This window comes from Halobacteriovorax sp., assembly GCF_048381875.1.
Lineage (GTDB): Bacteria > Bdellovibrionota > Bacteriovoracia > Bacteriovoracales > Bacteriovoracaceae > Halobacteriovorax_A > Halobacteriovorax_A vibrionivorans.
Genome location: NZ_JBLXBP010000003.1, coordinates 344061 through 401731, shown reverse-complemented (window position 1 = coordinate 401731; position 57671 = coordinate 344061). Strand labels below are relative to the sequence as shown.

The 57671-nt window shown below is 36.1% G+C and carries 51 protein-coding genes and 2 tRNA genes (2 of these 53 cut by a window edge); 27 read left to right on the top strand and 26 right to left on the bottom strand.

The window, feature by feature from the left end; translation table 11 throughout:
- From ACN5L8_RS10375 to ACN5L8_RS10350, 6 genes are all read left to right on the top strand, one after another.
- Nucleotides 1-497 carry the 3' portion of an exonuclease domain-containing protein gene (locus tag ACN5L8_RS10375; RefSeq protein ID WP_419172985.1) on the top strand. Its footprint begins 394 nt before the window's first position, so only the last 497 of its 891 coding nucleotides appear in the window; the start codon falls outside the window, past its left edge; its stop codon occupies nt 495-497.
- Nucleotides 498-512: 15 nt separating this feature from the next.
- On the top strand, nt 513-773 hold the full coding sequence (locus ACN5L8_RS10370; protein ID WP_419172984.1) for a hypothetical protein: 261 nt from the start codon (nt 513-515) through the stop codon (nt 771-773).
- Complete coding sequence (locus tag ACN5L8_RS10365) at nt 770-1699, top strand: KamA family radical SAM protein (protein ID WP_419172983.1); 930 nt, start codon at nt 770-772, stop codon at nt 1697-1699. Before ACN5L8_RS10370 ends, ACN5L8_RS10365 begins: the two co-directional genes overlap by 4 nt.
- A gap of 62 nt (nt 1700-1761) precedes the next feature.
- Nucleotides 1762-1837, top strand: a tRNA-Gly gene (locus ACN5L8_RS10360).
- Between the two features lie 179 nt (nt 1838-2016).
- The gene (locus ACN5L8_RS10355; RefSeq protein ID WP_120405337.1) at nt 2017-2517 is read left to right on the top strand and encodes a CBS domain-containing protein; all 501 of its coding nucleotides are present in this window, start codon (nt 2017-2019) and stop codon (nt 2515-2517) included.
- Nucleotides 2518-2526: 9 nt separating this feature from the next.
- Nucleotides 2527-3279, top strand: coding sequence for a phosphoribosyltransferase (locus ACN5L8_RS10350; RefSeq protein ID WP_419172982.1), 753 nt, complete (start codon nt 2527-2529; stop codon nt 3277-3279).
- 7 nt (nt 3280-3286) lie between these two features.
- On the opposite strand, the gene ACN5L8_RS10345 is transcribed toward ACN5L8_RS10350, so the two are convergent.
- Nucleotides 3287-5140 carry a CheR family methyltransferase gene (locus ACN5L8_RS10345; RefSeq protein ID WP_419172981.1) on the bottom strand — a complete coding sequence of 618 codons (1854 nt, stop codon included), beginning with the start codon at nt 5138-5140 and terminating at the stop codon, nt 3287-3289.
- Between the two features lie 187 nt (nt 5141-5327).
- Nucleotides 5328-5960: an NAD-dependent epimerase/dehydratase family protein gene (locus ACN5L8_RS10340; protein WP_419172980.1), complete on the bottom strand. Its 633-nt coding sequence runs from the start codon at nt 5958-5960 to the stop codon at nt 5328-5330.
- A 71-nt stretch (nt 5961-6031) separates the two neighbouring features.
- On the opposite strand from ACN5L8_RS10340, the gene ACN5L8_RS10335 reads away from it, so the two are divergent.
- Nucleotides 6032-7222, top strand: a complete 1191-nt coding sequence (locus tag ACN5L8_RS10335) for an APC family permease (protein WP_419172979.1) — start codon at nt 6032-6034, stop codon at nt 7220-7222.
- Nucleotides 7223-7288: 66 nt separating this feature from the next.
- A complete protein-coding gene (locus ACN5L8_RS10330) occupies nt 7289-10117 on the top strand; it encodes a hypothetical protein (RefSeq protein ID WP_419172978.1) in 2829 nt (942 codons plus the stop codon).
- Nucleotides 10118-10149: 32 nt separating this feature from the next.
- On the opposite strand, the gene ACN5L8_RS10325 is transcribed toward ACN5L8_RS10330, so the two are convergent.
- On the bottom strand, nt 10150-11526 hold the full coding sequence (locus ACN5L8_RS10325; RefSeq protein WP_114705534.1) for a M48 family metallopeptidase: 1377 nt from the start codon (nt 11524-11526) through the stop codon (nt 10150-10152).
- A gap of 167 nt (nt 11527-11693) precedes the next feature.
- Between ACN5L8_RS10325 and ACN5L8_RS10320 the strand changes: the two genes are divergently transcribed.
- The 4 genes from ACN5L8_RS10320 to ACN5L8_RS10305 all read left to right on the top strand — a co-directional run bounded on the left by ACN5L8_RS10320 (nt 11694) and on the right by ACN5L8_RS10305 (nt 20567).
- Complete coding sequence (locus tag ACN5L8_RS10320; protein WP_114705535.1) at nt 11694-12173, top strand: hypothetical protein; 480 nt, start codon at nt 11694-11696, stop codon at nt 12171-12173.
- Nucleotides 12173-12964: a transglycosylase SLT domain-containing protein gene (locus tag ACN5L8_RS10315; RefSeq protein ID WP_120405345.1), complete on the top strand. Its 792-nt coding sequence runs from the start codon at nt 12173-12175 to the stop codon at nt 12962-12964. Before ACN5L8_RS10320 ends, ACN5L8_RS10315 begins: the two co-directional genes overlap by 1 nt.
- 266 nt (nt 12965-13230) lie before the next feature.
- Nucleotides 13231-17004 (top strand): tail fiber domain-containing protein, encoded by a 3774-nt coding sequence (locus tag ACN5L8_RS10310; protein ID WP_419172977.1) that lies wholly within the window; start codon nt 13231-13233, stop codon nt 17002-17004.
- Nucleotides 17001-20567, top strand: coding sequence for a fibrinogen-like YCDxxxxGGGW domain-containing protein (locus ACN5L8_RS10305; RefSeq protein WP_419172976.1), 3567 nt, complete (start codon nt 17001-17003; stop codon nt 20565-20567). Before ACN5L8_RS10310 ends, ACN5L8_RS10305 begins: the two co-directional genes overlap by 4 nt.
- A gap of 1 nt (nt 20568) precedes the next feature.
- On the opposite strand, the gene ACN5L8_RS10300 is transcribed toward ACN5L8_RS10305, so the two are convergent.
- Entirely contained in the window at nt 20569-21312 is a 744-nt protein-coding gene (locus tag ACN5L8_RS10300; protein ID WP_419168132.1) for an acyl-[acyl-carrier-protein] thioesterase, read from the bottom strand.
- A 148-nt stretch (nt 21313-21460) separates the two neighbouring features.
- Here ACN5L8_RS10300 and ACN5L8_RS10295 point away from each other — a divergent pair, with 148 nt between their 5' ends.
- From ACN5L8_RS10295 to recJ, 3 genes are all read left to right on the top strand, one after another.
- Nucleotides 21461-22840, top strand: coding sequence for a hypothetical protein (locus ACN5L8_RS10295; RefSeq protein ID WP_120405349.1), 1380 nt, complete (start codon nt 21461-21463; stop codon nt 22838-22840).
- Nucleotides 22841-22988: 148 nt separating this feature from the next.
- Complete coding sequence (locus ACN5L8_RS10290) at nt 22989-23231, top strand: hypothetical protein (RefSeq protein WP_114705541.1); 243 nt, start codon at nt 22989-22991, stop codon at nt 23229-23231.
- 46 nt (nt 23232-23277) lie between these two features.
- Nucleotides 23278-25008 carry a single-stranded-DNA-specific exonuclease RecJ gene (recJ, locus tag ACN5L8_RS10285; protein WP_114705542.1) on the top strand — a complete coding sequence of 577 codons (1731 nt, stop codon included), beginning with the start codon at nt 23278-23280 and terminating at the stop codon, nt 25006-25008.
- Nucleotides 25009-25015: 7 nt separating this feature from the next.
- On the opposite strand, the gene ACN5L8_RS10280 is transcribed toward recJ, so the two are convergent.
- The 5 genes from ACN5L8_RS10280 to rsgA form a co-directional block, all read right to left on the bottom strand.
- Entirely contained in the window at nt 25016-25555 is a 540-nt protein-coding gene (locus ACN5L8_RS10280) for a peptidylprolyl isomerase (protein WP_114705543.1), read from the bottom strand.
- Between the two features lie 10 nt (nt 25556-25565).
- On the bottom strand, nt 25566-26309 hold the full coding sequence (locus ACN5L8_RS10275; protein WP_114705544.1) for a hypothetical protein: 744 nt from the start codon (nt 26307-26309) through the stop codon (nt 25566-25568).
- Nucleotides 26310-26323: 14 nt separating this feature from the next.
- Nucleotides 26324-27397 carry a hypothetical protein gene (locus ACN5L8_RS10270; protein WP_334678043.1) on the bottom strand — a complete coding sequence of 358 codons (1074 nt, stop codon included), beginning with the start codon at nt 27395-27397 and terminating at the stop codon, nt 26324-26326.
- A 47-nt stretch (nt 27398-27444) separates the two neighbouring features.
- Nucleotides 27445-27906 (bottom strand): PilZ domain-containing protein, encoded by a 462-nt coding sequence (locus ACN5L8_RS10265; protein WP_114705546.1) that lies wholly within the window; start codon nt 27904-27906, stop codon nt 27445-27447.
- 126 nt (nt 27907-28032) lie between these two features.
- On the bottom strand, nt 28033-29022 hold the full coding sequence (gene rsgA, locus ACN5L8_RS10260) for a ribosome small subunit-dependent GTPase A (protein WP_120405351.1): 990 nt from the start codon (nt 29020-29022) through the stop codon (nt 28033-28035).
- Between the two features lie 116 nt (nt 29023-29138).
- Here rsgA and ACN5L8_RS10255 point away from each other — a divergent pair.
- The 3 genes from ACN5L8_RS10255 to ACN5L8_RS10245 all read left to right on the top strand — a co-directional run bounded on the left by ACN5L8_RS10255 (nt 29139) and on the right by ACN5L8_RS10245 (nt 30338).
- A tRNA-Arg gene (locus tag ACN5L8_RS10255) sits at nt 29139-29215 on the top strand.
- A gap of 28 nt (nt 29216-29243) precedes the next feature.
- Nucleotides 29244-29885: a hypothetical protein gene (locus ACN5L8_RS10250; protein ID WP_114705548.1), complete on the top strand. Its 642-nt coding sequence runs from the start codon at nt 29244-29246 to the stop codon at nt 29883-29885.
- 81 nt (nt 29886-29966) lie between these two features.
- Complete coding sequence (locus ACN5L8_RS10245) at nt 29967-30338, top strand: hypothetical protein (RefSeq protein ID WP_114705549.1); 372 nt, start codon at nt 29967-29969, stop codon at nt 30336-30338.
- Between the two features lie 36 nt (nt 30339-30374).
- Here ACN5L8_RS10245 and ACN5L8_RS10240 read toward each other — a convergent pair whose 3' ends face one another.
- The 5 genes from ACN5L8_RS10240 to ACN5L8_RS10220 all read right to left on the bottom strand — a co-directional run bounded on the left by ACN5L8_RS10240 (nt 30375) and on the right by ACN5L8_RS10220 (nt 35142).
- A complete protein-coding gene (locus tag ACN5L8_RS10240) occupies nt 30375-32660 on the bottom strand; it encodes a hypothetical protein (protein ID WP_419172975.1) in 2286 nt (761 codons plus the stop codon).
- Between the two features lie 136 nt (nt 32661-32796).
- On the bottom strand, nt 32797-33528 hold the full coding sequence (locus tag ACN5L8_RS10235; protein WP_114705551.1) for a tRNA-uridine aminocarboxypropyltransferase: 732 nt from the start codon (nt 33526-33528) through the stop codon (nt 32797-32799).
- Nucleotides 33529-33534: 6 nt separating this feature from the next.
- Nucleotides 33535-33873 (bottom strand): arsenate reductase family protein, encoded by a 339-nt coding sequence (locus tag ACN5L8_RS10230; RefSeq protein WP_114705552.1) that lies wholly within the window; start codon nt 33871-33873, stop codon nt 33535-33537.
- Nucleotides 33870-34511 carry a class I SAM-dependent methyltransferase gene (locus tag ACN5L8_RS10225; protein ID WP_419172974.1) on the bottom strand — a complete coding sequence of 214 codons (642 nt, stop codon included), beginning with the start codon at nt 34509-34511 and terminating at the stop codon, nt 33870-33872. The genes ACN5L8_RS10230 and ACN5L8_RS10225 overlap by 4 nt, the downstream gene beginning before the upstream one ends.
- A 13-nt stretch (nt 34512-34524) precedes the next feature.
- Nucleotides 34525-35142, bottom strand: coding sequence for a YkgJ family cysteine cluster protein (locus tag ACN5L8_RS10220; RefSeq protein ID WP_419172973.1), 618 nt, complete (start codon nt 35140-35142; stop codon nt 34525-34527).
- Between the two features lie 325 nt (nt 35143-35467).
- Here ACN5L8_RS10220 and ACN5L8_RS10215 point away from each other — a divergent pair, with 325 nt between their 5' ends.
- The 4 genes from ACN5L8_RS10215 to ACN5L8_RS10200 are packed head-to-tail and all read left to right on the top strand — an operon-like array spanning nt 35468 to nt 41629.
- Entirely contained in the window at nt 35468-36949 is a 1482-nt protein-coding gene (locus tag ACN5L8_RS10215; RefSeq protein ID WP_334678038.1) for a TolC family protein, read from the top strand.
- Nucleotides 36946-40137, top strand: coding sequence for an efflux RND transporter permease subunit (locus tag ACN5L8_RS10210; RefSeq protein WP_114705556.1), 3192 nt, complete (start codon nt 36946-36948; stop codon nt 40135-40137). The genes ACN5L8_RS10215 and ACN5L8_RS10210 overlap by 4 nt, the downstream gene beginning before the upstream one ends.
- Nucleotide 40138: 1 nt before the next feature.
- Nucleotides 40139-40747 (top strand): TetR/AcrR family transcriptional regulator, encoded by a 609-nt coding sequence (locus ACN5L8_RS10205; protein ID WP_419172972.1) that lies wholly within the window; start codon nt 40139-40141, stop codon nt 40745-40747.
- 33 nt (nt 40748-40780) lie between these two features.
- Nucleotides 40781-41629, top strand: coding sequence for a class II glutamine amidotransferase (locus tag ACN5L8_RS10200; RefSeq protein ID WP_419172971.1), 849 nt, complete (start codon nt 40781-40783; stop codon nt 41627-41629).
- Here the strand turns inward: ACN5L8_RS10200 and ACN5L8_RS10195 are convergent.
- On the bottom strand, nt 41626-43029 hold the full coding sequence (locus tag ACN5L8_RS10195; RefSeq protein ID WP_419172970.1) for a hypothetical protein: 1404 nt from the start codon (nt 43027-43029) through the stop codon (nt 41626-41628). The genes ACN5L8_RS10200 and ACN5L8_RS10195 overlap by 4 nt on opposite strands.
- Nucleotides 43026-43943: a YihY/virulence factor BrkB family protein gene (locus tag ACN5L8_RS10190; protein WP_114705560.1), complete on the bottom strand. Its 918-nt coding sequence runs from the start codon at nt 43941-43943 to the stop codon at nt 43026-43028. Before ACN5L8_RS10190 ends, ACN5L8_RS10195 begins: the two co-directional genes overlap by 4 nt.
- Before the next feature lie 272 nt (nt 43944-44215).
- On the opposite strand from ACN5L8_RS10190, the gene ACN5L8_RS10185 reads away from it, so the two are divergent.
- Nucleotides 44216-44647: a hypothetical protein gene (locus ACN5L8_RS10185; RefSeq protein ID WP_114705561.1), complete on the top strand. Its 432-nt coding sequence runs from the start codon at nt 44216-44218 to the stop codon at nt 44645-44647.
- Here the strand turns inward: ACN5L8_RS10185 and ACN5L8_RS10180 are convergent.
- On the bottom strand, nt 44642-45274 hold the full coding sequence (locus ACN5L8_RS10180; RefSeq protein WP_419172969.1) for a hypothetical protein: 633 nt from the start codon (nt 45272-45274) through the stop codon (nt 44642-44644). The two genes, ACN5L8_RS10185 and ACN5L8_RS10180, sit on opposite strands and share 6 nt — an antisense overlap.
- Before the next feature lie 163 nt (nt 45275-45437).
- Here ACN5L8_RS10180 and ACN5L8_RS10175 point away from each other — a divergent pair, with 163 nt between their 5' ends.
- Entirely contained in the window at nt 45438-46184 is a 747-nt protein-coding gene (locus tag ACN5L8_RS10175; protein WP_419172968.1) for a hypothetical protein, read from the top strand.
- Nucleotides 46185-46273: 89 nt separating this feature from the next.
- On the opposite strand, the gene ACN5L8_RS10170 is transcribed toward ACN5L8_RS10175, so the two are convergent.
- The 4 genes from ACN5L8_RS10170 to ACN5L8_RS10155 form a co-directional block, all read right to left on the bottom strand.
- Nucleotides 46274-48181 carry a serine/threonine protein kinase gene (locus ACN5L8_RS10170; protein ID WP_120405365.1) on the bottom strand — a complete coding sequence of 636 codons (1908 nt, stop codon included), beginning with the start codon at nt 48179-48181 and terminating at the stop codon, nt 46274-46276.
- A gap of 61 nt (nt 48182-48242) precedes the next feature.
- Nucleotides 48243-48707, bottom strand: a complete 465-nt coding sequence (locus ACN5L8_RS10165) for a hypothetical protein (protein ID WP_419172967.1) — start codon at nt 48705-48707, stop codon at nt 48243-48245.
- A gap of 46 nt (nt 48708-48753) precedes the next feature.
- A complete protein-coding gene (locus ACN5L8_RS10160; protein ID WP_419172966.1) occupies nt 48754-49488 on the bottom strand; it encodes an alpha/beta hydrolase in 735 nt (244 codons plus the stop codon).
- 6 nt (nt 49489-49494) lie between these two features.
- Nucleotides 49495-50295: a GYF domain-containing protein gene (locus tag ACN5L8_RS10155; protein WP_419172965.1), complete on the bottom strand. Its 801-nt coding sequence runs from the start codon at nt 50293-50295 to the stop codon at nt 49495-49497.
- Between the two features lie 168 nt (nt 50296-50463).
- Here ACN5L8_RS10155 and ACN5L8_RS10150 point away from each other — a divergent pair, with 168 nt between their 5' ends.
- Nucleotides 50464-52011: a hypothetical protein gene (locus ACN5L8_RS10150; RefSeq protein ID WP_419172964.1), complete on the top strand. Its 1548-nt coding sequence runs from the start codon at nt 50464-50466 to the stop codon at nt 52009-52011.
- A gap of 2 nt (nt 52012-52013) precedes the next feature.
- Here ACN5L8_RS10150 and ACN5L8_RS10145 read toward each other — a convergent pair whose 3' ends face one another.
- A complete protein-coding gene (locus ACN5L8_RS10145; RefSeq protein WP_419172963.1) occupies nt 52014-53072 on the bottom strand; it encodes a Crp/Fnr family transcriptional regulator in 1059 nt (352 codons plus the stop codon).
- 44 nt (nt 53073-53116) lie between these two features.
- On the bottom strand, nt 53117-54283 hold the full coding sequence (locus tag ACN5L8_RS10140) for a thiolase family protein (RefSeq protein WP_114705570.1): 1167 nt from the start codon (nt 54281-54283) through the stop codon (nt 53117-53119).
- Between the two features lie 120 nt (nt 54284-54403).
- On the opposite strand from ACN5L8_RS10140, the gene ACN5L8_RS10135 reads away from it, so the two are divergent.
- Nucleotides 54404-54838, top strand: coding sequence for a hypothetical protein (locus tag ACN5L8_RS10135; protein WP_114705571.1), 435 nt, complete (start codon nt 54404-54406; stop codon nt 54836-54838).
- Between the two features lie 96 nt (nt 54839-54934).
- Nucleotides 54935-55276, top strand: coding sequence for a hypothetical protein (locus tag ACN5L8_RS10130; RefSeq protein ID WP_334678027.1), 342 nt, complete (start codon nt 54935-54937; stop codon nt 55274-55276).
- A 74-nt stretch (nt 55277-55350) separates the two neighbouring features.
- Here the strand turns inward: ACN5L8_RS10130 and ACN5L8_RS10125 are convergent, their stop codons facing one another.
- The 3 genes from ACN5L8_RS10125 to ACN5L8_RS10115 all read right to left on the bottom strand — a co-directional run.
- Entirely contained in the window at nt 55351-56631 is a 1281-nt protein-coding gene (locus ACN5L8_RS10125; RefSeq protein WP_419172962.1) for a flagellar hook protein FlgE, read from the bottom strand.
- Between the two features lie 131 nt (nt 56632-56762).
- Nucleotides 56763-57227, bottom strand: a complete 465-nt coding sequence (locus ACN5L8_RS10120; protein WP_114705574.1) for a TIGR02530 family flagellar biosynthesis protein — start codon at nt 57225-57227, stop codon at nt 56763-56765.
- A 10-nt stretch (nt 57228-57237) separates the two neighbouring features.
- A protein-coding gene (locus tag ACN5L8_RS10115; RefSeq protein WP_419172961.1) for a flagellar hook assembly protein FlgD crosses the window boundary here: on the bottom strand, nt 57238-57671 show its final stretch. 436 nt of this gene lie beyond the right edge of the window; the window shows 434 of its 870 coding nt (coding positions 437-870); the start codon falls outside the window, past its right edge; the stop codon is at nt 57238-57240.

Below are 57671 nucleotides of genomic sequence, written 5' to 3'. Positions count from 1 at the left end.
AGATTGAGCTTCACAAGGCCAAGGTATTCTGTTCATGTAAATTATCTCGTAAGTATGTGAAAGGAAGTGAGAATCATAAGCTTTCATCACTTTGTAAGCACTTTGAAATTCCACTAGAAAATCATCACCGAGCACTAGATGATACAATTGCCTGCCTTCGTGTCTTTGCAAAGACCCTTGATGAAGTGAAATCAAACCGTCAGCTAAAAGAAGGCGAAATCTTAAATATCCGTGACTTCACAAGGGCGAATATGGCCGAAGCACCTGAGATTATTCAACAATTACAAAAGAAGATAGCAAATCAAGAAGTAATCGATATCAAATACAAAGGTGGAAGCTACAAGGGTAAGTTTAGACCAATAAAACCTGTTGCTCTTCTACCGATGCCAGCTGGAGATGTTCTCTATGCCCATTGTTTACTCACTGATATCTATAAATCTTTTGCTATTAAAAAGATTCAAGATCTTCGTGATCATGTTGATAAAGACTCAAAGTAATTATATAAAGACGTCATGCTAGCAGGAAAACCACTTTCATATAAACTCCAATTTGTTGTGATCTTCATTATTCACATCGCACTTCTTTATTGGATCTATTGGCTTCTTCAAAATACGGGAGCACTCTCAACGATGAAAGTCATGCTTCACTTTACTGGGATTGCTATTTACGGTGCACTCTTAATTCGTGGATGTGCCGCTTGGGCAAAATGGCATCACCTCAATGACATAAAAAAACTTCACGACAAACAAGATAAAGAAAATAATCAAAAATGAGAAAAGGACTTCGCTCTACAAATGAAGTCAATTCGCACTTTGGTCTTAATCTAGAACCATCTTCATATGAAGTATTCATTCCAAGTCATATGAATGAACTAATTCAAAAAGAAGGACTTGAGGGCATACACGCAAAACAATTTCTCCCATCTAATTTAGAAAACTCAGACGATGGACTAGAAGATCCAATTGGAGATCAACAAAAATACGTCGCCCCCCAGCTTATCCATCGTTACGATAACCGAGCGCTATTTACACCAACGACAATTTGCCCGGTCATTTGCCGCTATTGTTTTCGCAAAAATGAATTAAGTAGTAAGCACGAAATTTTTAAGGCCGACTTTGAAAAAGTTATTTCCTATCTATCAGTTCATACAGAAATAAATGAAATAATCTTCTCAGGTGGAGACCCCTTTATGCTTTCAGCATCTAAGATAAAGTTCTACCTTGAAGAATTTAGCAAATTATCACATATACAGTTCATTCGTTTTCACACTAGAACACCTATTTCTTTACCAAAATATATTAGTGACGAATTTATTGAAGTTATTCACAAATTCAATAACAGATTTAACGATATAAATGTAGTTATCCACATTAATCATATTCAAGAAATCACAACAGATGCTATGGACTGTATCAAAAAACTGGGGGCACACTTTGGCCTTCTCTCACAGTCTGTCCTTTTAAAGGATGTTAATAATAATGTTAGAGACTTAAAGGATTTATTCCTTAAGCTTCATGCATTAAATATTCGTCCCTACTATCTTCACCATCCAGATCAGGCCAAGGGTGCCATGCACTTTTACCTATCAATTGAAGAAGGACGTGAAATATATCGTAAACTGCGTCGTGAAATTCCAGGTTGGCTTCTTCCGCAATATATTTTGGACTCACCTGACGGGTCGGGGAAGAAGAACTTATAATTTTTTAATTTTGAGTATTGACAAATTTTTTCCTCAGCAATATATTTCTTCCACTCAAATAAGCGCGTGTAACTCAGTTGGTAGAGTGTCACCTTGCCATGGTGGATGTCGCAAGTTCGAATCTTGTCACGCGCTCCATTCTCTAATCTAATTTAAGATACTACATACTAATCGAAGATACGCGGCGCTAACGCTTGCTTCACTTTTTGAACAAGTTTACAAGTTAATCGAAACTTTTCTTTGGAAAGAATTAAATTATATGCAAAAGAGAATGCAATTATAATTGGGACGTAATCTAGTTTTCAAAGGAGATAAACGTGTCAATTGAGCATATTATCCAAAAAAATATTGTAACAATTAACTCTGATGCTACCATCCACGATGCTGCAAAACAGATGTATGAAAAACATGTCGGAGCCATCATAGTAGTCGGTCACAAAGAAGGAAAGAAGAAAACTCCAATGGGAATTTTAACTGATCGTGATATCGCCTTATCTTTTGGAAAGAAAGGAAAGATAGAACCCTACTCGAAAGTAAGTGAGATCATGACCCCAAATGTAGTGATGTGCTCTCCTAAAGACAGTATCGTCGATACAATTAAGAAGATGCGAGCCAATGGCGTTAGACGAATCCCAGTTGTTAATGAAAGAGATCAACTTGTAGGAATTATTTCTGCTGATGATGTCATACAGAGATTGGGAAATGAACTTCACGATCTATCTGAGATTATCAATCTAGAAATAGAGAAAGAAGCCTATATTTCTAGTCCCGTAGAAAAGGATCGCCAACTCAATCCACAGATAAAAATTGTCATCTAGGAAAGAACTATGTTCAAAAATCGCAAAGAAGCAGGCCAACTTTTAAGTGAAGAATTTAAAGAGAAGCTACTTGAATTTAAGAATGTAGCAATCATTGCACTTCCAAGAGGAGGTGTTCCCATCGCATTTGAAATTGCGAAAATGCATAAGCTCCCCTTAGATATTTTCTGTGTTAAGAAGGTGGGAGCTCCAAATAATGAAGAATTAGCACTTGGAGCAGTTACGGAAGAAAGTATTGGCTACCTTAATCAGAGGATAATTAACCATTTAAATATTGATGACTTACAACTTCATCGTCTAACAAAGCAGAAAAAAGAAGAAGTAAAAAAGCAAGCTCAAGAATTTCGAAATAGCAGGCCACCGATTGACCTATCAGGGAGAAGTATCTTTATCGTTGATGATGGAATAGCAACAGGTGCAACAATGAAGGCGGCCATAAAGTTTTTAAAGAAAGACCATAATATAAAAAATATTTTTGCAGTTGCACCAGTTAGTTCACGTCAGTCATATAATGAAATTATAGACTTAGTTGATGATATTTTAGTCCTAGAGACACCACATAATTTTCTTTCAGTTGGTGAGTTCTATCTTGAATTTCCACAAGTTTCCAACAAAGAAGTTTGTGAGTATCTAGAGACATCAAATGAGCTAAGAAGACAGAAAGAAAAAAAAGATAGTATACGTAGATTTGAAAATGAAGGTGGTGCTATTTATGAATCACAAGACTTTACGATTAATAAAAAGCACTACCATTCAAAATAAGAATTAATTATTCATCATCTGCTAAATATTCAGTTCCAAGGTGAGCAAAACTCGTCCAAGGGAAAATATCTGAGACAACTTCTTTTATACTGTCGTTGATATCACCTGTATCTTCGATAAGAATTTGTGTCTCATTTAAATCAAAGAACGCATTCTCTACTGACTTTGAGACGATTCCAAATACAGAGAGACTTTTCTTAAAACTCTTTGTCTTAGAATTGATATCTTCAAAGTGTTCTTTAAAGTCACATATATAAACACTATTATTTTCAAGTTCTGTGCTTCCATCATAGACTTGAATATTAGGAACTGATTTAAATTCTTCGCTAATCATTTCTAAGAAATTACCGTTTCCTTCAAAGAAAAGAAATACTGGAGGCTGATTACCACGTAGTTCATCAAGAGAAGCTATGATCTTTTTCTTATCACTGAAAGATCCGACAAAGAAGCGGGCCTTAGTTTCAGGATTCTTAATATCAAAGCTCTTTTGGAATGAGCGATCGACCTTTGTTACAACTGGAGCGGCATTCAAGAAAGACATCTTAATCTTATTTTTAATTTCTTCTGCTCTTTCTTTTAAATTATTAAGTGCAGGCTTCTCAACAAAGTCACATGCACCGTTATTAAGAGTTTCTTGAGCATAACGAGTATCCTCACGTGAAGCACTTGAAACCACAACAACATTTGGGTGGCCAGAGCGGAAGTTCTTCTTTAAATATTCAACACCATCCATCTCAGGCATATGAATATCAAGAGTCATAGCATCGACCTTATTATTCTTTAAGAACTCTTGTGCTTCTAGACCATTCATTGCTGTTCCAACAAGTTCAAAGTCATCATCTTTTTCAAATATTTTTGAAAGTAGCTTAACAACTGAAGAACTGTCATCAACAACAAGCATTCTAATAGGCTTAGGAATGATTGGTGTTTTTGCAATTGGTGAAGTTCTAGGTACCGTCTTATCTTTAACGATAGATAGTGGTCTAGGTTTTTCAACAACTTTCTCTTCAGGATCAAGACAATAAACACTTGGCGCCATTGTTTGAAACTCTAATTTTGTATGTTTTAAAGATTCACTAATACCAGTTATAAATAGAGCATTCTTGTGTAAAAACTTTGAGAAATTATTTACAATCTTTTCAATGGAAGTTTGGTCAAAGTAGATAAATACATTTCGACAAAATACGATATCGAATTTCTTTCCACCAATAAACTTTTCTGGTGCAAGAAGATTCATCACACCAAAGCTACAATTTTCTTTAATATGAGAATTAACTTTTGCAAACTTAGAGATCTCTCCAGACCCTCTCATCCAATTCCCTGTTAAGTAGACAGTAGGAATCGATTTAATTTCACGGTAACGATAAACACCATTTTGAGCAATCTTAACACTCTCTGGATCAATATCTGTTCCAACGATTTCATATTTCATACCTGGGTAATTCTTTAAGTGATGATTAAAGAACATGGCCAGTGAATAAACCTCTTGTCCACGACTACATGCTGCTGATAGAACACGTATCGTGCTATCTCCCCTCTTTTTCGCATTGGCTACAATGGAATCAAGATTTGTAAGGAGATATTCAAAATGAGTAAATTCTCTAAAAAAGTATGTATGGTGAGTCGTAAGCATTGAGATAAGTTGCGAAGACTCTTTATTATAGTTCTTAGTTAAATATTCATAATAAGATTCTGGAGTATGAGTACCCAAGGTCATCATGCGCTTTTTTAAACGACTCATAACCATAGATTGTTGCGCTGGACCCAGTATATTCCCACTTTCTTTTGAAACAATTTCAGATACATAATTTGCTAAACTGATGATATCCCAATCATTTCCCTTCTTAAACGCTTCACTCACAGATGCACTCCAAATAAAAAACTAACTCGACATTAAGTTCCTTAACTTTTCGACATCTTAAAAAAAAACTTTACTGTAATTACGACGACTTATGCATATTCTTTTGACTCTAAATAAATAGAAATGAATTCTTCAAGTAAGGTTTTGAAATCTTGTATACAGCCAATAAAAAATATCTCGAGTTTTTTTACACTAACTTATCTGATGAAATAATTTTTACGCCTAATTGGTCACTTAAAGCGGATTCTAACATTGTCTGAGCAATCCTCTTGGCCGGATTTAAACGCAACCTCTTAGGCAGTAGTGGACCTAAAATTTTTAAAAAGCTCTTGGCAATCTCTTCTGCAAAACGAAATTCATCCCTTTGGCCACCAATAAGCCCCGGTCTGACAATTGTTAAGGCATCAAAATTTAAAGACTGAAGTCCTTCTTCCACTAGTCCTTTAATTTTATTATAAAAAACAAACGAATCGCTATTGGCCCCCATTGCTGAATTTAATACGTAAGATTTAGCGGCGCATTCTTTTGCAAGCTTTCCAAAAGTCAGGGGATACTCGAGATCAACTCTTCTAAATGCAGCTTTCGATCCAGCTTTTTTAATTGTTGTCCCCAAGGCGCAGATAACAACATCACATTTCCAAGAGCATACTTCTTCTTTTGTAATTTCATCAAAGTTAATTATCGGTGCAAAAAGCTTTGGATGTGCATCTATATTTTTACGTACAGGTGCAATAACTCTTTCTACACGATCATCACTTAAGGCCATCGACAAGATATGACTTCCAACAAGTCCTGTAGCACCTAGAATTAAAATTTTCATATGACCTCGTATCAAATATTAACTAAATATATAATTTCAATTTATCCTATATTTTTCTACAATCAAGCCAAATGGTAAAACTTAAGCGATCTTTAAATACCTTTCAGGTAACAATGTATGGAATTGGTACAATTCTTGGTGCTGGTATTTATGCCTTAATTGGAAAGATTTCAGCAACAGCAGGAATGATGGCACCACTGTCGTTTATAGTTTCGGCAATTTTAGCAAGTATGACTGCTTACTCTTATACTCAATTAGTTAAATTATTTCCCAAAAGTGCAGGAGAAGCCGAGTATATCTTTCAAGGATTTCATAGCCTGTTGCTTTCAAATATTGTTGGCTGGCTTATTGCCTTTACTGGTGTCGTCAGTGCATCAACACTAATAAAAGGGTTTGTCGGCTATTTTCAAACATTTATTCATTGGTCAGATTTTTCAGTTATTTTTCTAATTATTATCTTAGTTACTGCACTGGCCATAAAAGGAATAAAAGAATCCATTAACATCGTTATCTTCTTCACTATAATTGAGATTGTTGGCCTTATTTTAATATGTGGGAGTGCATGGCAAGACCTCTCGGCCAATAAATTTATGCTTCCTGCATTATTACAAAATTTTTCGTGGTCCCAATTTCCAATGATTATATCAGGCGCATTCTTGGCCTTTTATGCATATATCGGATTTGAAGATATGGTAAACCTTGCAGAAGAAACAAATCTTCCTGGCCCAACTATAAGTCGCTCTATTTATATAGCAGTTCTTGTATCGACGATCTTATATGTTTTTGTGGCCTTAGTTGCAATTGCAAGCATTCCCTTAGATGAGCTCAATCAAAGTAAAGCGCCACTTAAAGATATGTACGTCCATCACGGAGGCAATGCCCTTGTCATCAGTGCCATTGGTATCTTTGCAATCTTTAACGGAATCATTGCTCAAGTGATAATGGCCTCTCGAATTCTTTATGGCCTTAGACACCCATTAAAATGGATGAATTTTTTATCAGTAATTAATAAAAAAACACAGACACCAATTAATGCAACTATTGTCGTTGCAATAATTATTTCACTCTTAGTAAGTCTCTTTCCTATAAAGACACTTGCTGCATCAACTAGCTTCATCATTCTAATCGTTTTTACCTTAATCAATCTTTCACTTGTTTCCTATCGTATTAAAAACCGTGAAATCCAATTTAGGTACTTAACCATTCCTATTATTGCCAGTATATCAAATATCGTCTTTCTAGCTTTTACTGCTCTCTACTAATTTACATTCAACAACCATTATTATTTAATAAATAGATATTTCATATACCAATACGGGGCATCAGCAATGAAACTTAAAGTTTTACTAATTCTTCTTTTCTTATCGTTAAATACAAATGCGCAATATTCATTCACAGAGTCACAAAGTACTCCAATGAATTGGAAATCTATTGAAAATGATTTTGCCCAAGTTATTTATCCAGAAAACTATAAGGATCGAGCAATCTACATGGCCAACCTAATAGAGCATTATTCAAAATATGTTGGACTTTCTTATGGTGTAAAAAAGCCTGAACAAGTGGCCTTGATCTATCGACCAGAGATGGCCAATCCAAATGGTTTTGTTACTCTTGCTCCACGACGTACTGAATGGTTTGACTCAGCACAATTTTCAAGTCGTCTTAGTTCTTTAGAATGGCACGAAATGCTTTCAATTCATGAATATCGTCACGTTATTCAACAAGATATTTTCAATAAGAAAACAGTGAAGTTTTTTGATATTCTTATGGGAGATACAGGACAACAGGTTCTTTCATTTCTTGCAAGAAAGCCTTGGTATATGGAAGGCGATGCCGTCTATACAGAGACTAAGTATACTCCAGCAGGTCGAGGACGCTCCCCTCGCTTTATGGCAAGACTTAAAGCGCTTCTTCTTAAAGGCGAGACTCCAACTTATGATCAATTTGTTGGTGGCACCTACAATGATCAACTTGTAAACTGGTATATCTATGGATATGTACTGGTTTCTTATGGGTATAAGAAATATGGTGATCAATTCTGGAATGTTGTAATGAATAATGTTACAGCAAGGCCTTATCCAAATGGAATTGTGGGAGCTATAGAAAATTCCTCAGGAGTGGATTTTTATGACTTCTACTATGCTGCCTTTGATGATCTAAGAAAAGAATGGATTGGAGATAAATTTAATAATCTTCCTGTTTCTGAATACAATGTAAAAACAAATCAATATAAGAATGGAGCTAACCTTTTCTACGTTGAGTACGACTTAGATAATCATTACCGTCTTATAAAAGAATCAAAAGATGAAAAGGAAGTTCTAACAGATATTGCTTATAGTGAAGACTTCACAAGACTTAGCTACAGTAAAGATTATGCAATTCAATCACAATTCTTACCTCATTGGAGATATGGTTTTAAAAGTTACTCTGACTTATCACTTATAAGCCTTAGGGATGGAGATAGAAAGTATATTACATCAGGTGAAAGATTATATAATCCACATTTCAACAAAGATGGCTCGAAAATTACAGCAATAAACTTTGATAAAAATGGAAAATGGATTATTCAAGAATTAAATTTAGAAGGTAAAAAAATTAGGTCTATCACAAATTCAAAATATGATTTCTTAGAAGCAATAAATCTCAATAATAATGAAGTTATCGCCATTGCGACAAGAGATGGGAAAGGTAAGACAATTGTTAAAGCAAACTATTCAAACAATCGAGTTCTAGAATTAATTCCACCTACATATAACAATCTCTATGCGTTAAATTATGATGGTAAAAACTCTGTTCTTTTTGAAGCTCAATATAAAGGGAAAATTGAAGTTTTCAAATTAAACACAACGACAAAATCGCTTGAGAAATGTACTGACTCAAATATTGCTTCATACTCGCCAACCTTTTCAAATGGTAATTTTTATTTTACTGAACAAACAATTAACGGAAAGAGAATAAGAAGCAGCTCACTTAATTCATGTCGAAGCCTTGGGATCAATTCTCTAGTTGATCGCAGTCAGTATTTTGCAAAGAATGACCCAAGTGACAGCTATAACAACTTTGAATTAATTGACATTAAAGATAGAAAAGAGATTCAAACAAAGAACTCAAATAATTATACAGAAGAAGATTATAGCGGGTTTGATTGGAGGTCTGCGACACCTCATTCTTGGAGTTTCTTTGTAGGTAATGGTTACGGCCTTAGCCTCTATGCAGATAATTATCTTAGAGACTTTAGCTGGAATGTAAATTTAGGTTATGAAGCTTCAGAAAACTCTCCCTATTCATCAGCAATAGTCGATTATAAAAGGTACTGGCCAATTCTAAGTGCAACCGTTGATCTTAGAGAGAGAATGGTAAGTCAACTTGCAAGTGATACTGATGACTATGGATGGGATGAGGTTGCTTATGGTATAAAAGTCGAATTACCATTCGTACAAAAGCATAATCTTTATAATTTAAATTTGAGTTTAAGCTACCAAGCTGAACAAGTCATGACTGATGAATATATCCAATACGACACTAAAGTTTCTGGTGAAGCGGATTTTATCAGACAATCAACAACACTATCATTAAGTCTATATAAGGACTTTACCACTCGTTCAATTATTTCACCTTGGAGCTTTTCACTTCTTGGGATGTACCAAGATGCTTCAACAGATGATGAAACAGGACTAGAAGATGACTATCGCTGGTTTGGATCGTTTTCAATAACAACACCAGGGCTTTTTACAAATAATGGAATTAAGATCTCAGTAATCGGTGAAGAATATGGTGATGGTGACAACTACCGCTTTCAACCATCTTCAAATGAATTTATGGGTTATGCATACTCTCGCGGATATGATTATTTTGCGTCTAAGAAGTATTTAAAATCGAGTGCAAATTATCTCTTTCCACTCTTCTATCCTGATTATAATATTGCGGCTCTAATTTATTTTAAGAGAATTTATTTGAATCTCTATTATGATATCACTAAGGCCAAATTATCAGATACAAGAAAGAGTATACAATTAAGTAGTTATGGAGCTGAGCTCGTCTTTAATACAAATATCTTAAGGGCATTACCTGTGGACTTTGGGGTGAGATATATTCATAAGTATGAAACACAAGAAAATGAATACGAAGGTTACTTAGGAACAAGTTTAGCTTTCTAATAAAAAAGGCCCTCTATCGAGGGCCCTTTAATCTAATCTTCTTTTTCTAATTTAAATTTCTTTCTAACTGAGCTCTTGATACTTTCTTCAACTAAACCACCCATCTGGGCCATTACTCTCATAGCGATATAGTAAGGCATTGGCTCAATTTCATTCATTGTTTCCTTAGCTGCAAGGTAATCTTCTGAAGTTACAACAGCATCTCTTGAATAAGGAATATAATTAAAAACAAGCTCTTCAATTTTTTCAACACGAGTTGAAGGTCTTGGATGCGTTGAAACAAGTAACTCTAACCAAGACTCTTGACGATCACCCATTGCTGCAAAAAACTTTGATAGGCCATATGGTGAATAACCAGCCTCGTGAGCGTATTGAACACCAATTTTATCCGCTTCAAGCTCTTGAAGACGACTGAATCCCATAAGTGGAATTTCTTCTAATTTATCATAGATATAATAAGCTGCTGCTGCACCAAAGATATTAAACTGTGCCCATACAAGTCCAGCTCCAACATACTTTGTAGCAATATTTTTTAAGTTTCTTGAAACAGATTCTGTTCCGTGACGTTCAGTAACGTGGGCCCACTCATGTCCAAGAACACCGGCTAGCTCAGCTTCTGTTTCGAGTGCTTCAATTAGACCTCTAAATACAAATACATATCCACCAGGTAAAGCAAATGCATTCTCAATTGGTGCATTGATGAAGTAAACCTTCGGTTCAAGATCAGGCATATCTGAAGCTTTTGCAATTTTAGTAAGCATCTTCTGTAAATACTCGGCCATTTCACCGTCTTTATAAACATAACCTGAAAATTGGCTACGGATTGCATAACTGGCCTCTAGACCCATATCTTTATCTGAATCGAATTTAAAGAAGTTACGGCCAAAACCATTATGTAGTCTCCCCTTCTCTCCAATACGATTGTGGTTCTTATATTTTCCTACGAACTTACATGAAGCTAAACTTTTAAACTTAGACATATCAATTGTTAATTCACTACCATCAACTTTAAAATCAACAGTATTAGAGCAATTAGTAAGTTTGAATTTTTCACCTTGAAGCTTAACACTTCCTTCTCTTCTTAAATCAACAGTTCCTTTTTCAGAGTTATAACCTCTTACCTCGAACTTCATATTGATTTCTGTAGCAGGTAGCTTGTTTACACTATTTGCATAGAAAGCTTCTGCATGAGTGTAATCTAGATCCATTGAAAGATTACGTGGATAAGTTCCTTTGATTTCAAATGTTTCTCCAGATGATCCATTGAAATTTAATTTTTGACTATTAACCTTGATCTCACCACTAAGTGCATCAGAGTCAAGAGAGTGTACAACCTTAACCGTTGTTATCTTCTCTGCATTACACGATACGAGTAACGCAAGAACCGCTAGCATACCTATATTCTTCATACCTATCTCCTAATGTTTGGAGTATCAGTATCAATCTTTAAGAAGTTATGCCATTGAAGTGTAAATAAGATAGGAATAAAAGAGGCAATCATGACTCTATGGACTCATAAAGCCTCTTAAGATGGTATAATTTACAAGGTTTTCCGTACATAAAATAGGAAATAAGAATGAGAAATCGACAAGAGAGCACTAAGTTTAACATATTGAAATTACTACTAGTTATTTGTATAACTCTCCCAAGCTTTGGAGATGAGATTAAGAGCTTTTTGGATGTGGCCAAGAAGCATGTTGGAGAATATGAAGTCATCAAATCAAATAGTCGATTCTGTGACTCAGGTACTCTCGCTTTTCTAAATTCTAGTAAACCTAAAGATGGCCTTAGAATTGGACAGACAATTTTCTTTGGCCCATTTTCAAAAGAAAAACAAATTGAGAAGACTTCTGACGGTTGCAAGTCGACATCTCGTTATAAGTTTGAAAATAACAAGGTAACTCAATTTTCTGAAATCATAGAATGTCCTAAAAATTTTAAAAAGCTTGAAGCCAAAAGTACTCAGGTATTAAGTTTTAGTGATGAGCAAGTCTCTTATCATTCAGTCGAGAGTAAGATCAAGTGTATATTTAAACGCAAAAAGGGAGGTAACTAATGAAGACTTTAGTTATACTCTTTTTAAGCTTTAATTTATACGCAAATGAAACGACTCCGTATTCGACAGCTCAATTTTTAGAAGAAATAAATGTTGTTATTGATCAAGTTGTGGCGCCTCCTGAAGAGCCATGTATAGACTGTAAAGTAGAAGATAATCTTATTTCAGAGGCAGATCCGTTACCGACAACATTTCGACGAGGCTCTCTTTATTTTAATAAGATGTGTGAGAACTTTGTAAAAGAAGATGGTAGCCTTGGTGTATGGGGAGATATGATTGTTAATTATATCGACAATACAGAGGGAGCATCGGATATCTACCTCTATGATGAAGTGAGAGGAATGACAGCAAGTCCATACACTTGCCCTAATTGGTACAATCTAAATAACCAGCAAAGAAAAAGGTTTTGGGTTTGGATGTTTGCTTCAATTGCACAAGTTGAATCATCATGTGATCCGACAAAAGTAAATACAGGGCCTGTTCCTGATGCCACAGATCGTCCAACGGGACTATTTCAGCTCAATCAAGTTAAAAGAAATAGAATGTGGCGCGGAGAAAATTGTAAGTTTGAAACTGGTTATACCGCAACAATCAAACCAGAGAATCAGATAAAATGTAGCATGGACATTATGATGGAAATCCTCAAAGGAAGACGCGGAATATATCGCGGCTCAGGTAGAATTTTTCCAACTAACTCTTATTGGGAAAAGTTAAGACCTAATCATAGTCAAACTGGTGGGCCTATTGGTGAGCTGGTTAGAAACTACCCTCCTTGTAAAGCAACCCCTTAAGTTATTAAATCTCTGTCAAGAAATTGAGTTTAAGCCTCAATTTCTTGGCAAAATAAAGCGATACCGGAAAGAATCTCTCCTATAAGTAACTAATATTAAATTAGTTAACAAAGTTAAGTTAAAATGTCGATAAACCACTGTACTAACAGGGGATTTAGTTGAACGTTGGCGAAAAATTAATATATTCTTTAGTCATCTCATTAAGCTTAATACTTAGCTCTAATATAGGTGCCTCTACAGACCTCATCGGATATTCGGGAAGGCTTGTGCAAACTGATGGAACCCCTATTACGGGAACTGTCGACTTACGCTTTGAAGTCTTTAACTCTACAGGTCCGACTCTTCTTGAGACAATTAATATTAATTCTGTAACACTTTCAAACGGAATCTATAGCACAGAACTTGTAATACCAAATTATCAAACTCATGTTGAAGACCTTACTGGTAGTGAAACTCTTTTAATAAGAGTAACTGATGTTACTAATGGACTCACTTTTGACTATCAAAAAATACTTTCTGTTCCGATGGCATTCTATGCAAATAAGGCCGTAACGGCGGATTCAATTGCTAACGCAGCAATCACTCCAGATAGCCTCGACTTCGTTGGCGGCTGTCTAGATAATCAGGTTTTAATTAAATCAGGTAATCAGTTTGATTGTATCAATCAAACCGCGGCATTAACTGTTGATAGTACATTAGTAAATAATGCTGGAGTTTTAGGTCAGGCCACAGTTGGTACAGCGGGAACTTATACATCAGTTACAGTTGATCAATATGGACGTGTTACAAGTGGATCAAACCCAGAAGTGGGTTCAGCAGATATTACTGATGGGTCTATTGTTGATGCAGATATTAGTTCAACAGCAGCAATTTCATGGTCAAAGATAAACGCCCCAACTATTGATAAAACTTATGTAGGCCTAGGTAATGTCTTAAACGTTGCTCAAATTCCTGCTAGTGATCTCGACAACTCGGGAACTCTTGATTCTTCAACACAAGTACCAAGTGAATTAGCGGTAAAAGGATACGTCGATACATATGCTGATGCTAAAGTTATTGATGACATGAGTGGGACTCAAACGACAATCGCTCCTTCTGTTAATTCAGTTAAAAACTATGTAACGACAGAAATTGGTAACGTTAATCAAACACAATGGACAACAACAGGTAGTGATATTTACTACAATGCTGGACTTGTTGGTATTGGAACATCTACCCCAAGTGCAGAACTTACAATAGAAGATGGATCATTATTAATCGATCACACAACTAATGATAAGAGGTTTCGAATTTCTCAAAATGGAGCTGCTACATATCTTCAATTTGGTGACAGGTTAAACAATGGTGGCCAGCTAAGGTTTTCAACTCCATACACTGGTGGAACAACTTTCATGACACTCGACTCTACAACTCAAAATGTAGGTATTGGTACAACTTCACCAACAGAGAAACTTGAAGTAAATGGAAATATCAAAGTGTCTTCGACAAGTGATGTTTGTATTGATGGCGGAGCATGTTTAAGCGGTGCTGCTGGTGGTGATATTACAGATGTTGTCGCAGGGACTGGTTTAACGGGTGGTGCGACGACGGGATCTGCAACTTTGAATGTTGATGTCGGTACTGGCGCGAATCAAATTGTACAACTAGATGGAACTTCAAAGCTTCCAGCAGTTGATGGTAGCCAATTAACAAATCTTCCAAATCCAACTTCATCAACAACTTTATCAGACTTTGCTACAGGAGCAGACTCACCAATTACAAATACTGATACTGTTGAAACGGCCTTTGAAAAAACACAAGGTCAAATTAATGGTAATAATACCGATATTGCCACGAATACCACAAATATTTCTTCCAATACTTCTGCACTAACAAATAAGGTAGACAAAACAACGACTGTTAACGGACAGGCCTTAAGTGGAAATATTACTTTAGATAGTGATGATGTTTCAGAAGGCACAACAAATTTATACTTTAATGACTCACGAGCACAAAGCGCTGCAGTTATTAATTCGACAGCAGGATCAGAAACAGTACAGGCTCCTTCTGTCGATGCCATGAAAAACTATGTTCTCGCTCAGACCGGTGCTATTAATGAGTCCCAATGGATAACTTCTGGAAGTGATATTTATTTCAGTTCAGGGAATGTAGGTATTGGAACGAGTACACCTAGTACAACGTTAACTGTTAATGGAAATTCAACAGTTTGGGGAAAGCATGAAGTAGATTATAATGGAATTAATGATGCTTTACATGTTCATCAAGAAGGCACAGGGAATCTTTTATCTTTAAGTACAGGTGTCGGATGGGATCAAAAGTTAATCGTAGATAGTTCAGGCTTTATGGGGATAGGCACATCTTCACCGAGTAATGAATTAGAAGTAAATGGTATTATAACGTCTAATAACTTTGGTCTAAGCTTACCATCAGGAAATGATTTTAATACTAAAAGCTTACCAGCTGGTCTTTATCGATCAAATACTACAAGTAATGGGTCACCTACTCCTGGAGAAAGTGGAGCGCTACTAAACATGCAAAGTGGTGTAGAAAGTGGCGCAGTCGCTCAATTACATATAAAAGCAAACAATACAGAGAACCCACGTGCATTTATACGACATAGCGATAACACAGGTAATTTTAAAGACTGGCAAGAAATTATAACGGCTAATGCTTTAGGAAATGTAGGGATAGGAACGGACTTACCAACAACAAAACTAACTGTTGATGGAAATATCAATGTTACAACAGGTAACGATATTTGTGTTGATGGTAGTGGTTGTTTATCAACAGTTGTAGCAGCAAATGGAGAACCAAACACGGCATCAAGTGCAGGTGGGGCATCCCTAGTATTAACAAAAACAGGAACAGACCTACCGTTTAAAGGTTTAACTGCAACAACAGACATTGCATTAACAGAAAATGCTAATGATATTCAAATTGGTGTAAATACATCAAATGGTGCAGGTGAACTTCTAAGACTTGATGGAAGTGGAAGAGTTCCGGCCTCGAATGTAATGAGTACACCGCTTACCGGCTATACTGTTGGAACAAACTCAGTATTGGCCGCAACTGATACAATTCTTGATGCCTATGGAAAATTACAGGCACAAATTAATGCAAACTATACGGCCATTACGGGCCTTGATACTGATGACGTGGCCGAGGGGACTAATTTATACTTCACAACGGCACGTGCTCAAACAGCAGCAGTTGTAAATTCAACAGCTGGAACAGAGACGACTCAAGCACCATCTGTTAGTGCAGTTAAGAATTATGTAACAACTCAGATGGGGACTATTAACCAATCTCAATGGACCACTAATGGAAGTAATATATATTTCAATACTGGAAACGTTGGTATTGGAACGACAACACCACAAAACCTTCTCCATGTAAGCGGAGCACTTAATTCTCATATTTACCTTGAAGATCGTTCTGGTGGAGTTGATAACAAGATCTGGTCATTTAACAACAATGACGGAGTATTATACTTAGGTCAAAGAAATGATGACGCCTCTTACAAAAATACACATATGACAATTGATACTTTAGGAAATATTGGTGTTGGAACAATTACACCATCTGAAAAGTTACATGTTGCAGGAAATGTGATTGCAGCTTCATATCTTTATACATCAGATGAACGCTTCAAGGAGAATGTCGAAACCATTATTGATCCACTTCATAAAGTTAGATCATTAAGAGGTGTAACTTTTGACTGGAAGACAGATGATTTTCCTGACAGAAACTTCCCGCAAGAGAAGACTGTTGGTTTTATTGCTCAAGAAGTTGAAAAAGTTCAACCAGAATTAGTTAAAACAAGTAAGGATGGATATAAATCAGTTCAGTACGGAAATATCACTGCACTTCTTGTTGAAGCAGTGAAGTCAATCTCAGAGCAATTAGACAAGCTCTTTTCAAATGATGAGGAAGTTAAAAGAGAAATCGCTTCTTTAAAAGAAGAGAATGAGCAATTAAAAGCTGAAATGCAAGAGATGCGTGCTGCTATTAAAGAGTTACAAAAAGCAAATAAAGAATGAACTTCAAAATAGGTCTTCTATTTACTTTTATCTTCTCTCAAGCTGCCTTTGGGATTAATACTGTTGATACAGGTTTTAAACTTACTTCAAATGAATTGCGAACGATAGTTGCTCATGGAACTTGTAAGAAAGTTTGGAATACTTCATCAACTAAAGAACATTTTGTTGCAACTAAAACAAATGTTGAGTGGATGAATTTCTATGCTAACAATCCCTCTGACCTCATTATTAGAGATTGTAATGTTTCATGTTCGACCATGAATAAAACAGGTAGTTATGCAAGTGGTGTCTATTCAGTTGATATCGATGGGGCAGGCCCATTAAGTGCGATGAATGTCTATTGTGATATGGATAATGACGGTGGTGGTTGGACCCGCGTTTTCAAACACAATATTACTGGTGGATACTTTCCAACTGTAAATGATGCTCTTATTTATAATCAAACAACTCCAACAGCAAACCTGTACTCGATTCTTCAGTATATTGATGAATTTGAGAATCTCAATCGATTCACTTTTAAAATTAACTATCCAAATGAATCATGGCGAAATATTTGGTCACAATATACAAACCCAATCTATGACACTCCTGTTTCCGGCTATCGCGGTATCTCTATCGATAGAAATGAACAGCGTTGGGGTGGACTTGAGTTAGGTAATAATACCTTCGCCTACTCTAATGGTAATTCTTCATTGCTTGATGGTTCAGTAAATCACTCAAATTGGTATTATGCAATTGGTTCAGATGCTGTCTATAAAACCGGAATTCCTTCAACTTATAATAATGATACAGGTACTGCTCTTGTTGAACTCTACCTACATGATGAAGGGATGAGACCAATGTCATGTCAGCATATTCTAGAGCTTGGGGAATCTAAAGGTTCTGGTGTCTACACAATTTATCCAGACCAAGTAACTGCTACTCAAATATATTGTGAAATGGATATCGATAATGGTGGCTGGACTCTCTTCTATGCCAATGCTGCTGATGCCGCAATGACGACTAAGAAGTCATATAACGAAATGAAAGATGAGTTTACTGGGGTAAATATCACAGCATCTAACTTTGCAGATATTAATACCGTTGGTATGCATAATTTCTTTGATTTTTCGGCTACTCAAATGATGGCAAGAGATATTACTAACTGGGGAGCAACTGACTTCTCCACAGTAGAATTCTTTAATCCAAATGACTTTAATATTGTTGTTGATATGAAATCTGGTCAAGAACGCTCAACTCCAGGTGAATGCGACATGCTGACAGGCGGTTCACAATTTCGCTTTAGAAATAGTAATGGAACTGATTATTACCTTGATCGCCACGCTCGCTGGGCAGGTTTTGGATGGGGAGATTGTCTTCCAGGATATACGCAAACATCAACCTCTGATGTTCATGACCAACCGAGACACTATATTTATCATATTGATAATAGTGATGATATTAGACGAACAAGAGGGGTTGGTTCATTTAATGCAGGACAAGCAAATGTAAAAGCACGCTATTTCTTAAGAGAAAAATATGACCGTCCTAAAAACTGTATGGATATTCTCTTAAGTGGTAAATCTCGTGGTAATGGAAGCTATACAATTTATCCAGAAGGCAGTGCTGTTACTGTTGATTGTGACATGACGACAGATGGTGGCGGCTGGACAAAAGTATGGCACGGTTACCCTACTCACGCAGTCAGAGGTGAAACCTCAGCAGAAATTTATTCGAAATCAAATTCTATAGCCTTTAATCAAATGCGTATTGAAGGTGTAAATACAGGCTTTGATATTACCGATAATACCTGGGAGACTGCATATTTAGATAAGACAATTCCACAATACTTTCAACAAGTAGCGGCCCTAGGGGATGCAACTAATCCTAATGTCATGTTTGCGGATATGGATGGAAATGAGAACGTAGGTTTAGTTGGTCAGTACTTCTTCTATGGCTATGGTAATGGCTGGCGAGTCTTTTATAGTTGTATTAATGTTGACCCAGTTACAACAGACCGAGTATACCTTGGTGGTGGTTACGGTAAGCGATGTGTACCTAGAGACACTTTTGTGACCACCGATATATCGACATGTGCTAGTTCTGGAAATAACTATTGTACAAGTGCCTTTACATCAACAGAAACTGACACCGGTCTTGGACTAAACCTTAAACAATACCAAGAAACAAGAGTATGGGTCCGCTCACTTCCTTCGATGAGATCGTGCCGTGAAATTCTTGATCGTGGCTATTCTGCTGGAACAGGCATTTATCTTATTGACCCAGATGGCCCTCTTGGAGCAAATAGTGCATTTCCTACAGTTTGTGATATGGAAACTCAAGGCGGTGGTTGGACGCTTGTATGGGGAAATACTAGAGAGGGAACAAATAAACCAACTACGGGAATTAGTTATAGCCAATCTATCTCAACACTTCCTCGTTGTTCATATGATCAATCTGCTTCAAATGACTTTACTGGAAAGTGTTCTCCGATCTCAAGGCCAAGTATTGGAGCCGAGTCACTAAATGAATATTTAGAAAACTTAAATTACTTTGTTGGCCTAGATCACTGGGATAAAATTTCAGGAAACGAGGACTTTCAACTACTCTATTCATGGGCCTATGACTATGACCAACCAATATCTCAACAGGCGATTATGACAGTAAAGAATTTTGATCCTGCTGATAAATACCGTTTAAATATTGAGTCCTATCAACAAGTCCTTGGAAGTGTGAAAGCATCCATGGCCACAACACATAATGGTAACCAGTGGACAACTTTCGATCAAGATAATGACTCTCATACAGGAAACTGTCCTTCCTTCTATTCTAATACTCCATTCTGGTATCAAGCCTGCTGGGCCGGAAAAATACATGGAGGGGGTGAAACCAGTGGAACAGGATACTTTAACGGTGCATACTGGTATAGTACTTCAAAAGCATGGGCGACAGACCCTGTTGCTGCAACAGGTGCAGGAAATGGTTGGTTTATGATTCGAGAAGTAAATTCTTATGGAGGCTATAAATCCTCTTGTAAACAAATACTCGAAGAAAATCCAAATGCACCTTCAGGAAATTACACGATTAACTTCACACCTGGTGGCAACACTTTAAGAACTGTTTATTGTGATATGACAACTGACGGTGGCGGCTGGACTTTAGTTGTGCGCTCAAGTGGTGTAACAGATCTCGATAACTCAATTATGGTTAGCACTGTCGCTGACCATCTCTTAGTGCATCGAAGTGTTCCTAATACAAGAGCATCTATTAATCCAGAGCAATTCTCACGTGCAGTTGGAACAACTGATGCCATGTTCATTTCACCTTCTTACAATGCAGGAGCACCAATAATTGAAAATGGTACAGGGGTATGGGATTACGACTATACTGATTGTACCGGAAACCTTCGTCATACCAGTCGTACGGCCGGCTGTACAGGCCAAAATGCCAATGATAACTACACAACGGCCGATGCCTTTAATATCGCGATCAACTCAGGTAACGAAGGTATTGTTCCAGCATACGGAACAGAAGTCTGCTACTCAGGAAAGGGTGCTTGTACATTTGAATTCTATCTACGCTAATTTAATCCGCTAAGATCTTAGCAAGAAAGCAAGTCTTTCCATCCGAGTGCCTAACTCCTTTATAAACAATATCGTGATTAAGTTCACCTTCTTCATTTCGAGCGCGGTAAATATCAATATCATCACCTAGATGAGTCTCGGCCATAAAGTTAATTTCAAACTCATTTAGCTTTGCTGTTTTATGTAATTCAATTGGAATTGAATCTAAGATCCACTGAGAATACTTTGTATTATTCACATGCATATTAAGGTCGAGATCACTATTTCTAACGACAATCGTATTAACTTTTTCAAAGTTTTCGCGAGGCTCTACCTTGTGTGCAATATAATCTAATTGATAATCTGTGCGGGGATTAATTCTCTCTAAAGGGAAGTCTGGCTTCTTAACTTTTCTGGTCTTTCCATCGAGGATCATCCACACTGTTGAGCAATCCCCTATTTTTTCACCATCTTGAAAAATTTCAAAATCGCGAAAAGCGTACATGCCCTGAGGCTCGCGTGACCAAGTTTGAATTTCCAATTTTTCATTCCAACCAGGAAATCTCGTCATACGAAGCTTTTGTCTTACAAGAACCCAAAAAGACTGGTCTCTAATCATATCCTCAAGCCCAAAGCCCATCTCCTCAGCGTGAACTGTAGCAATGTCCTGCAAATAGCCAAGAATGCCGTAGAGGCCTAGCTTCTTGTTGATATTAACGCTATTGATACTAACCTGATAGGTCTTCTTATATATTGATTCTTTCATGCCTATATTTAAGCAAAAGCGCATTGGTTTTGGCCAGTGTCTAAATTATGAACACCAACTATGGCATTTTTGCACGATATTTAGGCTTTTGAGGCTATTTTCTTGGCACGCCTATTGCAACATATAAATTGTATCAATGGGAGGAATTATGAAGGCTTGTTACAAAAAGCTATTTATTATGAGTGCATTATTTCTATCGAGTACTTACGTACAAAATGAAATGATGATTTCAAATAACGTAGAACGCACAGGACACTATCGTGAAATTGCAGGTGAGCAAAATGTGCAAGAAATTACGGTCTCTAATTACCAGGTCCATCAAAAAGGAATCTTTGACCTTTGGTTTGACTCCGCAAGACTTTTTGGAAAGGTTGAGCATGTTACAAAAGTTGAGATTCAATTAAAAGATAAGAAATTAATCGATGATTATAAAGATCTCACAAAACGCTTTGGCGAATTGCAAGAGAAGTCCAGCACAATGACTGAAGAGCTTGCTAGAAGTAGTGAGGAGATTTCAAAACTTAAATCACAATTGAGTGAAGTCCAATCATCAACAGACAATGTCGATGAAGCAATCAAACAAGAGAAAATTCAGGCCCTCGAAGAGCTTATCGAAGCTCGAACAGCTGAGCTTGAAACTGCAAAAGAGGCTATCTCTAAATTTGAAGAAACAAAAGAGAACTTAAGACTAATAAGTGAAAAACTTATTACTCTTCAAGAAGAAAATGAAGCATTAAAAGAAGAGAACGCAAAACTTGTTTGTGAAATTCAAAATGCAAAATCAGAAGTTAATACTGATGAAATCAAAAAGCTTCAAGATGAGTTAGCTAAGATTACAGCTGAGCTAGATGAATATAAGAAAGAAGATTCAAATGAAGAGTCTCCTAAAGTAGCTTCATCTGAAAAAGAAGAAGATAAAAAAGAGAAGGAAGACAAAGATAAAGAAGACAAGAAAGATAAGGATGATTCTGAATTTACAGAAACAGAACTTGCCCTTATTGAGTATATTCAATCAATGCAAAATGAAATTGCACAACAAAGACAAGAGCAGCAAGCATTCATGATGCAACAATTAATTAATCCAATGGCCCAGTCATTTACAAAGCCTCAGATTAATTCGTACTTTGGATCATTTGATGCCTTTAATAATCAGCAAAGTGATTATATGTCTATGATGCTTGATTTAAGACAGCAGACACAATTTATCCAGAGCTTGAACGCGGCCAACAATTGGAATTACGGTTACAATGACTATTACGGACAAGATGCACCAATGATGAGATTCAGTGAATCAATGCCTTGGGGAACGCAATTGGCACCAGATCAAGCGATTCAGGTAAAGAATTATGATTACTCACGCTACGGTTTTGGATGGGGAACGCAAATCCCAGCTCAAAACTTTAGACTAGGAGCTTCAGCTACAAAAGGAAGCTACGGTGGTATGAATTCAACTGGCAATACTTCAATTATGAACAACCAATCAAATGTTTTAGATGCCTCAAGTACAGGTGACTTTAGGCTATTTTAATACCCCACCCCCTCCATTTATTTGATACATTGGCCGACTTCAATAGTCGGCCTTTTGTGATTTAATGGAAATTTTTGCCATTTTTACTAAACTTATTCATCTATTCTTCGAAGAGATACTTGTTACATTTAAGAAATAAGGTCTATTCATGAAAGAATTAAACAAAACTCATAGTAAAAAAAGACTCATTAAGAAATGCCATATGTGTGGCCACATGCATGACACTGCTACAGAAGTTCAAAAATGTCATAGCTGCAAGAAGTCATTTCTTCCTTCAAACTACTTTAATAAGATTCATGCTTCTAATTCTCAAGAGTTTAGAATGCTTTTCTCTGAAGTTAACGACCTGCACGAAGAAGACGTTATAAAGGGTATTACCGTCATTTGGTAAGACTTTATTAATTCTCGTTCTCTACTTAACGTGATATCGTTCAATAATGGAGAACACAACACACACAAGTACTGAAAATACCTTTAATTTACACCCTGTCGTTCAAAGACTTTTGAACAAGAAAGGCATGTCTCATGAAGATATTCGTGAGTTTCTTTCTTGGGATTTAAAAGCTTTGCCCAATTTTGGGGAGCTCATTGATATTGATGTAGCGGCCAATGAAATTATCAAGTCACTTGATGCAGGTGAAAAGATTGCAATTTACGGTGACTACGATGTGGATGGTACAACTTCATGTGCTCTCTTCTATCAATTCTTTCAAAAATTAAATCGTGAAGTTGAACTCATACAACCATCACGTTTTATTGAAGGCTATGGCCTACATAATTGTTCAATTGATCGTGCTATTGAAGATGGCATTGATCTGATGATCACTGTTGATTGTGGTATCTCCAATGTTGAAGCCGCAGCTTATGCAAAAGAGAAAGGGCTTAAATTAATCATTACAGACCACCATAAAGATGGGCGTGAAACAATGCCAGATGCAGTGGCCGTTGTTAATCCTTCTCGTCGTGATGAACCAGCAGACTCAGACATGAAACCTCTTGCTGGTGTTGGTGTTGCATTTGCAATCTGTGTTGAAATTAGAAAGATCCTTCTTGCACGTGGTGAAGATATTCCTTCAGTTTATGATCTTCTTCAATATGTTGCTATTGGAACGATTTGTGACCTTGCTCCTTTAACTCCAATGAATATGAAGCTTGTTCGTCATGGAATGAAGCTGATTAAAAATACTCAATACGAAGGAATAAAAGCATTCTTCGATCCTACAGATCGTTCAAAAGATGTTATTCCAAGTGAGAAATTATCTTTTAATGTTGGCCCTCTTATTAACTCGAAAGGTCGACTTGATCATCCTGAGATCGCATTAAAACTTTTAATTTCAAAAGATTATAACGAGGCACGTGAGTACTATCACCAACTTGTTAATTGTAATACAGAGAGAAAGGCCATTCAAAAAGAAGTCTTTGAAGAGGCCCAACAACAAGTTATCGATGATATTAAAAGAGGTGGAGGAGATCACGATATCTCCATCGTCTACGCTCCTCATTTTCATGAAGGTGTTATTGGAATTGTCGCTTCAAAACTTGTTGAAACTTTTAAAGTACCTGCCATTGTTTTCAGTGATGCTGAAGATGAAGGTGTTATCAAGGCCTCAGCTCGTTCTGCTGGAGAGCTAGATATTTATCATCTCTTAAATGAGCATCGTGATTTCTTCTTAAAATTTGGAGGCCATAAAGCAGCAGCAGGCCTTTCCATGAAACAAGAAAATTATGAAGCCTTCAAACAATCAATGAATGAAAAGCTTCGCGCTATTCCCCTGATTCAAAGAACGGTACAGAACTTCTATGATCTTGAAATATCACCTAATGAAATCGACCCTGCTCTTCTAAGAGGACTTGATGCCCTTGAGCCTTATGGGATGGGAAATGCAAAGCCTATCTTTAAGCTTAAAGGAGCAATGCTTAAGAGTTATGATCTACTAAAAGATGTGCATGTTCGCTGGAACTTCACTTCAATTACAAATCAGAAAATTAATCTTAAGGGAATTAGCTTTAACTATATGACAAAATGGGGAGCGCTTACGCCAAATGAAATATTTGAGCGCCAAGCAGACCCTAATTGTGAATTAGAAGTCTACTTTACGCTCGCTTTAAATTACTTTAATGGTAATAAGTATATTCAACTGATGGTTGATCGAATTGAGATGAATTAATTAAATTCTAAGGTCTCTCAATGGTTACTTTTTCCATAACGATGTCATGCATTGGACGATCGTGCATACCTGTACGAACTGCACCAATCTTCTCCACAACATCCATTCCTTCAATCACTTTACCAAAAACAGTGTGGCGTCCATCTAAATGTGGTGTTGCACCTAGTGTAATAAAGAATTGAGAGCCATTTGTTCCAGGCCCTGCATTTGCCATTGAAAGAATTCCCGCACCTTCATGACGAAGTTCTGGAAGACATTCATCTTCAAATTTATAACCTGGTCCACCCATTCCCGAACCTTCTGGACATCCACCTTGGATAACAAATCCAGAGATAACACGGTGGAAAATTAGCCCATCATAATATGGCCCTTCTTTTGCTGAAGTCTTCTGTCTTCCCTCTGCAAGGTTAACAAAATTCCATACCGTTTCAGGACATTCCTTTGCATAAAGTTCAACTTTAAAATCTCCCATATTTGTCTGGAAGTTTGCGTAAATACGATCTAATTCTTCTTTGTGAGAATCTTTCTTTGTTCCTAAACCAAACATTGGTTACTCCTTAATATTTAATAAATTTATAACGACCTTTAACGAATGAAGGACGTTTTGAATTAGAATATATTCTAATATTTTTAACACTCTTTTCTAAATAGCTTCTTATATATAAAGACTCTTCTGATGTTAACTCTCCAGCTTCATCAAAGTAAGTTAAGTAACTAAAGTCCACAAAGAAAGCACCTTCATAAACTACATTTGCCTTTTTCATCATTGACTTCATTTCATCTTCTAGAAAACAAGTTGAAACAAAAATAGGTCTACCTTGCAGCATTGACTTAGAATTCATTAATCGTGAAAGTCTCGATAAGTTTTCTCGGTAGCTATCAAACCAGATAATATTAACATTCTTAAACTTTGGTCTTTTTAAATATCCACCTGTTGCACTTACAAGGTCATTTGCACTAAAAAAGATTTGCTCGACTTCTTTTAGTGTTGGACTTCGATCCATTCCCTTTGCCTTTTCACGGTAGATTTTGTTAAAGGCATATTGAATTTGTGAAGCATTCTGGTGATTGAGAGAAAAACTCGTCATTAAGTTTTTAATATTTAAATAACGGATTTGAGTTGAGCGAGAACATTGAGATGCACTTGAATAGTCACGCCATTGAGGAATAAGAGGAAGAAAGTATACTGCCGCTCCAGAGTCTCGATAATACTCATCTGTCTGAACTCTCTCAAAGTCACGCTCGACCACAGTTGAGCACGAGAATAAGATTGTTAATAGTAATAGCGAAATATATTTCAATTCTTAACCTTTAATTAATTTTGCTTAGAAAAGTATTTTAACATATCTTCTTTAATTTCATCTAATGACATATCAATTAGTGAATAAAAGCCTTCTTCATTGTGATCTAAGCCTCTTATTTTCTCCGTATCAAGATATAAACCTTGATCAACACAAATTCGATCACAGGCCAATGTCTTTAATTGCTCTGCTCCTCCAAGAAGTTCACTACCTTCGATCGTAACAAAAAGTCCTTCTCGATCTAGCAGTTTATCAACTGATGAAACAACAGCACTATTATAAATCATGAGACGTGGCTTTGGTTCGGCCGGAGCTGGAGTCTTTGCTTTAATATGAGGCTCAAGAGAGCGCCACTCCATAATCTTCTTTTCAAATTCAGTGACTTCAGAATTAAATTGTTCACGATCTTTTGCAAGAAGATCTCTAAAACCATCAATTAATTCTTTATCTTTTAAATCAATCCCATCAAACGGGATCTCTTCACTTGTTACAAGTTGAATTGTCTTTGTTAGGTCTTCGAGATACACATCCTTAAGCTCATTAAGGAGCCTTAGGTTCTCGCGTCCACTTCCAACAAGACATAAGTTACGTGCTTGCTTAATTGCATCAAGACAAGACTGATGCTCACTGTGATAAGTTAGTCTCTCATCATTTCTTAATGTCTTTTCATTAAGAGCACAAACATTCGCAGCTCCCATAGCATTGGGACGATATAATTCATTTGAGAAACAAACGAAGTCAAAGTCTTCAAAGGACTCAATTGAGTTTTTTAGAGACTCCAAAACATCTTCACCAAGTTTTTCAAAGATCTCAGGATTCTCTAATTTCTGTCTTTCTATTTCGCTGGTTGCATTAACGTTGAAAACAACTCGAAACGTGTCGGCCATTCGAGATCGACTCTCAAAGCGATGAGAAGGGGCAATAAATCTTTTGTGTACGCGAGCAATTTTCACATTCTTATGTGAAACACCACTTAAATCCATAGATGGATTAAATTCACCAAAAAGCTTCACATGAACACCAAGCTCAGTAAAATACTGGTAGGCGTCAAGAGCCTCTCTATCACTTCCTAAAATAGCTATTTTCATGGCCCGATATTATAAGGTTCAAAGCCTAATTGCAATTAGATAAGCGATTAAATGAACAGTGACTTCATCTCACCATTATCCACTACTGAATACTCTGAGAATGCATAGATAAAGTTAATGAACTGCTCCATGGCCTTGAATGAGTGCATTGATTTATCAAACTCACAACCATATTGCATATAAGTGACACCATCAGCTCCCTCTGTCAGTGCGCTATGACGAATCGTAACGATTACAGGAATATAAGAACCTTTAGTGAAGTAGAATTTAAGCTTGAGGTCTTCCCCTAGCTTAATTTTTGTATCTGTTTTCTCATTCCATGGAACATTAAATGAAAGTCCATCTTTTGAGATATCAACCATATTAATAGGATAAGAATAACCGTCTGACTCAATTACCGAGTAAGCTCCCATAAAATTATTGAAACAAATACGCTCAAAACTACGACGTTTCTTTTCAATATTTTCTTCTCTTTTAGCTTGGAAGTTGATTACTTTATTGTCAGACATTTCTACCCCTTATAACGATAAATTTACTGACTTACTTGTCGTCAAAAGGGAGAATTTCATGAGGTAAACATTAGATAAATTCGTGCTTGGGCAAGAAATTCCATACAAACAAGTTCATAAAATCAATCACTTAGAGTATTTTTTCTTCTTTTGCCAAAATGGGGTCTCAGAGATCTCGGAATAGAATAAATGATAGCTCTCAAGTCGAGAATGAATCATTAATCCCTCTTCAGTATCTGGATCATATTCCTCAGAATAAAAGGCACAGCCTTTATTGTGAGGCTCATGGGTACAATTTGAGAATTGGCAGTGGCGTGAGATCTCTTTTAAGTCTGGAAAGTACTCAATTAGTTCTTCAGGATCGATATCATCTAAAGAAAATGAACGTATACCTGGTGAATCAATTAGATAGAAGTCACCTAAATCAACAATTTCAGACCAAGTTGTTGTGTGAGAGCCCTTACCGACTTTCCCAACCTTCTTTGTCTTTAACTCCACTTCACCATCTGAAAGACATGAAATCGTCTCCGATTTACCCACACCCGATTGGCCAACGAACAGAGCGGTCTTGCCCTTTAAGGCCTCTTTAAACTCGTGCATTCCACCTTTAAGATATTGAGTTTCGTAATCTTGATCTAGAGCACAGATCTCAAAGTACTTCACTCCTAACTCTTTAAGACGTAGTACTTCGTATTGAATATCAAATTCTTCAGGGTCATAACCATCCATCTTGTTAAAGACGACGATAGGCTCGACTCCCCATTGGAATGCTCTTACAAGGAAGCGATCAACGATTCCTCTTTTAAACTTTGGCCTTGCTGCACTTGAGAGAATGACCAGATAATCACAATTTGCTGCGGTAACTTTCTTTTTTGAAACTCTTACAAGAACTCTAAAAATCTCATTCTTACGCTCTAAGGCTTCCTTGATTAGATACTCACCCGTTTCAGGGATCGTCTCTAAACAAACATTATCGCCAACCACCAAGGTCTCCCCTTTCTTCAAAAGGTTACCAAGGGCAGTTGCTTTAACAACATCCTTCGTCCCCTCGATCAGACAGTCGAAGTCACGCTGATGAGAGCGAATAATTTTGGCCTTAATTGCATTTTCTGACATAATTTCCTAGTGATTTTGTATATATAAACTTTACCATCACTTCAACATATTTTACATCTTATATTGACAAATGTGGCATGTGCCATTATTTTAACTGAACACAAAGTCACTGTTACGCACTCGTAGCTCAGCTGGATAGAGCATCCGCCTTCTAAGCGGACGGTCTCAGGTTCGAATCCTGACGAGTGCGCCATTTTTCTTACGACTTTACACTTCAAAATATGAAACAAGAAACATTGAAATTTACAGTTATCCTAGGGGCCTTTTGGGTTTTCATTATGGGATTTCTCAATCTAATTCTAAAAGAAAACTATGGCCTAGATTACGACTCAGGATGGGCAATCAATTCACTTATTTTTCTATCAAGTGCTCTTGTTTTTAATTACACAACAAACTCTCTTAAGATCTCAAAAGAACATATCGCTTCTTACTTAAAGATCATTGCAATCTTTTTGGCCATTGCCCTTTGCATTGATTATATCTTTCCAATTTCTATTATTAAAAAATTAGAAATTACAAATTCAAAGATTTTATTCCCACTCTTTAGTTGGAATATCTTCGTTGCAAAATCTAGTGATATTATCTTTCAACAGATACTAATTAATATTCTAGTGGAATATTATATTAAGACTTTTAATCGAAGAGATAGCGTTAAATACTTTGGAATATTCTTTGCAATTATTCACCTCCCACTATTTTACATCTTTGGACTGAAGGCCCTTTATTTTATTATTCCTTCAATTCTAGGGGGAACGCTCTTTGCTTACCTGATTGCTTACTTCTATCGTGGCTACTTACTTTCTCTCGGCTGCCACTTCTTCTTCTATATCGTTCTAGGCATTGTCTTAAGATATTATAACTAGTTCATATCGTAAGTACTTAATTTTTCTTTAAAATTACTTAGACAGTTCAAGAAAATCACTTCATCTGACGATATGATACGTATGAAAAGAATTAGCCTAGCTATCCTTACATTATCGACACTTGTAGCTTGCTCTCCTAGTTATGAGATTGCTTATGAAGTTGACTCATGCGTGAAGGAAATCGATACTCGTTACGCAAAGTCAGGTCGTACTCCAAGCTCTATCTATCGTGTTGATGATATTGTCATCAACGAGAAGAGCAAAGAGCCAGAGATGAAAGTTAGCTCATGGTCAAATTCGCAGTGGTATTATAATGGAAAGAAGAATCTTTCTTATTTTAATGATACAAAACTCTTCACTTACGAATCAGTCGATTGCCCAAGAAACTTCGGTGATAAATATCGTAAGAAGAATTTAGGAATTGATAAGAGAATTAAGAAAATCGATCTATAAAAAAAGGGCCTCATCAAGGCCCTTTTTATTTTCTAATTATTCAATACGTTTTAATAATCGATCATATGCAGTCTTTTTATAGCGCACAGAAATTACCTTCCAGATATCAACACTCTTATCTTCAATAATTTCACCATCTGGAGTCTCTTCCATATTTGCAACGGCCTGAGCTGTTTCATCAAACTGAGCATGTTTTTGAGCAGCATACGCTTGTGCATCATCTGCACCAAAATCAAATTTAAACTTCTCTGCCTTAGGTGCCTTATACTTACCTATTCCATTTCCACCTTTAGCTTTTGCTGCTAATCCATCTTGCTGACCAGCAGTCTCATCACCATTTTCTTCACCATCTTGTTTTGGTGGTTGTGATAAGTATGGAAGGGCCGACATAAGTCCACCTTTACCACCAGCTTTCTTATTTAAGCTATTAAAGCCCTTACCTAAAGAAGCAAGTAATCTTTTCGTGCCTTTGTTTCCATTATTCTGTTTATTAATACGTTCTAACGTTTTTTTAAGAGCCTTCCCTGCTTGCTTATTTATAGCATTTGCGCTCTTACCCATTACATCAATCGCATGTTGAGTTTTTGGACTTATTGTATCAGCACCATTTAGCCCATTTGTTGCATCAACCATGGCACCAGTAAACCCGCCTGGTATTGAAAAGCCAACATTACTTAATCCTTTCACACCATCTACTAAATATTTCTCAGGAGATGGACACGCTTTAGATCCATTATTTGTTCTAATTTTTGGAAGTCCTCCAACACACTCTAGCTCTGTTCCAATCTTTTGTGGTTGATAAGCTGCAAATCGAGTCGTCTTCTTAGATAGGTTCCTAGTCGCTACCCTTGTTACAGCTTGAGCAGACTTAAATTTTTTCAAAATTGATTCTATCTTTTTAATATTATCATCAATTGCTTTTGCCTCTGCTTTTGTTGCTTGTGATGTTGCAATAGCTAGGCCACTAAAGCCAAGCCATAACCATCCCCTTTTAGCACTAGAAAGCATAAAGTTTGTCATATATGCACCAGTTGGAACAAGGTATGCACCTATTAGTCCAAGTAGAACTCCGAGAGAATTCCCCATCCCTGCATAAGCCTTCCCTATAAGTAAGCCGAGGACTCTCGTATAAAAATTATTACTTTTTATATTGTTTGAACTTGTTACTGTAACAGATGCCATTTCACCGCTTTCTTTTAATGACTCTTCAGTATAAATAAGGCAATTATTATTCATTAAAGTTGTAGCCTCAGTTAAATTTGTAATAGCACCTGTGAGTGCCGTTATTTGCCCACTCGTCGCTCCTCCTGTTGAGCTAGTTGTCGCTTTACATTCAGCCAGGGCAGCTTTACCAGCTGCTTCTGTTCCAATTAAGCACTTTGAAGAAGCGCCTGACTTCTTTTTTATTAGAGAAACAAATGCTTTATATTGTACTTCAGAAGGTCCCGGTGCAAGCTTAAGAGCCTCTATTTCAGCGACACTAACTGTAGGTATTTCACAACTAGCACTTTCTTCTGATAACTTTGCACCTCCAACAGTAGCACCACATGTAAGCGCTGTTGAAGCTGTTGCATTAGCAGCTAAAAAAGCTGCATTTGCTGACTGTGCACATAATTGCCCAAATGAAAGTTGCTCATTCTGCTTCCAGGCTGCTACACCAGCTGCGATGGCAAAAGCAGCACCAGCGGCAAGTTGAAACTTGGCCTTAGATTCTGCAGTTTCTTTCATCTCTTCGAGAATAGCTTTCTCTTCCTCAAGCATTTGTTGTTGAGAAACATCGACTGTCCCATCTTCGGAAAGGCCTTCATATTCAATTTTACTTTTACGATCTTTAAGTGATTCAGTTTGTTTAAACATGGACATTAATTCATTACCTAGTAAAATTACAGCACCTGCGATAGCAGGGTACATATCCATTGGTTTTGAAGGTTGGAAGTAGAACCACATTTTAGAAGTAATATAAGCAACAGTTCCTAAGATGATTGGAGCAACAACTCCATTACCAAAAATTTTAAAAAATCCATCTGCATCTTCTTTATTATAAGTCCCACTCATTTCTTTTCGTTTTTGAGTAATTGCATCGGTATCTGTTTCTTGGGTGTTTTCGAGTACAACCGTTCCATCATTTGAACGAACCTCCTCCTCTGTTTCCATAGATCCACCAGACTCCTGCTGTGGCTCAGTTTCAGGCGCCTCAGCGTAAACTTGAGAAGACTGAATATTGATACGAGCCTGTTCAATATTGATAGCAATATTTAAATTGATCATCGAAAAGATGATGGCCATGGTAAATAATTTATTGAGTACGCTTAAAGTTCTCATAAGATCCCTCTTTATTTAATACTATTTTATTATAGGGCCTTAAGAGATCCTAAAAAAGCAGGAACTTAAGTACAAACTGAGCAATTACAGTCACTTAGTATAGTTTTCAAGTGCCAAATAAATGGGTTTTTTAGCCTTATTTGAGAATAAAGGAGCGATTCTTTTTTTCGCGCACCAAAGCAACCCTCTGGTTGTTCATTTTACGTCCGCGATAGCTTGGGATATTTGGATCAGAGGCAATATCAATTTGTTTTTGAACCATGGCCTTAAAGGCCGTAATCATTGAGTCTTGGCTTCCATCTAATTCTTCAACACCAAATTTTCCAAGTTCTTCGATTAGGACATGCACCGACTCAACAGTAGAAAGCGCCTGCTTATGAGGTTGGTGCTTAATGAGAAAGGCGGACTCTTTGTCTGATGAAAATGAGATACGAGGAAGCGTATTGATATTTTTTGATAGCTTCATCATCTTCTTGGCACAAGGCCAAGTTCCATCAATCACAAAGATCAAAGGCTTCTTCTTTGAAAGAAGCTTGATATCATCTTCAGTAGGAGAAGAGATATTAAGCGCATCCTCACCTGGGTATAAGACCATTGGATAATAGTCATCATCTTCAAGTAAAGCGTTTACTCGCTTATCTTGAGTAAAATCAATTCCCATAATGAGTTCACTATTTCCTAGAACTTTATGAGTCATTCGCCCAGTACCAAGTTTTTCCTTCTTGGCCTCCATCGGATGAATAAGAATCACAAACTTAGTATTTAAAGTAAATGGCCTTAAATGATGACAGACGCAAAGAGTGCTAGGTCTTGAACAACCCATGCACTTTTTGCGATATGTATTTGTGTCTTTTAAATCTTTTAACATAAATTATTATTTTACTACTTTATCCCACTCTTCAGTGCTGAAGCCACGTAATGTCTTCTTACCCTTTTCAAGTATTGGTCTCTTAATAGCAGATGTATTTTCTATTAGAAGTTTAATCTGTTGTGCTTTAGTTGCCCCTTCAAATTCATCCTTGATCTTTCTAAATGTTGGACCTCTTTTATTTGCAGGTAACTCACCAAAAGCTTCGTCCCATCTTTTTAAATCTTCTTTAGTTGGAGGAGTTTTCTTATAATCAATAAACTCGTAACTTGCACCTTTTGCATCTAAATACTTAAGAGCTTTTTTTACAGTGTCACAATTTTTAATTCCATAAATCTTCATCATAAATCCTTTTTTAAAATAACGACCTGTCGATTAATTATCTCAATACTGGCACCTAATTCTTTTGCGATAAAGGTAAAGACGTCCTCATTAAAGAATCCTACATGAGTCTCATCCCTTAGATACCACCAATTATTAAATTTATCTTTATCTTCTGGAAGAAAGTAAGTCATTACACCTAAGAGCCCACCAGGCTTTACAAGACTCCAACATCTTCTAATATCTTCATATGGACTATAGAAGTGTTCCCAAACCTCTGTGGAAGTTACAAAGTCGTAACCTTCTTCAACTAAGAGAGACTTATCATCGGCGTAGTAAATATCATAATCTTTAACATCATGTCCTAGTTTTGCCATCTCTAAAGACAAAGTCGGGCCAGGGCCACAGCCAAAATCTAATCCTTTTGAAGGACGATGAAGTCTTTCATTTAAAGGTAGAATAAGGCGATTGAGAAAGTCCACATATCCTTGGTCGACACTATCATTATTATGATTGTCATAACGACTTTTTTCAATTTTTGCTTCTAATAATTTATTGCGATCCTTAAAAATATAAGAACAATTAAGGCACTCAAAATAATCATTTTGAATGGCGTGCGCATAAAGCTGCGTAGAAGTTTTTAAGCAAAGTGGACATGGCATATTGATGTTTTTATTACATCAAAGGGTCATTGAAAAGGTTTTTAAGCTGCTTTAGCCTAAACCTTTTGAAGTTTTTCTTCATTGATTTCGTTAGTTTTTCTTGAGAGATTCTATTGATTGCCTGGACAAGCATATGCGGAAGAGCTCCCCCTTCCCCACTTAAGTTAAAAGCAGCTATCGTTATTAAGTCTGGCTTTTTAGTCTTTAATAGGCGAATCGATTGGTAGTGGCCACTGCTTGTATCACAAGCGCTTGGATCACTAACGGCATAATTTGTACGACATACACTTGGTCGATCAAAGTAGACCTTACAAGCACCGTTTTCATCTAAGAAGACACAGCTCCTATCCTGGAAGTCCTGTTCAAACCAAGCTTCAGTACTATCTTTTTTCAAAGACTGCTTAACTAATTTTTCAACATCAATCTTTATTCCGTCTTCTAAAATGCTAATTGCAAGTAAATCAGCTTCATCACGATTTACAGAGACCTGAGTATGACAACATGCTGAACAGCCCTTTCGACAAGAGATTAATTCATTTACATCAGCATCAGCAATTATATCCTGAAGAGACTCATCAATTAATTCGTGGGAAAGTTGGGCACGTTCGGCAGAATCGTAGCGCTTGGCCATTCTCTCATAAGAAGCGATATAGAAACGTCGAAACTCTAATAAGTTAGAGAATTTCTTAAAAGTTTCTAATGCTCTTTGAGGATAATTCAGCTCAGCCTCCTGATAAAGCTAAAGTGTCTTAGCTAGAGTCCTAGTAAGAGACTCAAATAAATTATATCGCATCAACAATGAACACGAACCAGGTAGGCAATAATCTCTATTTACAAACAGAACGTATTCACTTTAACTAACACAAAATAAATTACTGGATTTTTCTTCTATACTATCGTAAGATTCAAACAATCGTTTGAACTAAACATACGTTTGACTAAAACCTAGGACTTTTATGAATATTTTCAAGTACTTATGCCAAGGATTATCATCTTCGATTCTCCTCGTACTATTAATCAATCAAAGTATCCACGCAGAGACTATTACTGTTAACGAAGAAACATTAGTAAACTGGGCCGGCCAAGAGAACTTTAATCGCTTAAGGATATCTCTTGATGAATTAGCAAAGAAGCAAGAAAGGGCCAAGTATGATGAGAACTTTGGTTTTACTTTTGATGCCGAAGCAAATTATCAGGAAACAAAAGAGCAATCGTTTGTTCAATTTATTCCAGTAAGCTCTCCTGTGGCAGACTTTAAAGCAAAGTTATCAAAGAACTCAAAGTACGGACTTCAGTACGGTGTTGTGATGAATAGTAATCAAGTAACAAATAATCTCTATAAAGATGGGACAACAACATCAGCTGGAGCCTTTTTAGCTTTAGATCTTTATAAGGATTTCCTGGGTTCAACTTCTCGAGTACAAGATAAGAGCCTTTTAGTACAAGAAGAAATATCTAAAAGACAAAGATCAATTTCAGAGCATACTTTTATTCAAGAAGTTAGAAAGCTCTACTGGAAGATTGTGGCCAATAATGAATCCACAAAAATTGCACGTGCTCTTTTAAAAACAACAAAGAAACTCGAAAAAGATACAAGAAAGAGATTTCAAAGCAACATTGCTGACAAAGGTGATCTTGCTCGAATTAGCTCACAAGTTGAAGCACGTAATGGGCAACTCTATCTTTTAGAGTTTGAACGAAACGAGTTGATCAAAACTTTAAAGTCACTCTTTCCAGATAAATTAGGTGGTAAAGATCTTAGATTAGCAAATTATAATCTTGATAATACAGTTAATGATGTCATGGCCTGTACGCAGAAAATAGCACAACACATGACTTCCCTTCCTCTTGAATACACACAATACGATGAGATTCTTGGCCTTCTTCAAAAAGATTTAGAACTTTCAAGAGAAGTTAATAAGAATTATGACAAATCAAATCTCAAGCTAATTTCGCAATTTGAAGTTGTCGGGAAAGACTATAGTTATTCAGATAGCTTCAAAAAACTTTCAGATGAAGGAGATAGCCGTTTCTCAGTAGGTCTTCAATGGACAATGCCAATCGGTGGAGAAAAAGATAAAACAAAGGCCATCCAAGACGAAATTATTAGAAGAAGAAACCTAGCTGATTCACAAGAGGTAAAAGGGAAACTAGATGCATTTCATGCTCAAACATTAAGATCAGTTCTAACTCTTCAAAATGTAATTCGTGCACAAAAAAGAAATGCGAAACATCTTAGAGAAACGTTAAAAGATTCTAAGAGAAAATTTAGTCAGGCCCGTCTAACTTCACAAGATCTATTAATTGATGAGAACCAACTCCTAAATTCAAATCTTGATGAAATTAGTACTAAGTACCAAGTAATCGAAACAATTATTAATTATTTTACAGTTTTTAATCAAACTCCATGCAAGTTAAACAAAAGAGCACAACTATGAGTCTTGTATCAAAATTCTTTATAGAGAATCATAAATTTACAATCGTTGTTACCTTCTTCCTCTTAATCTATGGATTAATGGGACTAAATAAAATGACGGCCGAATCTTATCCGACAGTTTCCTTTGCAACTGCTGTTGTGACAACAGTTTATGATGGTGCATCGGCAAATGACATAGAGATTAAGATCACAAAACCGATTGAAGATGAAATCAGAACTGTCTCAGGAGTAAAGGACGTTAAGTCAACTTCACAGGCAGGGCTATCTAAAATTGTAATACGTGTTGATATGGATAATGTTGATAGCGTCGATGACGTTATGAGCGATTTACAAAAGGCGGTTGATCGAGTTTCAGACTTACCGACAGATCTTCAAGATGCTCCTCTCTTTCAAGAAGTTAATTCAGAAGAGATTCCAGTATATCAAATTGCACTTGTTGGACCTAATAATATACGAGAAAGAGATGCACTGGCTGATGTTCTGAAAGAAGATATTGAAGATATCAAGGCCGTTAAAGGTGTTACTCTTGATGGATTTTCTAAAAGAAGATTTGAAATTATTCTAGACCTTAAGAAATTAAATCAAATGCATATTGGAATTGATGAAGTTTTAAATAAGTTAAGACTTCGAAATGTTAATATTCCAGGTGGTACACTTAAATCAGAAGATGATCAAAAGCTTGTTCGTATTGAAGCGAAAGTTCAAAACGTGGAGCAACTTCGTAATATTTTAATTCGCTCTAACTTCTCTGGTTCAAATATCTTCCTAAAAGATGTGGCAAAGGTTGTTGATGGTAAAGAAGAGAGAAAAGTTATTACTTCTTATAATGGAGAAGAAGCTACTTTAATTACAATCTCTAAAAAAGCTGGTGAAGACACAATTCAAATGGTTGAAAAGATCAAAGAACATATGAAGGAATTTGAAAAGAGATATCCTGAATATAAGTTCTACGTTTATAACAACGAAGAGATTAAAGTTGTAAATAAATTAGAAGTACTTGCTTCTAACGCAATTTCTGGTTTATTGCTGGTCGTTTTCTTCCTCTTTATCTTTTTACCAGGAAGAATTGGTTTACTCGCTAGTTTCTCTCTCCCTCTAGCAGTATTTGGTACTCTAGGATTTATGCCTGACTATGGCCTAACGTTAAACGCTATGACTATTCTAGCACTCGTTATTGCCCTTGGTATGCTTGTTGATAATAGTGTTGTTATCAGTGAGAACTTTACAAGATTGATGACTGAAGAAGGATATAGTGCAAAAGATGCAGCCCTAAAGAGTGTTAAGTCACTATGGCTTCCTATTACAGGGACGGCCATGACGACAATTGCGGCCTTCCTGCCAATGCTTGTTACAAAAGGAATCATGGGACAATTTATTAAGGCAATCCCTATTATTGTTACCGCTTCTTTAATACTTTCTTTAATCGAGTCTTTTTTCTTACTTCCAATGAGACTTGCAAAATACTCAGGTTCAGCAAAGAAGACAGGTAAAGAAAAGAAAGCTGATTGGTTTGCAAAGTTTCAATCAAAATTTGAAAGCTTAATGACTGTTGTAGTTAGACACCGTTATATTTCGGTATTCTTCTTCACTTCAGTTATTATCGGTTCATTAGTCTTCATGGCAGTTGGTAATAAGTTTATTCTCTTCCCTGCGGATCAAACTGAAATCTACCTAGTTCGCTATGAAGCCAAAAGAGGAACTCCAGTTGAGCAAACTGAAGAATATATGCTTACAATAAGCAAAAAAATTAAAGAAAAGATTGGTGAGCAGGCCAAGCATATTGTTGGTTTTGCAGGAAAAGCTTCAGTTGGATTTTCAGACCCAAAGGATAAAGAGGGAAATAACGTTGGTCTAATCTTTGTCTATGTGAATGACTATGCCAAATTTAATATTGCTGAAACAGTAATGTTAAAGAAGTTACGTGAAATCAAGATGCCAGAGCTAAAGTCTCTAACTTTTGAATCTCAAGTAAATGGACCTCCTGTAGGTGAAGATATCCAAGGTACCTTCAGATCTAATAGTTTTGAACAACTTGATAAAATCATTGGAGAGATCTCTAATGAACTCGGCCAAATCAATGGAGTCCTAGATCTTAAAACTGATGATGTATTTGGTGATGAAGAAGTTTACGTTGATATTGACTATGTAAAAGCTGATCAATTAGGTGTAACAGCATCTCAAATTGGTAATGCAGTTAGGTCGGCAGTCGCAGGAAGTATTGCAAGTACAGTAACTCTTGATAATAAAGATGTTGATCTTGAAGTAAGATTTAAGAAGGCCCTTCGCGGAAAACCAAGTGATATCTTAAACATCAAAGTTATGGATAATCGTGGCAATCTCATTCCTCTAAGCTCTGTTGCAAAAGTGAGAAAAGAAGAAGGGACACCAAATGTTAAGAGATATGACTTTAAACGAGCAAAAACGCTTATTGGTTCTGTTGATAATATAAATACAACATCAGCTGCTGCAAACTCTAAATTAAAAGAGATCTTTGAAAGAGTATCTTCAAAATATCCTGGGGTATCACTACGTTTTGGTGGTGCTGCAGAAAGTACAGCGGAGTCTCTACAGTCACTAGCTGAAGCTGGTGTGCTAGCAATTATTGCGATTTTTGCGATCTTAGTATTCTTATTTAAGAGTTTTTTAAGGCCAATGATCATTATGATGACAATACCACTAGGCTTTATTGGTTTTTCAATTGCTTTTGCAACACCAATTCTAAGTGGTTACCCTGATCGATCACGTCCTATTAGCTTCCTGGCCCTTATTGGTATTATTGGACTTGCTGGTATTATTGTAAATTCAGGGATTGTTCTAATTAGTTTCATTGACGAGCTAAGACAAGAAGGTAAATTGAGTCTCGATGAAATCCTTGTTAAGGCTTCTGGACTAAGGCTAAGAGCAGTACTTGTAACTTCACTTACAACTGTTTCAGGTCTATTACCGACGGCTTACGGAATCGGTGGTTCTGATGCGATGCTTGTGCCAATGACAATGTCAATGGCATGGGGTCTTACTTCAGGAACGATAATGACTCTAATCTTCATTCCTTGTGCATATGCAATTATTGAAGATGTCACAATATTTGGAGAAAGAATTAAAAATAAATTATTCAAAAAAGAAAAAGTCGAAGTCGAATCAGAAGAAGAAATAACAACAGATGTAACCGCTGAAAAGGTTGAGGTATAAGATGACTATTTCAACTAAAGAAACCATATTACAAGTAGCAAGTCAGTTATTTGCAGACAGTGGCTACGATAATACTTCTGTTCGTGATATTGCAAAAGGAGCAGACGTAAATATATCTGCTATTAATTACCACTTTAAATCTAAGGTAGGTCTTTTTGCTGAGGTATTAAATCACAATATTGAAACCTTAAGGTCTCAATTCACAGAACTCTACTCTGTTGCAACATCAACTGAAGATTGTGCTGTTAGAATCTACTCTCACTTTGAAAAAGAAAGTAACACTTTCTATAATTCAATGAAGATGTTTCTAGTAAATAATCTTCCCTTAGAAAAAGATATTATTCCTAAATCATGTTCAGGTGAACAAAAAGGTCCTCCAGGAACAGAGATTCTCATGGAGATGATTAGGAAAGAGATCGACTTCAAGGGAGAAGAAACCCTTCTTCTATGGGCCGCTAGAAACATTATGCACAATATAATCATTATCTCTTTAGTTTCTCAGTCTTCTTTTGTGAAGATGATGAATAAAGAGGTTGCACACTTCTCAGAAGAGGAAAGAATTGAGTCTATCCGAAGAAATGTGCGTTCAACTTTAAATTTTATCAGATAAATCCGATCAGACACATAGAATAAGGAATTTTCTATGTGTCGATTATTTGGATTTAGATCAGTAATATTAAGTCAAGTTCACCAAAGTCTAGTTCAGGCCGATAATGCCCTTGAAGTGCAAAGTCGTGAACATCCACACGGCTGGGGAGTCGCATATTATGTTAGAAACTCTCCACATATTATCAAATCCACATCTGCTGCCTTGGAAGATAAGATCTTTAAAAAGGTATCTGGCGTCGTTTCTTCACAAACAGTATTAGGTCACATAAGAAAGGCAACTATTGGGGAAACCAATATTCTAAACACTCACCCATTTCAATATGGACACTGGACTTTTGCCCATAACGGAAATATTAAAAACTTTGATAAGCACAGAGAAAAAATTATTGAACATATCCCTGAGTATTTTCAAAAGTTTATTCTAGGAACCACAGATAGTGAAACCCTCTTCTATTTCATACTTAGTAAGGTCTCAAAAGATATCAATTTAAGTGCTGAAGAAATAAATATCGAAGAATTTACAAATATTATTAACGAAGCAATTAATGAGCTAATAGAGATTATTGGTGATTTAAATTTTGATGAAGATGCTCCACCGACAGAAAACTTCGTTTCATTCATTATTACGAATGGGAACCTAATGTTAGCATTTAACGGTGGAAAGAAACTCTACTACTCAACATACAAGAATAAATGTCTTGATCGCGATACTTGTAGTAGTTACTCTCCAGAATGTGAAGCACCAACTAAAACAGGCTTTGTTAATCACTTAATTTTTTCAAGTGAACCACTCTCTGGTGATAATATTTGGATTGATCTAGGGCCTAAAGAAATTCTAGGCATCGATTATAAAATGAAAATTTTTAAAAAGACATTAGACTAAGATAGGTACTTATAATACTTATCCATCTTATAAATTTTCATACGACATAAAGAAAAGTCATATAGTACCGTTTCAAGTAACTCAGGATCAAGTCGAGACTCTTTAAATGAGTCCCAGAGAGCCTTATACTCAGAAGAACTGATCTCTTCATCTGCAAAGATAATATGACAGATCGCTAAATACTTAAGCTTTGAGTCCTCTTTCTTAATCCCTTTAAAAACTCTCTCAATATACTTTTGATTTAAATACTCATTAATCTTATTTAGATCATAACGGTCATTTAAGACAAGGTTTATAATTAAAAGAATTTCTTCTTCAACAACTTTTCCTGCAACGATCTCATCGATATCTTTTATTACATCTTTTTCTCTACCATCTTTGAAAAAGTCAGCAAGTACATCGATTCTCTTCTGATCAAGTGATAAAAAGTGTTTTGCAAAGGTTAGAAATAACATATTTGTCATATCAAATAATGGTCCTTTGCTACCGGAAATTGTTTTGATGAACTTATAATTATCTTTGAATACTTTAGGTGATTGAATCAAAATGCTATGTAACCAAAAAGCTTGCTCAATTGTTTTGATTTCAAAGCCCTTATAATGACTTAAGAACCAATCCTCTTCTTTCTGAGAGATTTCACCATCTGCAAGTAGAATTATGAGAGATAAGAATGGCGCAATTGTCTCCCACTTATCATCATGAAATTCACCTAGATGCATCTTCTTAATAACAGACTTCATAGCGGCCAATTCTTTTCTATCAACGTTACCATCTGATTTAATTGCAGCGATAACTTCTTGAGAAAGCTTCTTGATTTCTTCTTCAGAGTAAGCATTTACTGCTAATACATTTTTAATATCAAAAGAATGAATTGGTATATTTGGCATATGATCACATATTGATCTTAATAAGTTTCGTAAATACGAAAACTCAGACTCATCTAAAACGCCATCATTTGAATAAGAAATCATTAAAGAAAATAAAAGAGCATTTGAATAGTCTCTTAATCCTGATTTTCTAAAATATTGTATTTTATAGAAAGTATCCTTAAGCTTTTCAAAGTCCTTGTCTTTTATCTCTAATGATACAAAGGCTTCATGCAATACTTTAGGAGCTTTGGAGTTTTTAAGCTTAACTGCGAAAGTTTCAAATAAACGACTAAAGAGCTGAAGTTTTTCCTCGTAATCACAGATTGAATTTAGATACTTAAATGAGCTTTTCCAGCGATTAAAAAAGTTTTGAGACTTATCAAGCTCATCAACTTTTTTCTCGACTTCATTATATGATAAGAAAACCCATGAATAGAAATATGCAAAGAAGTTCTTTCTAAGAACCTTATTGATGTGCAAGTCCTCACAAACTTCATGACACATTAATATGATTGCATCTTCCTTTCTCAACGCGACCTTCTTTTCTTATTATTAAAAATCTTTATCTTTGGTACATAAGTATAACATGCTCCTAGATAAAATGAGCATATGATAAAATATATCCAGATCATAGCGACTAAAAGGTTATAAAAGCTTCCATAGTCTTGTATTAGATCTTCTTTAAAATAACGTAAATATATCCAATATGTAGATTTACCGGCAAAGAAGCACATCATAAAAACAGCTGCACCACATAGAGCATCTTTGTAGCTAACCTTAATTTGGGTAGAGAATTTGTAAACTAATCCAAAGGTTAAGATTGTAAATGGCAGAATAGAGAGCTCAATAATGTAATAAAACGTACTTGCATGTTGTGTTACTTCACTTAATAAGCCTACAACGAGGTTTTTCTCATTTAAGAATGCTAAGGCCAAAAAGAATAGGGCCAAGAAAATACCAAAGAAAGCTGAGCGTAAATCATCCTGAATCATCCCACCATCGATATCAACTTTTGATAATGTATTGATACCAAAAATAAATGAAGTGCTGATACCAAGACAAGCAAAGAACCATAATACGAGCTGATGCCAATCGACATACGGACTTCTAATCTGTTCTTCGACAACCTCTCTTACAGCGCTTAAGATCGAACTATCAACCTGTGGAAAGTTAGAAAAAATCATTGATATGATATGATTTTTAGCGACATCGTTATCATTTAAGAAAGCACCAACGATTGATATTAAAATCATCACAGCTGGACCGAAGCTTAAGATGGTGAAAAAAGTAGTAGCTCCAGAAACGACCTCCCCCTTTCTCTTTTTAAAAAGAAATATTGAGGCAATGAATCGCATTGTAAAAGACTTACAAAAATCTAAAAAGTCCTTTTCGATCTTATCCGGATCGACTCGAACTGATGTAACATATTTCTTTAACTGATTCACTTCTTAAGTTCCCCTTTCAAACTTAATCAACACATTATCCGACCAAGGGACTCGGCTTCTTTGCTTTCTTATAGTTAATCATCGGAATTTTGCGAATATATCTTAGGCGATGTTCATTATTTTCTAAGTAATATTAGTAATTTGTGAACTTAATCGGCTCAACTATAGAATCTTTCTAAAAGCCAGAGAGGCCAAGATTACCACCTCAAACTCTCTTCTATAAAATGATAAAATAACTGTGTGGATTCAACCACTTCTAGGACGGAGATAAAATGAATAAATTAGTATTGGCCATTTCACTTTTATATCTTTCATCACAATTCTCTTTCGCAAGAAAGCCAGCGGTAGAAGATACATTTGAATCTTCAATTGAAGAATATAAGGAAGTTGAACCGTCTAAGGCCAAAGGTTATGATTTTTCTCCAGCTAGAAAGCCTTCAGGCCAAAAAGAAGAAAGAACACATAACTCAGATCTTTTAAAAGTTGAATCATATACAGAATCAAAAACTTCAGAGAATCTACTCTATCTATTCTTTATTCTCTTACCAGTATTTGTTAGTGCATATACGTTCTTTAGAGCTAATAAGGACTCGTATGCTGATAAGCTTAAGACTGATGCACATGCACCAGATAAGTCGAATGTAACAAGTTTAGCTGATAAAAGAGAAGAACAAGAAAAAGAAGATATTAAAAAGGCGTCATAAGTTACGCCATTTAACTCCCTTTATATGTGAAAAATACTTGTGAACAGAGCCACTAGATATAATTAAATCTAGCTGACCATCGCTATTAACATCTTTAAAGTTTACATGATGTGCTCTCTTATAATGACCATAGTTATCGGTATTTTCAGTCCAAATTTTTCCTAGCTCTTTTATTTCTAGGTTTTTAAGACTTCCATTTTCAACAACCATCGCCCAAAGAGATGAAGAGCCGTATTTATCAATATAACTAGTCTTTCCATCATATAAGTAAAAAAGAATCGCCATTTTATCACTATTAATTTTTCGACGTCTTATACGATATATATACGAATCAAAACCAGAAATTGGAAATTTATAATTAAATATCTGCTCACGATTTATATTATAAATTGTAAGATGTGGTATCCCATCCACTATCTTAGTGCCAATATATTCTCTTCGAAAGTCACCATTGAGATCAATTTGATAAAGAGCTGATTTCTTAACGTAATGGTCCTTATCTTTTGAAACCTCTTTCTTCTCATTCTTTGCATCATAATATTCTTTAAACAACCAAGCATCTTGTGCGTTGACTGACACAAGTGGTAATAGAGCTGAAAATACGAGAATTCTTTTTATCGACAACATATGTCAATTATAACAACTCCCATAAATGAAACAATACTATCCATATTATTCCCCTATTCTAGTTAAATCTTGAGCAGATAAGGCCACAAAGGGCCTCTCGACATTGACGTATCGCAAGTAAATTCGCTAATATCTTTGAATACAACGACAGAGAGAGGACTTAATGCAACGCCAAATTGGTTTCATCAAGAATCAGAATCAAATCATTATTAGACAACTTGGAAACACTTCAAAGAGTAAAGTTGTGGATTTCGATGAGTTATCAAATGAAAAATTTGACTGCATTTTCTACAATCCTGAGCAACTTGAAGAAGAAAGTATACATAATTTCCTAACTAAGGAATCTAAGCACACTCCAGTGCAAGAGACACAAAACTTCTTTAACGGGCCAGATCAATTTGAATCAGAATCAAATGAAAGTCTTGCTCAACTCTTTGAGAAGGTATCTGGAAACTGGGTCCTACAAAATAATATTGTTCTTCTGGATGAATTATTTGAAGTCGTTGATCATCTAAAAGCTCTTTGGCCAAATGATCGAACTGCATTCTTTGAAGAACTATGGCATATTTTCAAAGTGAATCTTGGAGCAAGTAAGCTTAAGTTTATTTATAATGATATTGAAAACGCATCAAAGAATAATGACAAAAAAGTCCTGGTTCATATAACAATTGATGGAGAGCGAGTACCAAATCCAACAAAGGGAAAAGAATTCGAAGAGAAGCTTATGAAGCACTTTGAATCAGAATTCGTTAATCCTTTTCAAATTGTTGAATACGATGAGAATAAAGGTCAGCTAACTGTTTGTGGAAATATCTACAAAAGCCCATTCTTGGTTATGGCAAATATCTCTTCTATTTCGAAGTTACAAGAATCAATTCTAGCCACATTAATTAAAGCAATTTCAAGATAATAAAAATGGCCCGATAACGGGCCATCTTCTATTTAATAATCTCACGTATAGGTCACTCCCAATTTCTTGGGTAGCACAGCAGAAAACCATTATAGTAATTTACATAGATCAACAACTTTTGAGTTAGAGATCTCAAACTTCACACGATAAGGAACAGAGCTTTTAGCACTTTCAACTGTAACTTCATATTCCTTAGGGACACTATCCCCTTGTGCATTTATCCCAGTAGCAAGTGGAATTCCTGGAACAAAGCGAATTGGAAGCTTCTCTTCTCGTTGTTCACCGAATAATTCAAAGCTAACTTTTCCTACTAAACAAGCTGAACTCGTTTGTAGATATCCATAGTATGCAATCGGCATAGACTCGACCTTTATACTTCGAGACTCACCTTCTTGAAGACTAATATCGTGGATAATGAAGTGCTCTCTTCCACTCTTTTCTACTCTAATCGTCATCAATTCGTTAGTTGATAACTTAATGCGATTTAGAACATCAACTTCTTTTTGTTCACCATTAATATAGAGCTTATCTTTATTTCTATTAAAGTTCTTTAAAGTTAACGTAGATTTCACACTACTTGTTGGCTCTCTCTTTGAGCCCTTTTTTGCGACCTCGGCCTGCTTTGTATTCTCAACTGGCTTATCACCTAAGAAAGGGATCTGGTCTTTAGCAAAATAAACACCAACAGCAAGAGCAGCGATCGAAGCAACGTGAATTAAATAAGACTTTTTCTTCTTAACTGGTTTTTTCTTTTTCTTTATTCGTTTTATTTTTGTTCCAGCACTTGTCTTATTAGACTTAATATCAATTGTGTTAATTTTTGTTTTAGACGTTTTAGAAGCCAAATCAAGCTTAGGCATAGAACCTTCTACTTGAATATCTGTCTGCTCATCAATATCTAACTCAAAGAGAGCTTCTTTTTGCTTTCTCTTTTTAGCAGAATTATTCTGAGGGCCACTCGATTGAGAAGGTGCTCCACCTTCACTCTCTGCCTTGTAATCTTTGATATATGGACCTAAATCGATCTGTCCAAATTCAAACATTCTTTCACGATCTGTCTTAATCTCATCCTTAAATAACTCTTTTGCAAAATATGATAAATCTGAAGAGTTGAAATCAGGATATGTTGAGTATAGAAATTTATTTAATGCCCTAGCAAACTCCTCTAGAGATTGATAACGCTTGCTACGATCTTTATGTAGGGCCTTAAGAATGATTTTATCAAGTTCTTTTGGAACCATCGGATTAATAGATGATGGAACTGGAATCTTACACTCTTGAATCTTTTTAAGTACTGCTAAGTCATTTGAAGCTTTGAAAAGCTTTCTAGAGCAAAGCATTTCCCAAAGTGTAATAGCAGTTGCAAATAAGTCATATCTTGGATCAAGATCTAATCCATCTAAATATTCTGGTGCTAAATATGAAAGTTTACCTTTAATAGTTCCGGCTTGAGTTGCTTCAGAGTTTGTTTCAGACTTTGCAATACCAAAGTCGATAACTTTAACAGATCCATCAAAAGTTAACATGATATTATGAGGAGAAATATCACGGTGGATAATATTAGCAGGCTTACCTGTTAGTTTATCAGTGAATGTATGAGCGTAGTGGAGCCCTTGAGCTGCTTGAATCGTAATGAAAACTGAAATTTCAACAGGAAAGACGTAATTGTGTTCTTTAAGCTTATCAATATATTGCTTTAAGTTACGTCCATCACAATATTCCATTGCTACGAATAATTGATTATTGTGAAAACCATAATCATAAGTTTGCACAATATTAGGATGTAGAAGACCAAAGGTCGTCTTAATCTCATCCATAAACATTTGTTGAAATGCCTCATCAGAAGAGAATTGTGGTTGGACCATTTTAATTGCAACGATTTTATCGGCCTGTTCACCAAGGAATCTTGCACGACAAATTTTTGCCATTCCACCATCAACTAGATGATCTAGAATTAGGTAGCGGCCAAATCTTTCAAATTTCTTTTCTTCACTCATTACTAAAGCTCCTCAACAATTTATCGGAACTTTAATAGTTTAACTTTAGAGAAGAAATTAACTAAAAATGTAAAATTCTTGTTCTGTAATTAGGAAAATTAATCTTTAAGTCCCCGATTTCACGTGATGCACAAAGTGTTTTTGTTTTATAAAGGGCCAAGAAAAATTTATTGTAATCAGGATGATTTGACAGGGCCAAATCAAAGTCATTGGTTACAATATCTGTTAAATCGCTTGAAAGAACTTGATTGTAAAACATTGAATGTGAAATACGGTCAGAATCTAAACTAAAGTTAATCATGATATAGACACTATGACATTTCTTAAGTCTTCTTGATTCACTTTCTGAAAACCATTGCCAAAACTTCGATTCTGGATCGATCTTTGTTAAAAAAACATCGTACATTAAATTTAAATCTGAATACCAAGAAATTCGCTGAAACTTAAGAGCATCACTCCAAGGCTCACCGCCGGCCGTTCCACCCTTGATGTAGGCATCCCCTTTCTTAACGAAATTCTTTGTCATATTACCGCATGAAAAAAGCAGAGCAATTAATATCAGATTTAAAAATTTAATTTTCATATAACCAATTATAAGTTTCTTTAAAAATAATGTCTTGTTTTTTTATCATTTTAATTGAATTCATCTCTGGAACCTCCACTTCATCGTGGAATTCGCTCATTAATGTCTCAAATATAATACTATTTCGATCACTGCTAAAAATAAGATTTCGACATTTCATAAAGTAAATGTCTAATTGTACTTTCTTTAATAGCTTATTTAACGTGATTAACGACTTTTTTGTAATAAATCCATTTGCTGTTAAGTCACTACTTTGTTTGCGCAAATTCAGCTGAAGTTTAGAAATTGGAAGCGGTATGCTCTTAAATAAATCAGTTGAAAATTTCTTATCTAACTCAACTCTTAAGCGTGGATTGATAAATATATTTCCTGCAACATTTTCAAATAAAGTTGCATAATACAAGGCCACTAATGCACCCTGATTAATTGATAAAGTATAAACTTCTTCAGACTGAGCAATCTGACTAGATGTGTGTAATTCTGTTAAGAAGCCTTTAATTTGCTCGATACTTTCAAAATGTCCACGTGTACCAGAACTTAGGCCATGTCCAAGATAATCGAATGTAACGACATTAATTCCCTCATCATTCATTAATGGAATTAGATTTTCAAAAGTATAATGGCCACCACCAATATCGTGAAAGAGAATGATATTTTTTTTCGATTTATTATTACGAGGCTCTGTAGTCGCGTAATATTCTCGAATATAAATCGAACTCTTCATAAAGGATTAGCCTACATACTTTTGAATCGAATCTTCAGCTTCACTAGAGAGATTTACAAATCTCAAAGCAAAGCCTTGATTATCTTTCAAGTGCCTTACAACTAATCCTGAAGCAACAAAGTGATAATTTGAATTTTCGGGATGTACATTCAAAGTTATTTCATCACCTACATTAAAAGGAAAATTTGATACAAGGACCTGCATTCCACCAACAGAGATATCACGGCAAACCCCTTCAAAAACTTGTTGAGAGTCATGAAAAAACATTCTAGCGACAAATGGCTTGCGACGGTTTTCCCTTCTCTCATCATCCGTTTCAGTAATTAAAGGAGGAGCCTTTCCAAAAACCTTTCTTGCAATAGGTGTATTTGCAATAAATGACCATTCGTTTTCACCAGGAATATAAGCAAGAGTTTTTTCATTAATGCGATTTTGTTGGTACGCTCTTTGAAGATCGATTATACTAAATGGCCCGTATTCCACTTCTTTATCAGCTCCGCGGTCTTGACCAATTTTAATTGTGATAATCTTTTCATCTTCTTTAAGGTCTTCCCAGCTATAGAGAACAACATTTTGATCATCAATGACCGGAGGCATATCTAACTCTGGAGGCAATGTATCTTCAACTTTGGCATTTAAAAGATAGCCTAGCTCTGCTGCTTCAGAGATATGCTTCCAATTATCGTATCCCTTTGTCCATACATAGCTTTCAGCATTGAGTTTTCCGCTATTGAAAAGGTTTTCAATTTCGCTATTTTCAACAGGACCTACTCTTTCACCTTTTTCAACGTAATACCATTGCGCCATTTAAAATTCTCCATATTGTTAGACTCTCCTATTTTAACCTCTTGATATCATTAACTAAATTCATGACAAATATTGCCGTTTCCCTCTATCTAAGAGTTTTAAATACTTAAGTAAAAGAGGCCGAAATTTTCTTTAAGTTTTCTTAAACTAAACCCGATAAGTTAGCTGATGAAAAAGTTATTAATGGTTGTAACATTTATTTTAATGGCCTCATGTGCAAAAGAAGAATTCGCAACACCAAAGAATTCTAATGGATTTAACACTCCAAATACAGTTACAGATGGTGGTACTGTTGGAACAAGTTTCACTTATATCCAACCACCTGTAGACTTACTTTTTGTATGGGATAACACATCTAGTTCTTCATTCATTAATAACAACACAAAAGCTGCACTTAATAATGTAGTTAATAATATTTCTGAAAGATTCGATTATCATGTCATGCTCGCACCACTTGTTTCAAATGGAGGCGTCAATGATAACACGTACTTTTTCTCTAAAGATGGGATTACACCGGGTGGTGGTGTACAAAAAATATCACAATCTTACGCTGCGAGCGCAATCTCTCAGTTCCCGATGGGTGCTGGATCTGTCGAAGCAGGGCTTCAAAGAGTAAATAATCTTATAAAGAATAATCAATCAAATGGTATTTTTAGAGACGACGCTTATACTTTAATTATTCTTATGTCCAATGAAGACAGTAGTCAGTGGAACACCACGGGATATCCTGTAGGAATTGGAAATAATAACGGCCTATCGAACGTAGCCAGTAACTATATGAAAGGCAAGGTTCATGACCTTCTTTGCATGCGAGGAAACTATGATGGTTCACTTCATAGTGGTTCGACTGGTTCAACTTATAATGCAAGTTGCTCTGGAGTTGGAAGCTATAGATTAAATTCAACAATGATGCGACTAATTTCGATAACAGCTGCAGATGTACCAGGAAGTGCCTCATGTCCACAAATTTCAAATGGTGAAAAGAACTGGATATATAGAGCAGCGAGCGAAGCCGTTCTATCAGCATCATATACGAACCTATCAGAAAATTATCCTTTTAACTTTGCACAAGTAACAAATGGCGATAAAGTCAATATTTGTAACACAAACTTTAGATCACTATTCAGCTCAGTGAATAATGCAATTGATGATGCCATTATTGCCCACAAGTATAATTTTATTAAGATTGCTCATCCGAATCAATTAATTGATCCTGATACTATTGTTCTTACAAAGTCAGGTGTTAATATTCCAAAATATACAGGATCAGGAAGTGGATTCACATATCGTGGAGTAATGACAAATAAGGATACACGCTATTTTCCAACGGCAGGTGAACCACAAACTGGTCACATGGTGCAACTTCATGGTAGCGCAAGGCTAACCTGGCCAGAGTCTATTCAATACTATCATGAAGAACCTAAAAAATATTATGGTTATGTTCACTTGGATGCAAAACCACAATTAGGTTCGATATCATTAAAGATTAATGGAAGTACAATTTCAGAGAGTTCCTCAAATGGTTGGAAGCTTATGATGAATGGTTCAGAGCCTCAATACTTCTCAAACTTTAATATTAGAGTCGTTTCTGAATCAGATACAACTCCAGCATACCCTTCTGTAATCAAATCGGGTTACTTCCTAAAACTCTACGGAAGTGCAGTTTATAGTGATGGTGCTAATGTTGAAGTTAACTTCTACCCAACTGGAGAATAGTTTTAGTAACTATTCCCAGACTTCTCTTCATTAATTCTTTGCCAAGCATCTTGAAAAACAAGACCAGGAAGTATCTTAAAAAGTGAATCAACATTTACCATATTTGTCATATTACCTTGATCATCCACCAAAATATCTTCCACAATACCTGATACAATAGCAGGCTTTAAATCTCCTGAATTAACAATGGCCTGCCCCTCTTTTAGTTCATCAATAATAGCACTTAAATTAACCGAAGCCTTTCCTTTGGTTACACCTTTTGCCAGAAGCTGGGCCTTCATACGAGAAAGGATCATATTGCACTTACGAGTCGTCTTGGTTTTCTTATCATCTGTTTTTACTTTTTCGCCGTTAACGTAGGCAACGATTAATCGAAATGAATCAAGATCCGGGATTTTTACAAGCTTCTCTTGGCCATCTTTATCCGCTTCCATAATGATTAACCCTTCACGCTTAAGAAGCTCAATCATTTCTTCAAATTTAATCTCAGCTACACCAAAAATATCAAAGAGATAATAGCGAATAGAGTTCATATGAATTCGATGTGCACCATCTTCACCCTTTTGTGCATGTACTTTAGAAGAAAGATAAATTCCCGCAAGAATTCTTAATACATCAGTTGTATGAAAGAAAACGTACTCACCGACTTTTCCATCTTTTCCAAAACCGACAGAGTTGGTTTCAAGTTGCTTAACACGATCATTTGTTTTTCTTAGTCGATCAGCAAGAGTATTAACGATTGTTTTAAACCAAGGATTTAGGCCTTGCATTGTTTTATCAAATGCTGCAAAGGTTACACGAACAACATCTGTAGGTACTATCGCAGCAGCAGAACAACTACGACGAGAACCCTTTTCATCAAAGTATGCCATCTCACCAATAACCTCACCTGCGCGAAGAATGGCAATTTCAACAAAACCCTGTCCCTTTGGGATATAGAGTCTAATTTGACCTTTTTGAATAATGTAGAGTGAGTCTGCTGGATCGTTTTGGTTGAAGAGAACTTCACCTGCTTTGAAACGTACGATACCAGATTTATGTTGCTTTTGCGTTTGGGCCATCCATAGTCCTACTTAAAAAGCAGGACCATGAAAGTCCTGCAAATTTATTTAATTTTTTCTAGTATTAATGATAAGGCTTCACCGCCCCCAATGCAAATAGAAGCTAGTCCGTATTTTGCATCTTTATTTTTCATTGCTGTCATAAGTGTCACAACAATACGTGTTCCAGAAGTTCCAATTGGGTGTCCAAGAGAAACACCTGAACCATAAATATTAAGTTTGTCGTGTGGAATCTTCAGCTCTTCCATTGCGGCCATTGGAACTGCAGCAAATGCTTCATTGATTTCAAATACATCAATATCAGAGATATTTAATCCAGTTTTTTCAAGATTCTTCTTCATTGCTTCAATTGGAGCAGTTGTAAACCAAGTTGGTGCTTGAGCGTGTGATGCCCAACCTACGATTTTAAAATCAGCTTGGTCCTTATATTCTTCACCAGCAAGAACAACAGCGGCAGCTCCATCATTGATTGTTGAAGCATTAGCAGCAGTGATTGTTCCATCTTTTTTGAATGCTGGCCTAAGAGCAGGAATCTTATCGAATTTTGCTTTAAATGGCCCTTCATCTTCAGAAACAACAGTATCACCTTTACGGCCCTTAATTGTTACTGGAGCGATCTCATCTTTAAAGATTCCAGCTTCGATTGCAGCTTGTGCTCTTTTAAAAGATTCAATTGAGTAAGCATCTTGAGCTTCTCTTGAAAGGTTATACTTTTCTGTACACTCTTCAGCACAACTTCCCATTGGTTGGTCAGAGTAAACATCCCAAAGTCCATCCCACTGCATAGCATCTTTAACTTCTGCAGCACCAAACTTTGCAACACCAGTTCTAGAATTCATTAATAAGTGAGGAGCTTGTGACATATTTTCCATACCACCAGCAACAACAACTTGGTTATCACCTGTCATAATTGACTGAGCACCAGAGATGATTGTCTTCATTCCAGATCCGCATACTTTATTAATTGTCGTACATGGAGTTGCTTCACTTAGTCCTGCAAAAATAGCAGCTTGGCGAGCAGGAGCTTGACCCACACCGGCCTGAACAACGTTACCCATAAATACTTCATCAACTTTATCTTTTGCGATACCAGCTTTCTCAACTGCTGATTCAATTGCAGTTGCACCTAGCTGAGTCGCTTTTACTTGTGCTAGCGAACTTAAAAAGCTTCCACTTGGAGTTCTTGCTCCAGAAAGGATATAAACACTCATTATTGTCTCCTTTGATTTAATCTTATTTAAAGTCCAGATATATTGACACACAAATAGTGCGTTGTTAATTATCTTCTATTGATTTAATACTTATTAGCACCCTACTCAAAGGATATACGAATGCTTTCAAGAACAAATGGGCCGTTTTTAATTGATCTACCAAATGAATGGGCAGATTCAGTACTTGAACTTCTTCAGGATACATATCGCAATGAGTTAGTCGACGCCAGTAAGGTTTTTGAAATATATGGCCAATTATACAAAGGTGAAGTTCTTGTTATCGCTTCCCTTGTTGATGCTACAAATGAAGCGGCACCTGCAACAACATATTTTGCGTCGATGGATCTAGCTGATGACGCAGATCATACAAAGCTACTAGAAGGCCTTGTGGATTCTATCGGTGCATTCTTTGACCAATTCTTTGCAGATAGTGAATGGAATGACTACCAAGACATGTGGAAAGAAGAGCAATTTAAAGGCACAAAAATATACTGCAAGGTGACAAGAGAAAACGTTGGTCTAACAATCAAGGCCGATCGACTTCTTAATCAGTAAGGTATGCGTCATAGAGTTAACTCAGGTTTACTTGCCATAGTTTTAAAACTCTCCTAGCATTTTTATATAAGTTATTTTGAATAAAGAGGGACTTTTATGAAAAAGCTACTTTGCCTAGCACTACTACTTTTTCTCACACAAAAAATCTGGGCCCAAGAAGAGCGCCATCGCGTAATTGATGGACAAATTAATTGGGGACCATTTGTAAATTGTGAGATTTATAACGATTCACATAGACGTATGTCTGTTATCGACTATCAGTACACAATTACATACACGAATGGATTTCAAAGAGTATTCAATTATAAGTGTCAGTTCGGATGTGAAGTTCCAAGCTTTGATTTTCAACGATTCTCAGGGCCTAGGAATCATCCAAATATCATGCATGCAAGTTGTCGTGCACATGTCTTTAAAGAAAGACGCCATCGTAGAAACTAATTATTCGCAAATAAAAAAAGGCCCTCAATCGAGGGCCTTTCTTTTCTTAGCATTAGGAAGTATTTTGAGTATTATTAGCCTTTGATTCTGAAGATCTCTTGCATCATTTTGTCTGCAGTTGAGATCGTCTTCGCATTAGCTTGGAAGTTTCTTTGAGAAGTCATTAAATTAACGAATTCACTTGCGATATCAACGTTTGAAAGCTCAATCGACTTTGAAAGAACTTGACCACGTCCCGCTTCACCTGGTTTCCCCATTGCTGGTTGACCAGAGTTTTTAGATTCTTTGAAAAGGTTTTTCCCCATTTTGAAAAGACCTTCATTATTATCAAATTTTGCAATAGCGATTTGAGCAATATCTCTTGTTTCACCATTATCATAAACTGCTGTAAGGATACCATCATCGTTGAATGATAGAGATCCAAGAGTTGCCGCTGAAGCACCATCTTGAGTGTGTCTTGCAACAGCTGAACCAGAACCATACTGAGTAGAAGCATCTGTACCATCTCCACCTTCAGCGATTGATTCCCCCCATGAAAATGAAATTTTCTGATCTTGTCTTGCACCTTTATTAAAGTTGAAAGAGTTAGATGTTTCGATTTCTTCTTGTAATTGTCCTTTATCATTGAATACAAGTTGACCTTCTGCCATTTGTACCATTGTACCAGCTTGACCACCTTGAGCATCCGCACCGTCTGCCATAATTCTATATGTCCAGTTGTTATCTGCTGTTTTATTATAGTATGCAGTTACAAGACGAGCTGTACCTACATTATCGTATACTGTAATTGAAGAAGAAAAGTTTGAAGTTTCTTCTGGATTATTTGGATCGAATTCTTTTACTGAAGCTCTTGAGTCTAGGTTCATTGAAAGCTTAACCTTCTCTGTTGCTTGAGCTGGGATCGTTGTATTTCCAAGCTTGATCTCACCTTCTTTGTTCGTTAGAACACCATCTTCATTAGATTTGAAACCAAGAACTTTATAACCATCACTATTAACAAGCTCACCGTCTTTGTTAAAGTGCATTGATCCATCTCTTGTAAACCCATTTCCAAATGGAGCTTTAACTTTAAAGAAACCATCACCTTGAATTGCAAGGTCAGTAATTGACTCAGTTCTTGCAACATCACCTTGAGTCATCATTGGCTTAATGTGAGCTAGTTTTGTACCAGCACCAAATTGGTCACCACCCTCAATACCTTTAAGAGAAACGGCAAGTACATCTTGGAATTCTGCACGTGAAGCTTTGAAACCATTTGTTCCAGCGTTTGAAATGTTATCTGAAACAACGTTCATTCCCGCTCCTGAAGCGCTTAAACCAGATACACCAATGTTAAAAGATCGTAAAATACTCATTCGTCCCTCCTAGACTAAAAACAAAATCTAAATGTTTAGATCTTAAGACGACTAAATGGAGTGAAGATTTTTTGATGTGCTTACAACGACAGGCAAACACTAAGCTTCCGTTAGGACCAGCTAATTAAATCTTAAACCAATACAGTCGAATCAATTTTTGTAAAAACGTTACTCTCTATACTTCCTTTATCGATGGCCGTAACAACCTTCTTGCCTGGTACGTCAACGATATAAGCTGCTTTATCTGTAATCACTAAAGAATCTTTTCCACCCTTACTTTGAAGTTTCTGGAAAGCATCCTTTAGCTTAAAAAATTCATTTGAATCAACGTGAATATTTCTCTCTTGTAGTCTCTTGGCTGCATGAGTAGATAACTTGATTCCATGTTCAGCTTGAGTTTGTGCAAGCTGATCAATTTGGTGGGCCCTATTAATCTTTTCGTTTGAGATCTGATCGTTTAATAAGTTCTTAAACTCAGATTGAGCCGCTTCGTTTCCACCAACATTACCAAGACGGTTACGAAGATCAACTTTCTTCGAACCAGGGACCTGGCTTACATTTGGAATATGAAAATTTGAAATATCTTTAGTTCCCATTTATTTCCAATTATTGGTTAGTGGATTCGTTAATATTATTATAATTTTTTAACATTTGTTTTTGCAACGCGGCAGAACTTGTACCACTTTTACCAAGCTGCCCATTATTAGGGAGCTTAAAGCTATCTACGTCACGAAGAAAAACTTTATTTCCATTTTGTAATGTAAAAACAGTCTCACCATTTTCAAAATCAACACCGTTTACAATACCAGTCGATTTAGTTTCAGCTTTAAATTTATTCATGTCCTTATCAAAGGCCCAAACTTCAAGACGATAGTCGCCTTTAGCTGCTCTGGTATTATCAAGTTGACGGCCATTCCATGCAAGAGTGTGTTGTCCTCTTCCAAGATTTTCAGCTTCAACTTTTCCAATGAGTTGTTTATTTTTATCGTAAATATTTACGATTACATTCTTTGCTTCTTTGTCGATAAAAAAAGGAATAT

Excerpts from the sequence above, each read along its gene's own strand:
- ACN5L8_RS10245 (WP_114705549.1), top strand. The coding sequence starts at position 29,967 with ATGAAAAGAATTAGCCTAGCTATCCTTACATTATCGACACTTGTAGCT.
- ACN5L8_RS10210 (WP_114705556.1), top strand. The coding sequence starts at position 36,946 with ATGAGTCTTGTATCAAAATTCTTTATAGAGAATCATAAATTTACAATC.
- ACN5L8_RS10130 (WP_334678027.1), top strand. The coding sequence starts at position 54,935 with ATGAAAAAGCTACTTTGCCTAGCACTACTACTTTTTCTCACACAAAAA.
- ACN5L8_RS10235 (WP_114705551.1), bottom strand. The coding sequence starts at position 33,528 with ATGTTAAAAGATTTAAAAGACACAAATACATATCGCAAAAAGTGCATG.
- ACN5L8_RS10315 (WP_120405345.1), top strand. The coding sequence starts at position 12,173 with ATGAAGACTTTAGTTATACTCTTTTTAAGCTTTAATTTATACGCAAAT.
- ACN5L8_RS10325 (WP_114705534.1), bottom strand. The coding sequence starts at position 11,526 with ATGAAGAATATAGGTATGCTAGCGGTTCTTGCGTTACTCGTATCGTGT.
- ACN5L8_RS10145 (WP_419172963.1), bottom strand. The coding sequence starts at position 53,072 with ATGGCCCAAACGCAAAAGCAACATAAATCTGGTATCGTACGTTTCAAA.
- ACN5L8_RS10200 (WP_419172971.1), top strand. The coding sequence starts at position 40,781 with ATGTGTCGATTATTTGGATTTAGATCAGTAATATTAAGTCAAGTTCAC.
- ACN5L8_RS10165 (WP_419172967.1), bottom strand. The coding sequence starts at position 48,707 with ATGACAAAGAATTTCGTTAAGAAAGGGGATGCCTACATCAAGGGTGGA.
- ACN5L8_RS10150 (WP_419172964.1), top strand. The coding sequence starts at position 50,464 with ATGAAAAAGTTATTAATGGTTGTAACATTTATTTTAATGGCCTCATGT.
- ACN5L8_RS10280 (WP_114705543.1), bottom strand. The coding sequence starts at position 25,555 with ATGTTTGGTTTAGGAACAAAGAAAGATTCTCACAAAGAAGAATTAGAT.
- ACN5L8_RS10250 (WP_114705548.1), top strand. The coding sequence starts at position 29,244 with ATGAAACAAGAAACATTGAAATTTACAGTTATCCTAGGGGCCTTTTGG.
- ACN5L8_RS10220 (WP_419172973.1), bottom strand. The coding sequence starts at position 35,142 with ATGGCCAAGCGCTACGATTCTGCCGAACGTGCCCAACTTTCCCACGAA.
- ACN5L8_RS10240 (WP_419172975.1), bottom strand. The coding sequence starts at position 32,660 with ATGAGAACTTTAAGCGTACTCAATAAATTATTTACCATGGCCATCATC.
- ACN5L8_RS10140 (WP_114705570.1), bottom strand. The coding sequence starts at position 54,283 with ATGAGTGTTTATATCCTTTCTGGAGCAAGAACTCCAAGTGGAAGCTTT.
- ACN5L8_RS10215 (WP_334678038.1), top strand. The coding sequence starts at position 35,468 with ATGAATATTTTCAAGTACTTATGCCAAGGATTATCATCTTCGATTCTC.
- ACN5L8_RS10290 (WP_114705541.1), top strand. The coding sequence starts at position 22,989 with ATGAAAGAATTAAACAAAACTCATAGTAAAAAAAGACTCATTAAGAAA.
- ACN5L8_RS10120 (WP_114705574.1), bottom strand. The coding sequence starts at position 57,227 with ATGGGAACTAAAGATATTTCAAATTTTCATATTCCAAATGTAAGCCAG.
- ACN5L8_RS10185 (WP_114705561.1), top strand. The coding sequence starts at position 44,216 with ATGAATAAATTAGTATTGGCCATTTCACTTTTATATCTTTCATCACAA.
- ACN5L8_RS10170 (WP_120405365.1), bottom strand. The coding sequence starts at position 48,181 with ATGAGTGAAGAAAAGAAATTTGAAAGATTTGGCCGCTACCTAATTCTA.
- ACN5L8_RS10155 (WP_419172965.1), bottom strand. The coding sequence starts at position 50,295 with ATGGCGCAATGGTATTACGTTGAAAAAGGTGAAAGAGTAGGTCCTGTT.
- ACN5L8_RS10205 (WP_419172972.1), top strand. The coding sequence starts at position 40,139 with ATGACTATTTCAACTAAAGAAACCATATTACAAGTAGCAAGTCAGTTA.
- ACN5L8_RS10370 (WP_419172984.1), top strand. The coding sequence starts at position 513 with ATGCTAGCAGGAAAACCACTTTCATATAAACTCCAATTTGTTGTGATC.
- ACN5L8_RS10320 (WP_114705535.1), top strand. The coding sequence starts at position 11,694 with ATGAGAAATCGACAAGAGAGCACTAAGTTTAACATATTGAAATTACTA.
- ACN5L8_RS10135 (WP_114705571.1), top strand. The coding sequence starts at position 54,404 with ATGCTTTCAAGAACAAATGGGCCGTTTTTAATTGATCTACCAAATGAA.
- ACN5L8_RS10175 (WP_419172968.1), top strand. The coding sequence starts at position 45,438 with ATGCAACGCCAAATTGGTTTCATCAAGAATCAGAATCAAATCATTATT.
- ACN5L8_RS10295 (WP_120405349.1), top strand. The coding sequence starts at position 21,461 with ATGAAGGCTTGTTACAAAAAGCTATTTATTATGAGTGCATTATTTCTA.
- ACN5L8_RS10225 (WP_419172974.1), bottom strand. The coding sequence starts at position 34,511 with ATGCCATGTCCACTTTGCTTAAAAACTTCTACGCAGCTTTATGCGCAC.
- ACN5L8_RS10180 (WP_419172969.1), bottom strand. The coding sequence starts at position 45,274 with ATGTTGTCGATAAAAAGAATTCTCGTATTTTCAGCTCTATTACCACTT.
- ACN5L8_RS10265 (WP_114705546.1), bottom strand. The coding sequence starts at position 27,906 with ATGTCTGACAATAAAGTAATCAACTTCCAAGCTAAAAGAGAAGAAAAT.
- ACN5L8_RS10300 (WP_419168132.1), bottom strand. The coding sequence starts at position 21,312 with ATGAAAGAATCAATATATAAGAAGACCTATCAGGTTAGTATCAATAGC.
- ACN5L8_RS10270 (WP_334678043.1), bottom strand. The coding sequence starts at position 27,397 with ATGAAAATAGCTATTTTAGGAAGTGATAGAGAGGCTCTTGACGCCTAC.
- ACN5L8_RS10365 (WP_419172983.1), top strand. The coding sequence starts at position 770 with ATGAGAAAAGGACTTCGCTCTACAAATGAAGTCAATTCGCACTTTGGT.
- ACN5L8_RS10330 (WP_419172978.1), top strand. The coding sequence starts at position 7,289 with ATGAAACTTAAAGTTTTACTAATTCTTCTTTTCTTATCGTTAAATACA.
- ACN5L8_RS10230 (WP_114705552.1), bottom strand. The coding sequence starts at position 33,873 with ATGATGAAGATTTATGGAATTAAAAATTGTGACACTGTAAAAAAAGCT.
- ACN5L8_RS10305 (WP_419172976.1), top strand. The coding sequence starts at position 17,001 with ATGAACTTCAAAATAGGTCTTCTATTTACTTTTATCTTCTCTCAAGCT.
- ACN5L8_RS10340 (WP_419172980.1), bottom strand. The coding sequence starts at position 5,960 with ATGAAAATTTTAATTCTAGGTGCTACAGGACTTGTTGGAAGTCATATC.
- ACN5L8_RS10350 (WP_419172982.1), top strand. The coding sequence starts at position 2,527 with ATGTTCAAAAATCGCAAAGAAGCAGGCCAACTTTTAAGTGAAGAATTT.
- ACN5L8_RS10160 (WP_419172966.1), bottom strand. The coding sequence starts at position 49,488 with ATGAAGAGTTCGATTTATATTCGAGAATATTACGCGACTACAGAGCCT.
- recJ (WP_114705542.1), top strand. The coding sequence starts at position 23,278 with ATGGAGAACACAACACACACAAGTACTGAAAATACCTTTAATTTACAC.
- ACN5L8_RS10335 (WP_419172979.1), top strand. The coding sequence starts at position 6,032 with ATGGTAAAACTTAAGCGATCTTTAAATACCTTTCAGGTAACAATGTAT.
- rsgA (WP_120405351.1), bottom strand. The coding sequence starts at position 29,022 with ATGTCAGAAAATGCAATTAAGGCCAAAATTATTCGCTCTCATCAGCGT.
- ACN5L8_RS10125 (WP_419172962.1), bottom strand. The coding sequence starts at position 56,631 with ATGAGTATTTTACGATCTTTTAACATTGGTGTATCTGGTTTAAGCGCT.